Here is a 57,671-nt window from a genome sequence, read left to right on the forward strand (position 1 = left end):
GGTGCTCTTGTGGCGTGCCTTCGTTCATCACGATATCGTTAATGGTGATGTAAAGCGCGTGCTCGGTGACTGGGGTTTTAATTTTGTAGGTGTTGCCTACCAACTTCTCTGGGCGGCCTAGTGGCTCACCTAGTTGCACAACGTTAGTGGTGGCTTCTACAACTTTAGCTTCGGCAGCTTTCGCTTTGTCTTCTTCTGACACTAGGTTGTAGCTAACGATTTTTTTATCAATTTTAATAGTCATTTTGTTTTCCTTTTGAGGGTTGCCCTCACATTTATCCGCTCTTGTTTTAAGCGTTGCGTGTGCAGTTAAGACAAGGCGTGTTTAAATTTTTTACCGGAATGTACAAGTAGTACATGAGGATTAAAAATTTAAACACAACGCCGTATTAACAAACAAAGCAGCTTAAAACTTGCCGTAGTAGCCTTCTTTCAATGCATCGTATAAATTCGCTGCACTGTGAATCTCACCATCATATTCAATCTCATCATTACCTTTGGCTTCAATCTCAGTGCCGTCTTCTAAAGTAAATTTGTAAGTAGTACTTTCTAAGTCTTTTTCTGTCACCAATACACCTTGGAACGCTTCAGGGTTAAATCTGAACGTTGTACAACCTTTTAAGCCTTTATCGTATGCGTAGAGATAGATGTTTTTGAAGTCTTCAAAATCATAATCTGTTGGCACGTTAATGGTTTTTGAAATTGAGCTATCAATCCATTTTTGTGATGCAGCTTGAATATCCACGTGGGCTTTAGCCATGATGCTAGAAGAATCTAGGAAGTATTCTGGTAATTGTTCTTCTGGCTTGTCGCTAAATGGCATTGCATTTGGGTTGATTAACTCGCGGTAAGCTAATAACTCATAAGAGAACACATCGACTTTCTCTTTTGATTTTTTACCTTCACGAATCACGTTACGTGCGTAGTGGTGCGCGAATGATGGCTCGATACCGTTACTTGCGTTATTAGCTAGTGATAATGAAATAGTACCTGTTGGTGCGATTGAGCTATGGTGCGTGAAACGTACGCCTTTAGTGGCGATTTGGTTACGCAAGCCTTCTGGGAACTGTTGCATGTAGCGGCTGTATTTACCCAACAATACTTTACCTGCGATTTTTTGGCCAACTTTAATGCCGTCTGCTGCCATTTCTGGACGTTTTGCCAGCATATCTGCGGTGACTTCAAATTTCTCATCCATGATCGGTGCTGGGCCTTTTTCTTCAGCCAATTGCACGCCTACGCTCCAGCCTTCTTCAGCCATCACGCGCGTCACTTCTTCTGTGAACTTGATTGACTCTTCTTCACCGTATTTCATTTTCATCATGGTGAGGCTAGAACCTAAACCTAAGTAACCCATACCATGACGGCGTTTACGCATGATTTCATCGCGTTGTTGTTGTAATGGTAGGCCGTTGATTTCCACCACGTTATCTAGCATACGGGTGAAAATCGCGACCACTTCGCGGTATTCTTTCCAGTCGAAGTAAGCTTCATCGGTAAATGGTTTTTTCACAAAACGGGTGAGGTTAACTGAACCTAACAAGCATGCGCCATAAGGTGGTAATGGTTGTTCGCCACATGGGTTAGTTGCGCGGATGTTTTCGCAGAACCAGTTGTTGTTCATTTCGTTCACGCGGTCGATCAAAATAAAGCCTGGCTCAGCAAAATCGTAAGTGGAGGACATAATCACATCCCACAAACGGCGTGCCTTAATGGTTTTGTAGACGCGGCATGCAACTTTGCCTGCATCTACGCCATCTGTTTTAGTCAGGTATTTACCCTTGATTGGCCACTCGCGCCATACTACTTGGCTTTCGTCATTGGTATTTAAAGCATCAACAATCGCTTCTTTTTCTGTCACAGGGAATGCTAGTTTCCACTCAGCATCGGCTTTTACTGCCTCCATGAACTCTTTAGTGATCAGGCATGACAAGTTAAATTGGCGTAAACGGCCATTTTCACGTTTTGCTTTGATGAAGTCTGTCACATCTGGGTGTGAGATATCAAACGTTGCCATTTGCGCACCACGACGGCCACCCGCAGAAGACACGGTGAAACACATTTTGTCGTAGATATCCATGAAAGATAATGGGCCGCTGGTGTAAGCACCTGCACCCGCGACAAACGCACCTTTTGGACGCAAAGTAGAGAACTCATAACCAATACCGCAACCTGCTTTTAGGGTTAAGCCTGCTTCATGCACTTTGCCTAAAATATCATCCATACTGTCTGAGATCACGCCAGAAACTGTACAGTTGATGGTAGAAGTGGCTGGTTTATGCTCCAAGGCACCCGCGTTAGAAGTAATACGGCCTGCTGGAATAGCGCCGCGACGCAATGCCCATAGGAATTTCTCATGCCATTCAGCACGTTTTTCTTCTGTGGTTTCTACATCTGCTAGCGCACGTGCTACGCGTAGATAAGAAGCGTCCATGTCTTGATCAACATTTTCGCCCTGCTTAGATTTCAAACGGTATTTTTTATCCCAAATATCCAATGAAACAGGTTGAATTGGAATCTCTTTTTCAACCTCTGTGTTTGAATTCTTAGCAGTATCTACAGCTTTTAGCATTATTTAACCCTCTTATTGGTAGACTTAAATCAATGATAAAACAATGAGATAAGTCTGTATTATTTAACGGCAGCGCAGTGAAAGATGGTAAGCACACACTAACTTTACCACACCTTTAGAACTACATGACAACCACTATATATTGTGTTTTTTTAGTAATTTAATCATTCTGTAGTGGTAGGTCAAGCTGTTTTTGAATAAATATTTTTAACAAAATAGACAGATTTCTCTTGCGAAAAATCAACACCGCACTGGCGTTGGCTTAGCGCAATTGCTAAATAAAATACGCAGCAATTCACCTTAAAAAACCAGATGAAATAAACTGTGCGAAAATACAACAACTCTATATTGCAACTGCATCACACTCACATACAAAATGACGCGTTATCTCTACACTTGCTTGTTATCTATACTGCTGCCATTCACGCCGCTTAAACTACTTTGGCGCGGGAGAAAGCAACCTGAATACTTAGCGCATTGGCGTGAGCGTTATGGTTTTTATCATACGCCAGTGCAAGCACACGTGATTTGGCTGCATTGTGTTTCTGTGGGCGAAACCCGCGCGGCAGAGCCTTTAGTCAACGCATTATTATCTCAATATCCACAGCATCAAATTTTACTGACGCATACCACCCCAACTGGCCGCGCCACTAGTGAGCAATTGTTTGGAGACAAAGTAACTAGAGTTTACTTACCTTATGATGTGCCATTTGCCGTTACCCGTTTCTTAAGACACTTTAAGCCTAGTATTGGCGTATTAATGGAAACGGAGCTTTGGTTTAACCTAATTGCTGGTTGTCATCAACGCCACATTCCTTTAGTGCTTGCCAACGCGAGGCTCTCAGAGAAATCTGCCTTAGGCTATCGCAAGCTGGGCAAAGTGCTCACAGAAGGCTTGCAAAGCTTAAGCAAGATTGGCGCACAAACAGAGGCCGATGCTACGCGCCTAAATCAATTAGGGGCCACTGAGATAACCATTACCGGCAATATCAAATTTGATGTCGCTCCGCATGAGCATGCGCATGAGTTAGGCGAAAAACTACGTAAACAATTAGGGGCTACACGCCCTGTGTTTTTAGCGGCCAGCACGCGCGATGGGGAAGAGGCCTTAATCATTGAAGCAGTCAGCAAGGCTAATATCCCGAACTTGCTCACCATGATTGTGCCTAGGCACCCGCAGCGCTTTGATGAAGTAGCTGAGCTATTAAGAAAATCTAATCACTCATTCATACGGCGCAGCAGCATGAATGATGAAGCCGCTGATTTCAATCGTGTGAATTATCTACTTGGCGACTCTATGGGCGAGATGTTCACCTACTACGCGAGTTGTGATGTAGCGTTTATCGGAGGCAGCTTACTACCATTGGGCGGACAAAACCTGATTGAAGCATGTAGCATGGGGAAACCTGTCTTAGTGGGGCCACATACCTTTAACTTTGAAGAAGCGGCACAAATGGCAGTGATCGCGGGGGCGGCTGATCGCGTGCAAAATGTAGAAGCGTTAAGCACAAAATTACAGCAACTATTTGCAAACGATGAACAAAGGCAAGCCATGAGTGTAGCAAGCCTTCAATTTAGTGAACGTAACCGTGGTGCGACGGAAAGAACTTTAAACCTGCTTAGACCATATATTTAAGGTGAATATTAACGCCAAAATATGCGTAATTTAAGACTCGCGTCACTAGTATTAGCGAATCAGCTTACTCATCGCCTTAAATGCATCGCCTGAAGCCACACCTAGCCATTCAAACACTAAAGACTCAGTGTTGGTAATCACACAACCTGCGCTACGCATTCTTTCGATGGCGTTCGCTTTATTGGCTGGGTTGCGTGAAATGATGGCGTCTTCTACCACAAACACTTGTTTACCCGTGCTCAGTAAATCTAGCGCTGTTTGTAAAATACAGATATGCGCTTCCATCCCTGCCAGCACTACTTGTGAATGATCACGCGTCAAATGTCGATTAAACTTAGGCTCAGCTACACAGGAAAAAGTGATTTTTTCAACCGGTGGCTGTTGAATCAACGAAGCTAGCTCAGGCACTGTAGGCCCCAACCCTTGTGGATATTGCTCAGTGACAATATAAGCAACATTGAGCATATTGGCCGCTTGCAACAAGATGCTGCAGTTTTTAACCACTGCTTGCATGTCAGCCACAGGCATCACAGCCGCTAGCTTAGCCTGCACATCCACAATGGCTAACTGGCTTAATGTAACGCTCGCTTTTTGAGTGGTATATTGCACGTTAGCGCGCCCCTACGATGACCAGCTGTTGATTAATATCTGCCAAATCAGGCTCTGCTACAACACCAGAGATCGCTTTAAGACGAATGATGTTCACTAAGTAACTATAGCGCGACTGTAACAAATCACGTTTAGCACTAAATAACTGTTGCTGTGCATTCAGTACATCGACACTGGTACGCACACCAACCTCATAACCCAATTTAGTCGAATCTACTTGGCTTTGACTAGAAATCAACGCTTGCTCGTAAGCTTTTACTTGGGCAATGCTGGAGCTTAAGTTGAGATATGCACGCTGCGTTTCTAACTCTGCACTGCGACGTGCGATCTGTATATCATCTTGCGCTTTTTGCTGATTAAGCACCGCTTGGCGCACACGCGAACTGACGGCTCCACCTTGATACAACGGAATCTCTAACTGCAAACCAATGGTGGAGGTCTTTAGCTCACTACCTAACCCATTGGCACTGCCATTGGCATAGTTATTGGTATAGCTCGCTACCGCATCTAATGTAGGCAAATGCCCTGCTCTTAAACGCTCTACTTCTTGGGAAGAAATAGCCAGTGCATCCTGCTGAATCTGAATGTTCAGGTTATTCTGTGTGGCGACTTCTAGCCATTTATCTAAGCCTTGCGCTAGGCTTGTGGTGGCCATGTCCGCTTTTACTGTAGCAAGCTTCTGCGGTGCTTTGCCTGTAATCGCCTGCACGGCATGCTTGGCAATTTGGTGCTCGTTAACAGCGGCTATTTCCTGTGCAAACACTAAATCAAAACGTGCCTGCGCTTCATTAACGTCTGTAATCGTAGCTGTACCAACCTCAAAATTAGCTTTAGCCTGCTCTAACTGGCTTAAAATGGCGGCTTTCTGCGCAACAATTAACTCGATTTTGTCTTGTGCCAATAACACATCAAAATACGCTTGCGTCACACGTAGTATCAAGTCTTGCTTACTCAAATTCAGCTGTTTATCGGCCTGGCTAACTTGCACTTTGCTTTGGTCGATTTGGACTAGACTATCTTTACGGTAAATCGGCTGACGCGCCTGCACACCGTAGTTGTAGCCCTCAAAATTTGAGCGGCCTTCAGCCCTAAATGGATTAAACCCAGTTAAAAACCGAATATCGGTTTGGGTAGCATTGGCGCCCGCATTTAAAGTAACCGTAGGACGATATAATGCCTTGGCTTGCTCTATTGCCTCTTGCGCGGCCTGATTAGCGCTTAATGCTGACGCTAATGTAGGGTCATTTTCCAAAGCCTGCTGATAAACCTCAATCAATGAGTACGCTTTTTCGTCAGCATGTGCATAAGAGACAAATGCTGACAATAACAACGTCAGTTTGATGAAGAGTTGAGGGATTTTGAGCATATTAGCGCTGAATCAACACCGTACTAAAAAGCAAACTTAGTGGCCTGTGGTGCGTTCTCTAACACCGGTAAGCAAGTCTCAAATATCGTTTCATGACGATATGAGCCTTCACTTACGCGCTCTGTCACAGTGGCTTCCATCATTGGAGAGTCACCAACTACTGCAAATAAACGACCACCTACATTTAACATTTTTTCAGCCGCAACAGGGCGTAACGGCAATGAACCAGCAAATACAATCACATCGTAAGGAGCGGCAACATCAAAGCCATTCACCGCATCACCTACATAAAGTGTCACGTTGTGGATACCTTGCGCTTGTAAGCGATATTGTGCGGTGTTAGATAGCTCTGGGTAAATTTCAACCGCATATACATGATGCGCTAAAGTAGCCAATAATGCGGCTAGATAACCACTACCAGTCCCTACCAATAACACTTTATCGGTCTTTTTAATATTTAAGGCTTGAAGAATACGCCCTTCCAGCTTTGGCGATAACATGGTCTGGCCCTCACCTATCGGCAACTCAACATCGGCAAAAGCTAAGCCTGCCTGAGATTCAGCCACAAAATTCTCGCGTGGCACTGCATCTAACACAGCTAACACGACTGGGTCTAGCACCTCCCAAGTGCGAATTTGCTGTTCAATCATGTTAAATCTAGCCTCACCTACGTTAAATTTGGCATTAAATTGATCAGGTGTATGCTGTTCTACTGTTTTTGCTGTTTGTGTCATGTTGATTACTCTATCGTGTTTTATTGACGGTGTTTTATTTAATGCTAATTATAGCGCAAGTGCTTATTGGCTAAGGTACTTTTACGCTAATCCATACGGTTTATCAGGCAAGTAAAAAGCCCGTAACAAGGCGAGTAGCACAATGATGAGTGAATCTAGCACACTCATCGCCGTATCCTAGCTAATCCCATATTGACTCAGCTTATACCATAAGGAGCGCTCACTAATTTCTAACACCTTGGCTGCCTTGCTTTTATTACCATGCGTCAATGCCAATGCTTTCACAATTAACTGCCGTTCCAGCGCCTCAACCGAACTAGGTAAAGACAGGGCATTTGCCGCTGGTGCATCGTCAGCATGCTTTGTGGGTGTTAGTCCATCGGCGTCAAAATTAGTTGCGCTTAATGCCGCTGAGTGATTTAACATTTCTGCAGGCAAATGCTCTGGCTGAATCATTTGATTACCACTAATAATCGCAGCGCGCTCTAGTACATTTTCTAACTCTCGCACATTACCCGGCCAGTTATATTGCATCAGCAGTTGAATCGCTTCATCTGATATCGCCACACGACGTTTAGCTAAAAAATATTCTGCGAGTGCTTCAATATCAGATTTACGCACTCTAAGTGCAGGTAAATCAATACGGAAAACATTTAATCGGTAATATAAATCCTCACGCAACTTACCATCTTTAATCGCCGCAAGCGGGTTACGGTTGGTCGCCGCAACCACGCGAATATCCACAGAAATTGGGCGATTACCTCCCAAACGTTCGATTACATTCTCTTGCAGAGCTCGCAACAACTTGGCCTGTAGCTGCATAGGCATTTCAGTCACTTCATCCAAAAACAAAGTACCGCCATCAGCTAACTCAAACTTACCAATACGCTCTTTAACCGCGCCAGTAAACGCGCCTTTTTCATGTCCGAATAACTCAGACTCCAGCATCTCATGCGGAATCGCAGCACAGTTAACGGCAACAAATAATGCATTATTACGTGGTGAAGCCGCATGAATTGCACGTGCAACGACTTCTTTACCGGTACCCGTTTCGCCCGCAAGCAATACAGTCGCTTTTTCTGGTGCGACTTGTCGAATAGATGCCGTTAATTGCTGCATCACTGGGCTGTTGCCGATTAAGCCAGTATTCACTGACTTTTCTTCACGCAAGAACTTGTTTTCCACGACCAGACGAGAGAAAGATAAAGCACGTTTAATGGCGAGCTCTAGCTCCTCCAAATCAAAAGGACGCAATATATAATCTGATGCGCCGCTTTTCATTGCTTCGATCGCTGATTTAATCTCACCCTGTGCTGTGACAATAATGACAGGGAGCTCGGTATCTGTTTTACGAATTTCCTTTAGCAACTGCAAGCCATCCATGCGCGGCATGTGCAAATCAGTCACCACGCAGTCAACTTTTTGCGCCTGAATGACCTCTAATGCTTCGCGACCGTCTCTCGCTGTTAATGGTTGATAGCCTGCCTGACGCAGGCTAATCTCTAGTAGACGAAGCATGCTAGGCTCATCATCCACCGCTAATATATATTTAATACTGTCTGACATAATCTCGCTTTTTATGATTAGGCATCATTAAGTAGCTGCCGTTTTGGTAGTTGCACTCTAAAATCTGCACCAGTATTGGCAAGCGTGCTTTTCTCTACAGTAAGCGACCCAAAGTGAGCAGTCACTATCTGCTTAGACACTGCTAAACCAAGGCCAATACCACCTGGACGCTGTGTAAAGAAAGGGTCGAATATTTGCTCTTTTTGCGCTTCTGTTACGCCCGCGCCATCATCCGCGACGCTAACCACTACATGATCTTGTGCATCAATGATAGACACCGCAACCTTTCCACCTGTTGGTAACACCTGAATCGCATTGAGCAACAAATTGAGCAACACTTGTGTAATTTGCTCGGCATCACACTCAACTAGTATTTGCTCTGCAACGGCAGCCTCCCCATGGCTTTTCACCACCATTGCTAGGTTAACATCCTTTTTATTGGCCTGCATGCGTAGCATTGCCACGGCATGCTCAACCAAAGGCACAATATTATGTAGCGCAAATTCTGGTTGGCGTGGACGCGCAGAATCTACCAACGTAGAAACTAGTTTATTTAAACGCTCGGTTTCCATGTTAATAAAAGCCACCACTTCCTGACCTTCTACACTCAAGCCTTTTTCACGCGCTAATACTTGTGCAGATGAGCGCAAAATACCCAAAGGCGTTCTAATCTCGTGGCTCATGGCAGCCGCCATTTCGCCAGCCACTGCTAGCTTAGCTGCACGCGTCAGATTTTCCTTAGATAACGTTAAGTCATCCATCATTTTGCCAAACGCACTGGACAAAGCACGCACCTCGATAGGGCCATCAACGACTGGCGGAGCGCTTTGTGACGAGCGCATAAATCGATTAGCGTAATCAGTCAGCCTTGCTAAGGGCTTAGTGATGCGGCCTGACAAAGGCGCGGCAAACGCGGCGGCAAGTACACCTGTAATAATCAACAGCAATATAAACATATAGCCCATACGATGCACTGGCGCCATGACAACTGATCGATATTGCGCGATTGAAACGACCCAATTAAAAATTGGCGGCTCTGCGGAAGGCTGAATCACAGAGTCCACCGAGATATCATGTGCCGCCACTATCTTTTTCCAGTGCTTTGTTTCTGCCAGCATACGCGTTTGCGGTGCTTCGTCATCCACATTCACTAACGCTGCAGCACTGCCCTGATTCTCCGTGCTGTCTAAAATTTTAGTAATTGCATGCCAATCAAAAATTACCCACAACGACCCTACTTTTTGCTGATTGACATCCAAAATATCACTAGCGATAGGTAGCTTCTGCTCAGCAAGCTGATACAAACGTACCGTACGGTTTGCAAACGAAATCTGTAACCATTGTCGCCCGCTGTTGGCAGGTTTTCCAATATCGGCTGGTTCACTAGACGCAATCACAACATTTTGATTATTGACAACATAGATAGACTGATAGACACCGCGATAGCTTACTTTTAGCTCATTGAGAAATTTTGATAAGCGCTTATCAAAATCGCCAATCACGACTTCGTCCATCACCTCCAAACGACTCCATGAAACGATATTTTGCAAGCGCTCAAACATCATGTCATCCACCTGATGTGATGCTGCGTTAGCACGTGTCTGCATGTCGCGTACGATTTCTTCTCTCAATACCGTACGCGCTTCAAAAAACGTGAGCAATGTCACCATTAGCATTGGCAACAACGCTGAAAGCAAAAAGCCAAGCAATAACAGCTTTTTAACGGACATTGATTTTATAAATGATTGATTCAAAATATTTGGTCTGCTTGTGAGTCCGTATTATTGATGATTGTTGCTGTTAGTTGTTTGATATGCCACAAGGTTTTCCGGCCGATATCGAATATAATCCGCTTATGCACTTCATTTCAAAAAAGCTATCGCAGATATTAAAGCTTGGAGCGTTCATGCATCTAATCAATAAATTCTGTATCGGCAGTGTAGCCCTGCTACTGCTGCTGTGCAAGACTGCCTACGCAGAAGATGCCCCACGCCCAGAAAAAGGCTTCATGGATGGCTTCAGATTAGGTGGCTACACCAGTGCTGGCATTACGATTCCTCGCGAATCGGAAACTACTGCTACCATTAATGAAATTAGCATGATTTTGACTTGGGAGGGCGAAAGCCGCTTTAAGTTTTTTAGTGAATTAGAATTAGAAAACCCAATCTCTTGGGATGACGATAACAAATTTAACACCAAACAAAGCTATATTGATTTAGAGCGATTTTATCTAGATTACAACTTATCAGACAAAATCAACCTGCGTGGTGGTCGCTTTTTGACCCCCACTGGCCGCTGGAACCAGCTCCACGCCTCACCACTGGTATGGACAAGCTCGCGCCCTGTCGCAACCAGCAGATTGTTTCCAACTGCAGCCAACGGCATGATGGCCTTTGGCGCAATACCGCTTGATAATAGCGCGATTGAATACTCCATTTTTGTTGAAACGCTTAAAGACATCGATGAAGATGATGACGATCTAAAATTCAGAAACACCAAAGGTGCGCGCATCGCGTTTGGCCAACAGGCCAATATTGGCGTAAATATCATGTCTTTTGACGAGAGAAATGTATTCAATACTCGTTACCATATGCTGGGCTTGGACTTTATTACCAATCATCGAGGCATTGAGTTTTTAGGAGAGGCGTTTCAACGCTGGGACACTCACAACAATACTAGCGGTTATGGTGCCTACTTGCAAACCGCCGTGCCTCTTCCAGTTGGCCAAAATTGGTTTGGCATTATCCGTCTTGAAACCTTTCATCGCCCAGATGAGGGTCATCAACAGCGCTGGTTGATTGGCACAACCTGGCGCATGAAACCAACACAATTGTTGAAATTGGAATTAACCGGCGGCAGTGACGACCAACCTGAATCACCTCGCGGCTTCTTAGCTTCATTTGCGGTATTGTTCTAATGCGCGGATTTATCACATTATTGCTATTGATAATAGGCCTGTGCTTGCAATCAGCTGGCATAGCGGCGGACAAGTCCGTCATTGCTGTAATCGTTGCCAACGACAATCCGAGCAAAAGTATTTCTCTAGGCGAACTGAAGCTCATCTACTGGCGTAAGAAAACCTACTGGGCGAACGGTCAGCGCATCCACCCAATTAATTTACCCTCAGATAACCCGCTTAGACTGCAATTTTCAAGCAGCATATTAGGCAGTGCGCCAAGTGCACAAAATGATTACTGGAATGGCTTATATTTCCATGGGGTGTCACCTCCGCATGTGTTGTATTCAGATGAAGCTGCGATTCGTTACGTACAGGAAACCGCTGGCAGCATTGCTTATGCAGATGCGTGCAAACTAGATAATCGTGTTAGACCAGTGTTATGGTTGCTCCCCAACGGTGAAATAAGCACAAACGCTTCTTCTATTAGCTGTAATTAGCGCTTAATCAATATACTCTTTCAGTTCCCCATGCTTATATGCACGCGCAGCCGTTTGGTAGTAAGCAATCGCTTCATTCATCAAGCGATGGTCAATAGGCGCGGCGACAGCCTCTAAGTTAACCGGATCAATACGATAGGCTTCCACCTCTTGCTTGGGCGAAAGGACGATTAGCGTATTCTCTTTGTAGTATCCCAAGGCCTGATAATTACTCACAAATGTTCGCTCTGGCAGTTGCTTGCGCGCTGCCTCAAACATTGACTGCCCATAAAAATGTTGCGCGTCAGAAGTCCCCAGCAGATCAAGCAAAGTAGGCACAATATCGATTTGGCTAGCCATCCTTGTGTAATGCCCTGCTGGTAATAAATCTGGTGCATAGAAAAACAAAGGGATATGGTACTTAGCAATCGGTAATTTGGTTTTGCCTGCTACCGACGCACAATGATCCGCCACTATTACGAATAAAGTATCATTAAACCAAGGCTTAGTTTTAGCTTTCTCCATAAATTGGCCAATCGCATAGTCTGTATATTTCACCGCACCGCGGCGATTACCCTGAGGTAAATCTATTTTATTTTCTGGGTAGGTGTACGGGCGATGATTGCTAGTGGTCATAATGTGTGCGAAAAAAGGCTTTTGCGATTTCACATTCTGATCAAGAATACGCAGAGAATTATTAAACAAACTCTCATCGTCAACACCCCATACGTTTTCACTTTGAATCGTCGCTTTATCAAAATCGGTACGATCAATCACCTGATAATCATTACCTTTAAAATACTTGTTCATACTATCAAACACTCCATACCCACCATAGATAAAAAATGTTGAATAACCTTTTACCTCAAGCAACTCTCCAATCGTAGCAAGATGATCTGTGTTTGGACGATGCACGATTGCTTGCCCTGGAATTGGCGGTATTGCAATCGACAGTGCATCTAAACCACGTACCGTTCTGGTCCCTGTTGCAAAAACCTTATCAAACACTAAGCTCTCGCCAGCCAGTTGATTTAAATAAGGGGTTAAATTTTCCTGATTGCCATAAGTGCCTAAATATTCAGCAGACAAGCTTTCTACAGAAATCAATACGACGTTTTTAGGCCGCCGCTTAAACGGTGCCAAGTTGGCATCTAAGTTAGCACCTGAAAGCTGTGTGCTTTTTAATAAGGCACTATTTTCTGCGGCAATGATTGCGCTTGTGGTTTTTCTATTGACCCCAACAGACTTTAATACTGATAATGCCTGAGATTGTGGAATGGTTTTATAGAATTGATCGTAATCCAGCTCGTTACGCCTAGCCGCAGCTGAGAAACTAAAAACACCGTTTCCAGATAACTCATTAGCGTAAGCGTTTTTCGAAAACGCCATCTGATCGACGTTCGCGAGTTGAAAGCTTAATAAAGGTAAGGCAATCGTCATCAGCGCCAACCCTAATTTACGTTTAGCTGAGCGTTGCTGCGCTTCAAAACGTATCACCTTGCTCAAGCTAAATACAATCAAAAAAGCAATGAGCGCAATTCCCACTAATATGAGTGGCACAGGGTAAGACTCACGGATATTGCCAATCACCTCATTGGTGTAAATTAAGTAATCTACCGCAATAAAGTTGAATCTTGTTGTGAATTCTTGCCAAAAAATATACTCGGATACTGCGCCAAATAACAAACAAAAAGTTAGAAAACCTGCCACTCCCCAACGTATATGATTCACCCATCTTTTAGAGCGCAAAACATTTGGCATCAATAATGAAATCAATAGCCAAGGCACCACCAGATATGCAAGCGCTGAGATATCAAACCAAAATCCGTTAACGAAAATCCCTATCAATTCTTTTATTGAAAGTTGCGAGAGCCCGACTTGAACACTCAATACAACACGCAATAACAGCCAAATGCTTAATGCGATGCTAACAACAAGCAAAGAAAACGAAACGCTGTAGGGTTTGTGACGAAATAATTTAAGCATATAGAGTTTGATTAGGCACGCGGGCCTGCTATTGGTAAGTGAACGTCTGATTAGGCAATCTCCATGCCATCACAATAAGCGACTGTTCTGATAGAAGTTTTTAAAATGGCACGAATAGAGCTAATGCAATATTTGTATGGAATTGGCTTAGCAAAACTAAAGTTACCTACATTTCTTGCATAACTTGTTTCAAATTATTCACAAATCATTCGCCATCACAGGCCGACACAGCAAGCTAAGAACTTTGTATAACAACCACAATCTATTGATTTATATATATAAATTTAAATCCCGCATAGTAACGTTGCTTAATACGCATCACTGAACAAAAATTAGGCACACTCTTTGCGTAACTCTAGGCATATTTAATTAAGGTGACATAAAATGCTTAGCCTAAGTTTTAATGCAAGCCCACTATTTTTTAATGCAGAAGCTGCCTATCAAACGCGTCCATTTGCAGCAGCCAAAAGGCATCGCGCAAGCAATATCAAAATAGCCTGCGCAGAAATCGGCGCGCCTGACCGTCAAGAAATTGAACAATTTATCCATGACGTATTTGCTCATACGTATGGAGCTGATGTGCAGCAGTTTATGCCGCAACTGATTAGCCTGCGTGATGAAAACGATGAGTTAGTCGCGGCATTTGGTATGCGCAAAGCACATACAGAACCATTGTTTTTAGAGCGCTATTTAGATGCGCCGATTGAAACGGTGATGTCCAATCGCTTTAATCGTGTCATTACCCGCCATCAAATTACCGAAATTGGTAATTTAGCAGTATCTAACCCTCGTAACGCTGGCGTTTTAATCGCCAATATCATTCAACACAGCTTAGACATTAATATTGAATGGTGTGTTGCTACCGCTCACCACAGCTTACAAAATGGATTAGTGAAAGGTGGACGTGATGTTTATGCTTTACAAGGCGCCGATAAATCACGCTTAAATACTGCAGAGCAAGCCACATGGGGAAGTTACTACGACAATTCACCGCAAGTGATTGCGGTGAAAGGCGTGACGGAACGATAACCATGACGCAGCTACACAAAATTAATCAGGCAATTGCCAAACATGCCATTATCCATGCAGATAAAGTTGCTCTGCGCGGCCTAGATTGCAGCCTCACTTATGCTGAACTGCAAGCTGCGGTTCAAATGCAAAGCCAAGCTTGGCGTGACTTTAGCCAAGAAAAATCAACAATTACACAACCAACCATTGCCCTAGCTGTAGAAAACCATCCGGCCTGGGTAGTGTTAGATTTAGCGGCATTAGAAACTAATCTTCCGCTTATTCCGTTACCGTTCTTTTTTTCAAGCGCTCAATGGCTACACGCCATACAAGACGCTGGTGCGAATATTGTAGTGACCGATCAGCCAGCGCTATTCGAACCTCTATTCACAAATAAAATAGTGCGCAAAACGCAATGGGTGATCGCTGGTAAAACTCTCACTCAGTTTGAGTTGCAACCATCAGCAAAAGTCACTTTACCCTTCAATACTGCGAAGATCACCTACACCTCAGGCACAACAGGCAACCCTAAAGGCGTGTGCCTAAGCCCAGACAACATGATGAATGTTGCAATGTCTATCGCTGACGCAACGAAAGTCAGCCCTGACGACATTCATTTAAATGTATTACCGCTAGCGACCTTACTCGAAAACATCGCTGGTATTTATGCACCATTACTCACAGGTGCCACTTGCGTGCTATTGCCTAGTAGCGAAATTGGCTTAAGTGGTGCCTCTGGCCTCAATATTCAACAACTATTAACAGCGCTTAAAGAGTCGCAAGCAACAACTGCCATTTTCACACCAGAGCTACTCAATGCACTAGTATGCAAAATTGAGTTAGGCCAGCTTGAGTTAGGCAAAGTTGAATCTGATGCAGCGTTACCAAGTACGTTACGCTTTTTAGCAGTAGGTGGCGCATCAGTATCGCCTCACTTACTCAAACGCGCGCAAGCGTTATCAATACCAGTATACGAAGGCTACGGCCTTTCTGAGTGCGCCTCTGTGGTTGCATTAAACACACCTGCTTTTAATAAAATTGGCAGTGTAGGTAAAGTGTTACCTCATCTAAAAGTCGAATTTACTAACGACCATGAGGTGATTGTCACAGGCAACGCTTATCTAGGTTACGTCGGGCAAACTGCCTTGCAATCTAACAGTATCCATACAGGTGATATTGGACATATTGACGAAGACGGCTACCTCAACATTACTGGCCGTAAAAAGAACATTTTTATCACTTCATTTGGGCGTAATGTTTCGCCAGAATGGGTAGAACGTGAACTGACAATCTCCCCTTACATTGCGCAAGCCGCGTTATTTGGTGAAGCTAAACCATGGAACACTGCCATCATCGTCGCCAGAAAAGGCAGCTCAACTACAGAGATTGAAAACGCGATTCAACACATCAATCAAGGTCTACCAGATTACGCCAGAGTCACGCAATGGATAAGCGCAGATGCACCATTTACGCTAGCCAACCAACAACTTACCTCTAATGGCAGAAACCGTAGAGACATGATTTGGCAATATTATGAACAAAAAATTAACGCACTTTATGAAAGGCAATACGCATGACTGTTTATCAAAAATTACTACACGCCACTGAAAAAGAACGTGCAGAACTTCTAAGCTTACCGCTCATCACTAAAGGTGCTGCAGGCGAAATCTCTCATGCCACTTATGTCGCATTTTTAACGCAAGCTTATCATCACGTAAAACACACGACACCGCTACTGATGACATGTGGTGGGCGCTTACCTGCCCACTATGAATGGCTACGTACCGCCATTGGTGAATACATTGAAGAAGAAATGGGCCACCAAGAATGGGTGCTGAATGATATTGAAACATGTGGCGGAGACAAAGAGGCCGTTCGTCATAGCTCAACTACTGCAACCAGCGCCAGCCTTGCTACCGAAGTCATGGTCGCCTATGCCTATGACATGATCAACCGCGTCAATCCAGTTGGGTTTTTCGGCATGGTACTGGTATTGGAAGGTACAAGCACAGCGGTTGCCACACAAGCGGGTGAAACCCTGATGCATTCACTCAACTTACCAAAAAAAGCATTTAGCTACCTACTTTCCCACGGCTCTTTAGATATTAGCCATGTGTCATTTTACGAAAGCCTAGTCAATCAAATCACCAGCCCAGAGGATCAAGCGGCGCTCATTCACAGCGCTAAAATATTTTATAGATTATATGGCGATATATTCCGTACAATACAAGCTGAATACATGCAAAATTGAATAGGCACCCTATGCAACTAAAAAACAAATGCATTCTGCTCACAGGCGCTACTGGCGGTATTGGTAAACAACTAGCTTTGCAACTTGCACGCAAAGGTGCAAAGCTGATATTGGTTGGTCGCGATTCCAATAAACTTGAAACCTTAGCGCAGCAAATTCACAACAAAGGCGGTAACGCAGCGACGCTAGTTGCAGACTTTGCAACTGCGGGGGCTCCACAACAAATTGCTCTGCAGGCAACACAGCAATTTGGCAATATTGATATCTTAATCAACAACGCTGGGATTCTTGATTTTATCCAGTTTGAAGATCAAAGCCCTGAACGTATTACACAAATGATAGAGACCAACGTTACAGCCCCTATCCAACTCGCACATGCACTGTTACCTCAGTTTAAAGCTAATAACCAAGGTCAGTTTGTGATGATAGGTTCGATTTTAGGCTCTTTAGGCTTCCCTCACTATGCAACTTACTGCGCGACCAAGTTCGCTATTCATGGTTTTTCTCAAGCATTACGTCGTGAGCTAGTGGATACCAATATCGGGGTCACCTATATTGCGCCACGTGGCGTCAATACCTCAATGAATGATGCGGCGACGCTCGCCATGCTGGCTAAAATTGGGGGAAATGTTGATGAACCTGAGAAAGTGGCGGCCATTATTGTCAAAGCGATAGAACATCAACAACAGGAAGTTTTTATTGGTCAGCCTGAATCATTCTTTGCTTGGCTCAATGGCTTTATGCCTAGGGTTGTGAATTTAGGTCTTAAAAAACAAGCAAGAGTGGCAAAAGAGTTTGTTGCCAAAAAATAAACAAAGTAAATAATAAAAAATCAGGTAAAGAATATCGTGTCGCTACACAATTAAAAACGCTATTCTTTACAGTAGTTCTAATAAGCAATCTTAAAGCACAACTAAACGTCAATCACTAGCTAGCCGTAAAGTACTAATTAGACATAAAGTACAACAGGAAATACGGTAGCGGCCAAAACAAGAATCACCCACTCCATGCCCCAGCGCTCTAAATGTCCAGTGAAGTGAAAAAAGAGCGTTGTAATTGCAACGAGGTAATAACCAATATAAATAGCTAATGCCATAATTCCACCAATACCATTGTTAAGTTTGAGTAAATGCGACTCAATGTATGACCAGTGTAACAAAAAATATATCCCAACACTGCGTTTTAAACTCAATTTGCATCAAAAAATAGCTCACCCAAAGGCGCCAACACCTAAGACTGACAACGAATGAACCTATTGCTATAAGCTGACTTTATTACTGTTAGTATCTCCTACCAATAACGGCGATGACAAGCTTTACTTTAACAAACCGTTTACTGCCATTAATAACTTGACTTAAACACTTGGTTTTATAGCAGATTTAGCGTATATTTCGCTAATTGCTAGGGGTCTGTATTTTACCAAAATACAGTGAGATATACCCTTCGAACCTGATGCGGGTCATGCCGCCGTAGGAAAGCATTTATTCGCTTTCCTACAAATATACTAGTAAGGGCACGCAGTTTTTCTGCTCCTTACATTTTTGCTAGGAGCCACACTTGAACGCCACCGATAAAAATCTTACCAAGTTTCTTAACGAAACCGCCTCTGTTGACGAAAGCGCGACCACACCCTTTGCAAAATCACGCAAAGTGTATGTTGAAGGCTCACGTCCAGATATCCGCGTACCGTTTCGTGAAATTTCATTAAGCGACACGCCTTCTGCTTTTGGCGCAGAAAAAAACCCACCTGTTGTTGTTTATGACACCTCAGGCCCATACACAGACCCAACCATCAGCATCGACATCCGTAACGGCTTGCCTGCATTACGTACCGGCTGGATTATGGAACGTGGCGATGTAGAGCAATTAGACGGCCCTACTTCAGAGTTTGGTCACCAACGTTTAGTTGACCCAGAGCTTTCAGAAATGCGCTTCAACCTGCACCGCAAACCATTGCGCGCTAAAGCAGGCCAAAACGTATCGCAAATGCATTACGCACGTAAAGGCATTATCACCCCAGAGATGGAGTTCATTGCTATTCGTGAGAATCAACGCCGCGAAAACATGAGCGAGTTGTTGCAAACACAACACCCGGGCCAAGATTTCGGTGCAAACATCCCTAAAATGATTACGCCAGAGTTCGTGCGTGATGAAGTGGCTCGCGGCCGCGCCATCATCCCACTGAACATCAACCACCCAGAAATCGAGCCGATGATTATTGGCCGTAACTTCTTGGTAAAAATCAACGCTAACATCGGCAACTCAGCATTAGGTTCTTCTATCTCTGAAGAAGTTGAGAAAATGGTGTGGAGTACACGTTGGGGTGGCGATACCGTCATGGATTTATCAACCGGTAAAAACATCCATGAAACACGCGAGTGGATCATCCGTAACTCACCAGTGCCTATCGGTACTGTGCCTATCTACCAAGCTTTGGAAAAAGTGAACGGTAAAGCAGAAGACCTAACTTGGGAAATCTTCCGCGACACATTGATCGAGCAAGCAGAGCAAGGTGTGGATTACTTCACTATCCATGCAGGTGTACGCTTGGCTTACATTCCTATGACAGCAAAACGTATGACCGGTATCGTGTCACGCGGTGGTTCTATCATGGCGAAATGGTGTTTAGCGCACCATAAAGAGTCTTTCTTGTACGAACACTTTGAAGACATCTGCGAAATCATGAAACAGTACGACGTTTCATTCAGCTTAGGTGATGGCCTACGTCCAGGCTCAATCTACGATGCTAACGATGAAGCACAATTCGCTGAATTGAAAACATTGGGTGAATTAACCCAAATCGCTTGGAAGCACGACGTACAATGTATGATCGAAGGCCCAGGCCACGTACCTATGCACCTGATTAAAGAAAACATGGAACTGCAATTAGAGCATTGCGGTGAAGCTCCATTCTATACATTAGGCCCATTAACTACAGACATCGCACCTGGCTACGACCACATCACTTCAGGTATCGGTGCTGCCATGATCGGCTGGTATGGCTGTGCAATGTTGTGCTACGTAACGCCTAAAGAACACTTAGGCTTACCGGATAAAGAAGACGTACGTGTTGGTATCATCACCTACAAAATCGCAGCACACGCGGCAGACTTGGCAAAAGGTCACCCAGGCGCACAAATCCGTGACAATGCTTTATCAAAAGCACGTTTCGAATTCCGTTGGGAAGACCAGTTCAATCTAGGCCTAGACCCAGAGAAAGCTAAAGAATTCCACGATGAAACATTGCCACAAGAAGGCGCAAAACAAGCACACTTCTGCTCAATGTGCGGCCCACACTTCTGCTCAATGAAAATCTCACAAGATGTTCGCGATTACGCAGCGGAGCAAGGTGTTTCTGAGCAAGAAGCGCTGACCAAAGGCATGCAAGAGAAGGCCATTGAGTTTGTGAAAAAAGGCTCTGAAGTTTATCAAAAAGTGTAATTACAAGCCGTCCGTCATTCCCGAGTAGTCGGGAATCCATTTTCAATAAAAAAGCCAGCGAAAGCTGGCTTTTTTATTAGTAGGTAGTGCAGTGGCAATTAAAAAACGCCCACTAAAACGGGTGAGGTCTATATATTATGTCGATGAAATTATTTCAAACGTGGTTGATGCTACTAAAAATTAAACCAGCATACGCTGGTTTAATTTTGTATTACACCTACTTTTAAAGGAACAACTTTTTCTTTAATCATTCACTGCTTCAACATTTTTTTGTAGTTGATATAGTGCAATCCAAGCTACTATATAAGTTACGACTACTCCTGTAATTAAATCGGACTTACTGAGGGAGTCCATACCCCAAAGATACATGGGCCCATAAGAAGTAATTGCGATTGCGCCAATAGCAGTAAACAGTATAGCCAAATCTTTCAGAACATTAGATGACTTTGAAAGAATCATGCCTCCAAATATCAAAAGAAATATCGCACCGGACAAGACGTTAACAAATGGCAAACAAAAAAGCATTGCCACTAAAAATGAACGTAATACAACAGCACGTTTTTCCTGAACTTCCTCGGACGCAATACCCATTTGATTTCCTTATTGTTAATTGTTTGTTAATAAAGTATATATCAAATTTATCATCATTTTATTTCATGATATTAAGATTGAAGCTTTTATCTATATAACATCAAAAAAATAAAAATCACTCAAAGATATAAATTACCTATTTCTTTTTGTTTTCTTAGCCATTTAAGTTTTACCAGTTGACTCGCCACTGACTCTGTAGTCGTATTGGACTGCCCACGGTTTGGTAGACACCTAGCCTTGCTTGCTGGAATGCTCACGTATTTTTGTACACTCCATGGGCTATAGACTACCTGCCACTCCCTGCATATTTTGTTTCTATTCCAATCAATTGTATTCCCGCCTAGCCAATAAAAAAGCGTAAAATAGCAACATTCAAGGAAAAAACTTTTGACTACTTTAAAACTCTCAAAAAAATCAGGTGATGCCCCAAGCAATACGGCAAGTAAAGCCCCTGTACGCCGCGCTAACACGCCTACACGTGATCGAACATCTGCGCCTGTGAAACCACAACGCCCTAGCGAAGCAGAAGTGAGCGCGCCTGTGCGTGCCAGAACGGAATCTAGAGACCAAGCAAGACCTCCGCATCAGGATGCGCCACGTCAACGTAACCACCGTCATGACGGCGCCTTGCACGCCTCTGTGCCAAGGGAGCAAACGCCTGATAGTCGTGCACCATCGCCACGCCCGATTAATCCAGATACGCGTAGGCCAGATGCTCACAAATTAGACAGCATGCAGACTACCCGCGATAGAGCAGACCGTGAAGGTGCTTACCGCAACCCACCGCGCCGCGGTGGTAAGGTGCGCGATGGTTTTGTGGCCAGCGAGTTTGACAAAAATCGCACCAATAAAGAAGCATTTGCAGCTAAAGCAAACGCCAGTCAGCCTGATTTACCTCGTTTATCCAAAGTGATGGCAGAACGTGGCCTATGCTCACGTCGTGAAGCAGATGAGTGGATTGTAAACGGCTGGGTCAAGGTCAACGATGAAATCGTCGACACCTTAGGCTCGCGTATTTCACCAGATGCTGAAATTGTGATTAGTAGCTATGCGCAAGAGTATCAGGCCGAGAATGTCACCATTATTTTGCATAAGCCAGTTGGTTATGTCAGTGGCCAAGCTGAAGATGGTTATCAGCCAGCCATCGTTTTAGTTCACCCAGATAACCAGTGGGAAGATGATCCAGAACTACACCACCATCACCCTAAGCAATTCCACCGTGGCATGCTGCACGGCTTGGCGCCAGCTGGCCGCTTGGATATTGACTCAACAGGAATGTTAGTACTCACTCAAGATGGGCGCATTGCCAGACATTTAATTGGTGAAGACTCTACCGTTGAGAAAGAATACCTAGTACGCGTGACGGGTGAGCTCAGTGATGCTGATTTAAAACGTTTAAATTTTGGCTTAAGTTTAGATGGTGTGAAATTAAAACCAGCTAAAGTAAGCTGGCAAAATGAGGACCAATTACGTTTTGTATTACGTGAAGGCAAAAAACGCCAAATCCGCCGCATGTGTGAAATGGTGGGGTTACACGTAGTAGGTTTAAAGCGTATTCGTATTGGCAGTGTCACCTTAGGTAAACTACCTGTTGGCGAATGGCGCTATTTACGCAACGATGAGCGTTTCTAACCGATTGATCAAACTTATATTTTTATCATACTTAGTCAATCACTTAATATAAAATTAATAACAGCAAGGAGTTTAACTTGGGATTATTTGATAGTTTAGCTGGTGCAGTGTTAGGCAACATGGGTGGTGATAAAGGAGCTATGTTGCAGATTGCCATGGATTTATTTAAACAAAATGGTGGCTTAGAAGGTGTGCTAGCGAAGTTTAATGATGCTGGTTTTACTGAGCAAGCGGCTTCTTGGGTAAGCCAAGGCAATAACTTGCCAATCTCTGCCGAACAAATCATCCAAGTGCTGGGCCGTGACAATATTGCTAGCATGGCTGAAAAACTCACCATGTCGCCCACTGATGTTAGTGCAAAAATTGCCGAATACTTACCTCAAGCAATCAACAAAATGACCCCTAACGGCAAAGTAGATAGCAATTCTGGTAATCTGCTTGCAGCCGTGATGGGTATGCTTAAATAGCCAACGCCATTATTAAGAGCAAGTGTGAATAGAAAAGGTGCTTACCCCCTTTTCTATTAATCATTCCAACACTTTGCGCTATTGCTGTTAACATTAATGTGCAACCTAATAAAGTACCTTAATACAGACTTACTAGTTTGCAGTCCGCCTCAAAACCTCTTTCTTAATTAAAATCAGCATATGGATATATTGTTATTACTTAAAGCCGCTTTGCTTGGCGTTGTTGAGGGCGCTACAGAGTTCTTGCCTATCTCCAGCACTGGTCATTTAATTCTGGCTGGCGACTTGCTCAACTTCATGAACCATGAAAAACGCAACGTATTTGATATTGCAATTCAACTCGGTGCCATCTTAGCGGTTGTTTGGGAATATCGTAGACGTTTTGTGAGTACATTTGCAGGCATTGGACGTGACCCCATCGCCAACCGCTTAATCATTAACTTAGCCATTGCTTTCTTACCGCTAGCTATCTTAGGTTTAACGTTTGGTGACACAATCAAAACTCACCTATTTAAACCAGTGCCAGTCGCTTTAGCATTTATTATTGGTGGATTTATTATTTTATGGGCAGAGAAACGTACGCATACAGTCACCATCGAAACAGTAGATGACATTCGCCCCATAGATGCTTTAAAACTAGGGCTAGCACAGGCAGTTGCATTGATTCCTGGCATGTCTCGCTCTGGCTCTACTATTATCGGCGGACTATTTTTTGGCTTGTCACGCAAAGCGGCTGCTGAATTTTCATTTTTCCTTGCTGTCCCAACGCTAGGTATTGCTTCTATTTACTCGATGTACAAAGATCGCGCGCTACTTAGTATGGATGACATGGGCGCATGGGCAATGGGGTTTATATTTTCTTTCATTAGTGCCATGATTGCGGTTAGAGCGCTTATTCGCTATGTCAGCAACCATGACTTTACAATTTTTGCATGGTATCGCCTTGTGTTTGGCGTAATCGTACTGGTGACGGCTTATACAGGTTTGGTGGACTGGACAGTGCACTAAAGCACAATCAACGATATATACGTGCATGTAGACTAATGATGATGGCAAGTTAATCATCAATATGAATTAATAATAAGGTGACATCATGAAAAAAATATTGAAATATGGTCTTATTGGCCTAGCGGGAATAGTTGCGTTGTTGGTGTTGGCAGTCGCCATCATCTCCGCAACATTCAACCCGAATGACTACAAGCCTCTAATTATTAAGCTAGTGCAAGAGAAAAAGCAGCGCACCCTAACAATTGAAGGTGATATCAAGCTCGCTTTCTGGCCAAAAATTGGGGCAGATCTAGGCAAGGTTTCAATTTCAGAACACAAATCTGAGCAAACATTTGCCTCTATTCAAGGTGCTAAAGTATCACTTGCCCTTCTGCCGCTACTTAAAAAAGAGCTAGTTGTGGATACCATCTACATTGATGGCGCTCAGGCTAATATCATTAAATATAAAGACGGCACCACTAACTTTGATGACTTACTCAGCAAAGATGAAGAAGAGTCCGAGCAAATTAAATTTGATGTGGATGGCGTTAAAGTCACCAACTCTGCCGTCAACTATAGCGATGAAGGCACTGGTGCAAAATATGCACTTTCTAAATTCAATTTAACCTCTGGTCATATTGCTTTAGCTGAGCCGATTGATTTAGCCACTGACTTTAGTGCCACTGCAAACCAACCTGCAATCGCTGCCGATATCAAACTAAAAGGTAATTTCTTGGCAGATCCTGAAGCCAAACACTTTGCCGCAAAAGACTTAGACGCTTCCATAAAAGGTGACTTACTAGGCGGTAAAGATGTAGACATTACCATGAGTGGCGACGTTGATGCCAAACCTGAAACTCGTGAACTCTTAATCGACAGCCTAAAACTGGCATTATCTGGTCAATTTGATGGCGCCAAAGTGACGCTAGATTTAAACGCACCAGCACTGGTTGCGCAAAAAAATGAAGTAACGAGCAAGAAAATCACCGTTAACTTAAACCAAGAAAAAGCGAATGATTCATTTAAAGCAAGCTTGGTATTGTCTGACATTAAAGGCTCACCTAAAGCCTTACAAAGCAGTGGTATCAGTGGTGAAATTGCTGGCACACAAGGTAAACGTAGCATTAACGGCAAATTTTCATCTCCCTTCCAAGGCAACCTTGAGAGCTTGATTTTCGACTTACCTAAATTTGCTGGCAATGTAGATATTAAAGATCCTGCTATCCCTAACGGTAGCGCTAAAGTAAATTTTAATTTAAGTTTGCACGCTGATGTTAAACAAGAACAAGTGAATAGCAAGTTCATGATGAACGTTGATAACACCAAACTGAATGGTCAGGTTGCGGTTGCCCACTTTAAAAAACCAAATATTCAGTTTAATTTAAACGCCGATACTTTAGATTTAAACAAACTTCTAGGTGCTAGTAATAAAAAAGCAGAGCCTAAGAAAGCCGACCCTGCAGGCCAAAAACCTGCCGATTTATCTGCATTAGCTAATCTGTTATTAGATGGCAAAATCAATATTGGCAATATTATTTATGAAAAATATCGCTTATCAGGTCTGAATGTCAACATTAAAGCCGATGGTGAGAAGCTGACATTATCAGGCCTGAATGTTAAGTTTGATGACAGCCAGATTAAAGGTGGTTTAGGTATCAGCCAGTTTAATAAACCACTTTATACGTTTGATCTTGATATAGACCAGCTTAATCTTGATAAATACATCATTGCAAGTGATAAACCAGCAGAAACCAAAGCAAACACTGGCGATGCTCCGATTGATTTAAGCGCACTTAAAGCACTGAATGCGAATGGCTCTATCCGTATTGGTAACTTAAGATACGGTAAAACTAAAGCCTCAAACGTGCGTGTTGATCTAAAAGCCGCCAATGGTATTGCCACGATTGCGCCCTTGTCTGCCAATTTGTATCAAGGTAGCATGAACGGCTCACTGAGCGTGGATGCCCGCAATACACCTAGTATTGCGTTTAAGCAAGACATGAAAGGCATTGCGATTGGCCCCTTGCTGGTAGATGCCATTAACAACGATATGCTAGATGGAAAAGGCACACTCAATGTAGATGTGACAGCCTCTGGCAATACCGTTGGCGCAATGAAAAAAGCGCTTAACGGTAAATCTTCACTGCAGCTTGCAGATGGCGCAATCAAAGGCATTGACATCGCTGGCACCATTCGCAATGCAAAATCTAAGCTAAACGTCCTCAAAGGCCAAAGCAGTATTGGCGCTGATCAAACTCAAAAAACCGACTTCAGTGAGCTATCAGCATCGTTTGATATTAAAAATGGCGTTGCACACAATGAAGACCTCGCCATGAAAGCCCCTATTTTGCGCTTAGCCAAAGGTGATAGCCGGGGCGATGTCGATATCGCCAATGAAACTATTAATTACTTAGCTAAGCCTACTATTGTTAAATCAATCAAAGGGCAAGGTGGTGCTGATTTAGATGCACTTGCTGGCGTTTCAATTCCAGTAAAAGTAACGGGTACCTTCTCAGCCCCTAAATATGGCGTTGACTTTGCCTCTCTTGGCACTGCCATTGCGAAATCTAACCTACTAGACAAAGTAGGTGGCGATAAAGCAGGCGCGGTTAAAAGCTTAATCGGTGATGGAGATAAAGTAGACGCGCTAAAAGGGTTGTTAGGTAAGAGCAAACCAGCAGAAACTGCACCAGCTAGTGGCGACGCTACTAAAACAGACAGCACAACAACAGAGCAGCCAAAATCTGCTGAAGAGATCGCAAAAGAAAAAGCTGAGCAAAAGCTCAAAAAACTTCTTAACTTTTAATTGGTCTCAACGAATCAATGAGTTAGCAATATTCTATACGCCACTACATCAAGAACCTATTACTCATGACTGACTTTGCCAGCCGCCTCATTACTTGGCAAAAAATACATGGCCGCCATGATCTACCCTGGCAAAACACTACAGACCCTTATGCCATCTGGGTTTCTGAAATCATGCTGCAGCAAACTCAGGTAACTGCGGTCATTGGTTATTATGCTAAATTCATGGCACGATTTCCAACCATTTCCGCATTGGCGAATGCCACTCAAGACGAGGTATTGCAACACTGGAGCGGCCTTGGCTATTACTCAAGAGCGCGCAACCTGCATCATGCAGCACAAACCATCGTAGACGAGCATGACGGCGTGTTTCCGCAAGACTTCGACACCATACAAACACTGTCTGGAATAGGTCGCTCTACAGCTGCCGCAATCGCCTCCTTTGCCTTTCATCAAGTGCAAACGATTCTGGATGGCAATGTTAAGCGTGTACTGACTAGACACTTTGCAATCTCAGGCTGGCCTAGCACTCCAAAAGTTGAAAAATCATTATGGTTGCTTGCTGAAAAACTATTACCGCAGTCAGACATGGTTGCCTACACACAAGGTCTGATGGACTTAGGGGCAACTATCTGCACAAGGAGTAAACCTAAATGTACGTTATGCCCTTTAAATGACAGCTGTTTAGCGCGCGAACAAAACCTTACCGCTGTGCTACCTACCTCAAAACCAAAAAAGAGTATCCCAGAGAAAAACACAACCATGCTCATCTTGCGACAAGGCAATGAAGTGATGCTGGTAAAACGTCCTCCGACGGGCATATGGGGTGGTTTATGGAGTTTCCCAGAGCACGACGAAATCGCAGAAATTACCAATGATTATGCAGCGGTTGTAATGGATCAATTTGGCATATCAGCGATTGCTAACAAGGCGCTGCCAACTGTTAGTCATGCCTTTACCCATTTCAAGCTACACATCAAACCACAACCGTTAGCCCTAACAAAACAAGCTCCTCAACCAAGAGAGGCTGGCTTTATCTGGTTAAGTATCGAAGATGCAATTGGAGCAGCAATCCCCACCCCAATAAGAAATATTCTCTTATCTCTGCTCAAGCATCCATCTTAATTTCACAATACCTTGCCCTATGCCATTCTAAGGCGTAGGATTAAAACATACAGAAACACTAAAACCAACCTGATTGAATCTATCGCCTAAACAACGGTCATATAAACTTATCTAACAACAAACATAGGAGAAATAAGAATGGCTAATAATTTACCTTCACAAGTAGATGTTTCTAAAGAGCAACTGATTGCGGACTTCAAAGTAGTGATTGCCGATGCTGAGGCTTTACTCAAAGCAACTGCAAGCCAAGGTGGCGAGGCCATGGCTAATTTGCGCGCTAAAACTGAAGAGTCTTTAGCAGTTGCGAAAGAAAAACTGGCTGATGCCCAAGAGGTATTGGTAGCAAAAACAAAAGCGGCAGCACGAGCAACCGATGACTACGTACACGATAAACCTTGGCATGCAGTTGGTATTGCCGCTGGTGTAGGTTTAGTAGTTGGCTTACTTATTGGTCGTCGTTAATTACAATGAATGACAGCAATAACAACGACGGTCTATTAGGCTCACTTAAAAGACTCACCAACACGTTTATTGCGATTGTACACACGCGCCTTGAACTCCTTAGTACGGATTTGGAAGAAGGGCGTGAACGTCTAATCTCACTACTGGCGATGACTTTTGTTGCCTTGTTCTGCCTGTGCTTTGGTATGGTGTTGCTCGCTATTTTAGTGGTGGTCTTATTCTGGGATACGCATCGCTTACTCGTATTAAGTCTGTTGACTGGTCTTTTTATTGTGACAGGTGGTGTGATTGGTGCACTAGCAATTCGCGCACTTAAATCAATGCCTAGAATGTTCGAAGCCAGCCTAGCTGAGCTGGTTAAAGATCATCAAGAAACCAATAAAGATTAGGAGCTATTTGTGAGTCCTAAACGAGCCACTATCGCAGAACGCCGCGAAAAACTAATCCTTAAAGCAGCTTCTCAGCGTACTTTATTAGCGCAGGACATCGCGCCTTTGGGTAAACCATTAACCATTGCTTACCGCGGCTTTCAACTGGTGCGCTACGTCAGGCAACATCCTATTTTAATGCTAGGGGTCACTACGGCGATTAGCGTTATACGTCCTACCCGCGTTCTCAAATGGTTAAAAACAGGGTTTTCTGCACTAAATCTGGCGCGTAGTGTCAGTGATATCTTAATTAAGAAATAAAAAAAGCGGCTATCAGCCGCTTTTCTATTTCTTTCCCTACATTTCGATGCTTAACACTACAAAGCTTAAGCATCCATATAGATTCAGATAACTTAGTAAGCTATCTTATTTTTGATCCCAAGAATCTTCCCACATGCAGTGTTTGATTTTGTGACGGTTAGCAATCAACTCATCAATGCTAGGCTCGTCGTTCAATGCACGCTTAATCGCCAATTTAGTCGCATCATAGTTGTTTTTGTACATATCAGCTTTGTCTAAAGTGCCTGCCTTTTCTAATTCGATACAACCTGGGTCAATCCACACCAAGCTAATAATGCACAAATCATTAGCTTGCTCTTTAGGAATGATACCTTCGATTACACAGTCCAAAATCGCATCAGCAGTAGCTGCTTGCACCACACCACCGAACAAAGCTACATCTGTGCTGCCTTTTAATGTTACTTTTGGTACGGTCATACATACTGGGCGTACCAATTGGTTGATATCACGTACCGCAAACATTGCAGTGTGGCCTTTGCTTTGTGCCATTAAGTTTGCAAATGCTTGGCCTACTGGGCCGTCAACCGCGCCGATTAAGATTTCTGGCATTGCTGCGGTAACGTCTTTACCTTCTGAGTAAACTGTCGCTTCGCCTGCTTTGAAAATGATTTTTGACATGAGAAATCCTTGAGAAAATAAAACGATGAAAAATACGAATAAAATCAATGATGCTATTCTATAAAGTAGGATTTTATAGAATAGCCTTGCTTTAAGCAATTTACATCCAAATTAAAGCATCGCTGACACCCACCAACCACTCACCAGCACTCATACCCAAGATAAACAGTGACCCACTCCGCCACAAACGCACTAAACTGGTGCGTAAAATTGGAGCGTAGTGTAATATCATTAAAAAATTAACTTAGGTTAGCAAGCTTGGAAAAACTTAAAAATTGGCTGAAAGGCTTTGTCCCTGAACGTATTGCCGTTAATCGTACTGAACGCCTGCGTGCTGGTATTGGCGCTTTTATCGGTATTTTGTTCACAGGCTTAGTGACCGTTTTAATAGAGGGTGATACTAGCACTATCCCCTATCTTATTGCTCCAATGGGTGCATCTGCCGTACTGTTATTCGCAGTACCTTCAAGCCCGTTAGCCCAACCTTGGTCTATTATTGGTGGCAATACCACAGCAGCTATCATCGGCGTGACTTGTGCCATGTGGATTGCACATCCTGCCACTGCCGCAGCTGTGGCAGTCAGCCTTTCCATTGTGGCCATGTTTGCATTAAGATGCATCCACCCACCCAGCGGTGCAGTTGCCCTCACCGCAGTGCTAGGGGGTGCCACTATCCATGCACAAGGCTATTGGTTTGTATTGGCTCCTGTCGCGCTAAACTCGTTTATTCTCTTACTGGTTGCCATCCTATTCAACAATGCTACACGCCGTCCTTATCCACATCTCACAGCAAAAGCTTCGCAGCATTTAACCAATGATATTCCTGCTGAAATGCGCTTTGGCTTTAATACAGAAGATTTAAACGCCGTACTAAAAGAATACAACCAAGTGCTCGACGTCAGCCGTGATGACTTGCAAAGCTTGTTACAACAAACTGAAATGCACGCTTACCGCCGCCGCTTTGGTGAAATTGTCTGCGCAGACATTATGTCTAAGGATGTTGTGACTGTAGTGTTCGGCACCTTACTAGAAGACGCTTGGCTACTCATGCGGCAACACGAAATCAAAGCACTACCAGTAATAGACCGTGCACGGCGTGTGGTAGGAATCATCACTCAGGCCAACTTTATGCAACATGCCAATTTAGAGGTATATGAAGGCTTTGAAACTAAACTCAAAAGCTTTATCCGCAGAAGTTATACACTTTCTTCGCAAAAGCCTGAAGTAGTAGGCCAAATCATGACATCTCCAGCGGTTACTGCCTCTTCAAATATGCATATTATTGAGTTGATCCCATTGATGACTCAAGCAAATGTCCATCACCATATCCCAGTGATTGATGATGAGCGTCGTTTGGTAGGCATGGTGACACAGTCTGACTTAGTTTCCGCGCTTTACCACGGCCGCGTCGCTAACTTACGAACCTTAGGATTATCTTCATAAAAAACACCGATTAACGAAGCAATACGCCCGTATCTTCAACTGCCATGTTCACAACATTACAACGTGTCATTAGCACGCATACTTGAGTAAGTAACCACTTGGTTACGTCCCTTTTGCTTAGCGCGGTACAACGCTTGATCGGCTGCTGTCACAAGGTCTTCAAATACTAAACCAATATCGTTCGAATCCGCTACGCCGATACTCACCGTCACATTAATACGATCTTTGCCTAACGTTAAGGTAAATTCTGAAAAAGCCAATCGCAAGCGCTCAGCTAACTCAAATGCCTCTTTTTCAGTCGTAGCCGTTAGCAACATACAAAACTCTTCACCGCCATAGCGAGCGAAATAATCATCTGGTCGAATAGAGTTTTGGGCAATTTCAGCCAAAGAACAAAGGACCTTATCACCTGCAGGATGCCCATAACGATCATTGATCGTTTTAAAGAAATCGATATCAATCATCATAATCGCCAATGTCTCGCCTGTACGCATACAACGTGCTCTTAGACGCAAGGCATCTTCTTCAATTCGGCGACGATTCAAAGTACCAGTCAACGCATCACGCGATGCCATTTGATAGACATCGGCAATTAACCGATGGTTTAGCATCAATAAAAACCCAAACGCCACGCTAAATTCAAGTAGAGCCGCAATCAAAAATGGCAAAGTATTAATTGAGGTATTTACATGCAAGCCTATCTCAGCATCAGTAGACAGTAGCAACGCTATTGCTCGCGCTAACATTAATAATGCTAAAGCTACAAATGAAGCACCGGTATACCAATATGCAAGCTTTTGTGAAGCCTCAACATTAATCAGCAGCGCACGAGCGCACACAATATAAACACTAAAAAACAAGAGAGAGTTAACAATCGCACGCATGCGTGTGTCAGGATCGATCACACTAAACCAAATAGCTTGGCATATAGTCATGACAATAAATAAGATCAGTATGCTCCATGAAACAGGTCGCTTTTTAAACGCCAGAATTCCTGTTAATTGTAAGCAGGTACCTAATGCAAATAGAGTTAAACCAATCACCGCGGCCCATTCATGTCCTGGGGTAGTTTGCCCATAAAAATAGGCAAGACTAAACCCTAGGCACATCAATAGGCTAGCTATGGCCCATTGCCTCACGCCACGTATCGCACCTACACGTAATCCTGCTAACTCAAACAAGCAAAAAAACATAAACGCCATCATGGAAAACATCACCATAACAGTTCGTACATCTAAACCCATAAACTCTCCCAATAACGATCAGTATAACGCTTTGAATTGTTGATTTTTATGAAATTAAAAGCATTTTTAATACCAACAATTTAATACCATGATTGTTATTAGAAATACTACATGCATTTGATAAGGTTACCCCACTACCTCTCACAAATTATTTACTCCCTTATCATGTTAAGTAAAATCATGAGCACGCATTCATTAAACTACATACGCCTTAAATGAAACCGTTCAGTATGATGTGAATCATACAAGCACGACATCAATATTGATGTAAATAAAACTAAAGGAGAATTACTATGTGGACAACACCAGCAGCAACAGAAATGCGTTTTGGCTTCGAAGTTACAATGTACGTAATGAACAAGTAATTCGCGTTTACTTATAGTCAATCATGACTAATCAAAAAGCCTAGTCAGTGATGATTAGGCTTTTTTAATATCTAAAGTTTATCTTAATTGCTTATATATCAATGCGTTGCATATCTCGATGTAAAATCCCCGCATCAAGATAAGTCTCACTACATGCCGTAAATCCAAACTTCTCATAAAACCCGATTGCATGCACTTGTGCGGACAACGCAATAACACGCACCCCTAACTGCTGATAATAAGCAATTGCCGCATTTAATAACGCCGAACCCACACCTAAGCCACGCCAAGGCTGCATGACTGCCATACGACCTATACTGCCGTCGCCTAACAGCCTTGCACAACCGATTGCCTCACCTGCATCACTTAGTGCAATCAAATGTTGGGATGCTTCATCCAGCCCATCCCACTCTAATGCAATAGGTACATGCTGCTCAACGATAAATACAGCTTCACGCACAGCAATCAATTGTTTCGCGTGTGTCTGCCATGTAACTTTTTCAATATTGAAACTATCTTGCAATGTTAACCCCTTGCGAGCGTTGGCAGTAACAGGCATTATGCAACCTTGGTCTTTAATTAATGATTAAGGTTTTATATGCAAAAATACTTAGCAACTTTAGCTCGAATTTTATTAGCGCAACTCTTTTTAGTACAAGTTATAGTGCTCATTATTGGTTTTACAAGCAACCCTGATGGATATCAGCAATATCAGGCAAGCTTAGGCAGCATGGGTTTGCCTGGCATTTTTGCCCCACTGATTATTTTAGTGAACACAATTGGTGGCTTAGCTTTATTACTAGGTTACAAAACCAAAGCTTTTGCATTGGTGATGGCGATTTATATTGTAGGCTTAACGCTATTGCTTAAATTACCTTTGTTGCAATACTTAGCAATCGCTGGTGGCCTATTATTGCTATACGCAAACCCGAATACTGCTTGTAGCTTAGACAACCTTAAGAAAAAAGCTTAAATTAAACTTGGCTATTAAATAGCACAGCAAAAAGCGGCAGACATTGCCGCTTTTTTATTCCCATTCCAAAACAGGGTAAATTGTATTTACATTGCGTCGATTAGCAATTTCAAACAGTTTCCATTGATTACGCTCACTCTCAGCTGCGGTATCCATTGTTTTTTCCATACTCACATTACTCTTAATGCTGGCTCGCACATCATTCAACAACACTGATAAATAGCGTTCAGCATTGCCTAAAGCAGCCACCCAATCTTGAGTGACTGGCCCATGGCCCGGAACTACTTGTTTGGCAGGGCTATTTTTAAGTTTTATTATTTCTGCAATTAATCCTTTAATATCGCCCTCAACCACTGGTGTACGTTCTATAAATAATAAATCACCAGCAAATAAAGTGCCGGTTTTACGATCAATCAACGTGATATCAGTATTGGTATGCGCTAACGGATGCGCATTTAATACCAGTACTCTATCGCCTAAATCAAGCTCCAACGTAGTTTTAACAACCAGTGTCGGCTTAATCAGCTCACTGCCTTTTGCATCATCGTGTAAAAAGCGCTCATTGAGCTTAGTATATTGCTCACTTCTCACATCCATTGCATTGCCTAACTTCTCATGACCTACGAACTCTGGCTTTGGCTCACTTTGGTTCTTGGGTAAAAATGCAGCATTGCCGTAAATATGGTCAGGGTGCACATGCGTATTAATCACATACAACACTGGCAAAGGTGTCACTTTACGAATAGCTGCCTGTAATTGCTGACCAACTTTCAAGCTTCCGCCTGTATCAATCACCGCAACGCCCTTACTACCAACCACAAAGCTAATATTACAGATATCACCCTGATACCCAGTATCAATATCTAAATGCTCACCATGATGCACATAAATACCATCTGCCACCGACTTAACTATAAAGTCGTCCTGCTGTACTTGCGCATGTGAACAGCTAATCATTGAAAACAGACTCATGGTTATCATTAAAATTTTCATGAATGATTCCTTGCGTTAAGGTTAGCGTTTAGAATATCCGTGTTTTATGCAATCATTTGCTGTGGCCACGGTCACATTTGAATGTCAATTTAGTGCTACTAGGATATTACTATGAATCAAGCTTCTACACGCTATACAAAACCCGCTGTTATTCTTCACTGGCTAATCGCACTTGTTATTTTTGCGATGTTTGCATTAGGCTGGTACATGAGTGAACTACCTAAAGAGGCACCTAAACAATCTGCTTTTGATCTGTTTGACTTAGGCATTTATACATGGGAACTTGCCAAAGAAGCTAGCCCAAGAACTTTTTACTTTAATTTACATAAATCAATTGGTATTACATTACTTGCACTTATCGCTATTCGTGTGTTGTGGCGTATTACACATCGCCCTCCTGCAATGCTCACCTCCTACAAACCATGGGAGAAAAAGTTAGCCACAGGTACGCATCATTTATTGTATTTACTCATGGTAGCAATGCCAGTCACGGGCCTAATCATGGCAGTGAACAGTAAATACGGTGTCATGTGGTTTGGTATGGATTTTATTGCCGGTTTAGACAACAGCAATATGCGCGACTTATTTAAAGAAGCGCACGAAATTATTGGTGCTATATTGTTGATCGCAGTAATCATTCATATTGCAGGTGCTTTAAAACATAAATTTATTGATAAAGATGGCACGATGAAACGCATGTCATTTAAATAATCTGCTATTCAAATATACTAACTTCCATTAAAAAGCCCGCTATAAGCGGGCTTTTTAATTATGATTTCGCTTTTCTTGTCGCTAATAAACTGAGCAACATACTTGTACCTAGCACTGCCACTACTACCCCTAATGAAACCGCCACTGGGATTTTGAACCACTCTACAATCAACATCTTTATACCAACAAATATCAATACTAGCGCCAAACCAAATTTCAGCAAATGAAAACGCTCAGCCATATCAGCTAATAAGAAATACAGTGCTCTCAAGCCCATAATAGCAAAGATATTGGAGGTAAACACAATAAACGGGTCATTGGTAATCGCAAAAATTGCAGGGATACTGTCCATTGCAAAAATCACATCTGAAAACTCAATCAATACCAATACTAAAAACATAGGGGTAAACCAGCGTACACCATTCTTAGTAATCCAAAACTTATCAGCATGATATTTATCTGTAATACGAACATGTTGACGTAGCCATTTGAGCAAAGGGTTTGTTGCTAAATTCGGCTCATGGTCCGCAAACACAAACATCTTGATACCCGTAATCAGTAAGAACGCACCAAATACATACAGAACCCAATGGAACTGCGCAATCAACCACGCGCCAATTAAAATCATTAGCGCACGCAAGATAATAGCGCCCAATACCCCATAAACCAATATACGTTTTTGGTATTCCAACGGCACAGCAAAATAACTAAAAATCATCACAAACACGAAGATATTATCCATCGCCAGCGTTTTTTCTAATAAGTAGCCTGTGAGATACTCCATCGCTCTAGCATCGGCAATCGCTCTTCCACTGGTATAGTCAAGCCAAGCCCATAAGGCTGCACCAAACACCATCGCCAGCGTAAACCATACTAGCGACCAAATGAGCGCCTCGCGCGCCCCTACTTTATGCGCCCCCTTGCGACCTAACGCAAACATATCAATGGCAAGCATGGCGACTACAAATATGCCAAAACCTCCCCACATCCACCAAGTGCCTATCGACTGCAGTTCGTTCATGTACGCCTCTATCTTATTAATCTCTATTAACCAACGTGCTACATTGGCTATTATGTTGCCAAACAAAAATAAGGCTGAGAAATATTGCTTATATCTCTCAGCCTCTCATTACTTAACTGCTACATTACTAAAAGTAGCAACTTGTATTTATTATGATTCACGCAATGCTGCAATACGCTCATCCAGCCCAGGGTGGCTAGCAAATAGTTTTGATAACCCACCTTTACCAGAGATACCAAATGCAGCCATTTGTTCAGGCAATGCTGATGGTTCGTGTTGTGCTTGCAAACGTTGCAATGCCGCAATCATTTTGTTTTTACTTGATAATTTAGCAGCGCCAGCATCTGCTCTAAATTCACGCTGACGTGAAAACCACATCACGATCATTGAAGCCAAAATACCTAATACAAATTGTGCAATCATCATGGTGATAAAAAAAGCGGGGCCTGTACCGCGCTCTGTTTTAAACACCACTTTATCCACAACATAACCAATCACGCGGGATAAAAACATCACAAAGGTGTTCACAACGCCTTGAATCAACGTCAATGTCACCATATCACCGTTAGCAATATGCGATATTTCATGCGCCAATACTGCTTCAGCTTCATCCTTGGTCATTGCATTCAATAGGCCGCTAGAAACCGCGACTAATGAGCTATTTTTAGTCATACCAGTTGCAAATGCATTGACCTCTGGTGTATCAAAAATTGCTACTTCAGGCATCTTAATGCCAACGGCATCGGCTTGTGCGCGCACTGTTTTTACCAACCATATTTCAGTCGCTGTGCGTGGCTCTTCAATCACCACAGCGCCCGACATACGTTTTGCGGTCCATTTAGAGATCGCTAGTGAGATAAATGCACCACCAAAACCCATGATGGCAGAAAACACTAATAAATTACTTAAGTCTAAGCCATTTGCATTCAAGTACGGCTCTACACCTAAAATACGCATGGTAATAGATAGCACGAACACAATGGCTAAGTTGGTTGCTAGAAAATATAAAATACGTTTCATATGGTCTCCTTCGGTTTAATCCGCTACCTATTAAATCAGGCATGACGACAATGTTGCTACTTTAGTCTGTTTCTATATTCAATAAAAGCAGAATATTTCTGATTGATTATTCGGTTTTTACGAGCTATTGTGCATACTATGATTAATTACAAACAATTCCACTACTTTTGGGCTGTGGCAAAGGCTGGCAGCATCGTACGTGCCAGCAAGCAGTTACATTTAACTCCGCAAACCATCAGTGGGCAAATAGCCATTCTAGAAGCCTCACTTGGTGTGTCATTATTTAGAAAAGTAGGTCGTGGCATTGAGCTTACAGAAACTGGAGAGTTAGCACTCACTTATGCTGATGATATTTTCCAAACAGGCAATGCACTAGAGGAAACATTGCGTGCAGGCTCTAAAGAACGTTATCGCCTGTTTAGAGTGGGTATTTCAGATGCAGTTCCAAAATCTATTGCTTACCGCCTATTAGCGCCAGCAATGTCACTGGTTGAACCCATTAAAATTATTTGTCGCGAAGGTAAATTAGAGTCTTTACTTGGTGACCTAGCAATTCACCGCCTAGATTTAGTTCTGTCGGATAGGCCTATGCCTAGTGAAATTGATATCAAAGGCCGTAGTCATGAACTACTAGAGTGCGGCTTAAGCTTCTTCGCAGCTCCCTCCCTGACTCAGTCTTATGAAGAGGTATTTCCACAGAACCTCACTAACGCGCCACTCTTAGTACCGGGCGAGGATAGTGCTGTTCGTAAGCGGCTAATGTCATGGCTAAATACTCTACGCATTCAACCACAAATTGTCGGTGAGTTTGATGATAGCGCTCTCATGCGCGCATTTGGACAAGCTGGCGTTGGTATTTTCTGTGCCCCATCTATTATTGCAGATGAGGTCATCACACAACACAATGTGATTAAAATTGGTGAAACCAACCAAGTGGTAGAGCGATTCTATGCCATCTCTGTAGAAAGACGTGCTAACCACCCGGCTGTAGTCGCAATTAGCACGGCATCATCAAAGATAACTAACACATAGAACTTATCATCTAAACATAACTCATATTTAGCATTAAATTTAGACATTCATGAGGTTATAGATGCGCAATCCAATGTTTCGACACTTAGTTTTTGCCATATTAAGTATCATTTCTTTCAATAATGCCTATGCTTGCTTAGACGATAAGGCAATCGTGCAGCTAAAAGTGAATGAAGAAGCGCACTTAATTTCACGCAACGTAGCCACGATGACTGATGCAATTGAGGACAAGCTTTTATCAGTCCAGGTGAAACAACTCGATGACACATGTTGCATCACGATTACATATAGATTACCTGATGAAGATATCGCCGAAGCTAATAAATTACTGGATAGTAATCCAGCAAAGCGCATTATGCTTGCTGGCCAAGGCTATGTTTTACCAACACAAAGTACATTGATTGCAAACGCTGGTGTTAATTTAAATCCTCTATCCATTAAACATCAGGATATTCTGCAAAGCGCGGATTTAGGAAGAAACAGAGCGTCTGTTGAGTTGTTATATGCAACCCTTGCACAAACGCGCGCTGTGATTATCCCCAATACTAAAAATACTGAACCATGGCCAATAAGCCTGATTGATCAAGAGAAAAGTTTATGCGAAAGCCAATATACTAGTGATAGCAACCAGAGCGCATGCACTTGCAAAACTGATGCTATCAGCAAAAAAGTTAGTCCTCGCCAATTAAGATACATCAAATATCTACAAAATGACCCTTACTCCTCTACTACTAGCGCGCTTGCTATTTATCGTGACTTATCAGAACAAGTTAATTTTGAATGTAAATTAATTAAACGCTAATAATCATCAACATAGACAGTAGATGATAGTCTACATCTTCTACTGTTCTTTATCGATGAGCTTAATTTCATTTTCCTCACACCATGCTAGCAAAGCATCATCTGAGGCTTGCTCTTCAAATGCATACCATTTTTCAAGCAAGCCTTGATACTGCAACATATCTTTAAAGCGCCTGTAGGCACCACGCTTACGAAAAAGGCTTGCTACAAAGTTGTATTCATCGGGTAACGTCTGGTCAATAAATGTTAGCGCTAAGGATTGACCTAGCTTTAACTCATTTTTATGGGGTACTTCCACATAATCCAAGGATGTTTCGAGGTCTTTTGGCACCTCTTCTTCTAGGTCTAATGTCGTTGATGTCCAGTAAATGACACCAGTTTTCTTGCATACATACGCATTGTTCTCGTCACGTGAGCCTGAGCTAACAAACTCAAAGGCATTTCTTATTTCACTAAAATCTAAGCTCAGCATTATTCAAACATTCCTTTGCTTGATTAACATTTCATTCATCTCGATTAGCAACGCCACTGGTTTGCTGCGCATCTAAAATTCTAGGTAAATTAATTTCTATCCAATCTACCAACAACTCAACTTGTTTCGCCAGCTCCGCACCCAATGGCGTTAAGGAGTACTCCACATGCGGAGGCACCACAGGATAAGACACGCGCATCACAAAACCATCAGCCTCTAAGGTCTGCAATGTTTGCGCCAACATTTTTTCACTGACCCCACTTAATTTTCTCCGCAAATCACTAAAGCGATGCGTCCCTAGTAACAGCGCAACCAAAACTAGCCCACCCCAACGGTTGGTAACGTGTTTAAGTATTTCACGTGATGGACATTGATCTGAAAACACCTCGCCGCGCATCATCTGCTCTGACAACTTATTTGATTGATTGATGTTGTTCATACTTACCTTTTTGTACGTACTTACTAATAGTTAGTATATAGATTATGATGCTTTCCACCTATTCATTTTTTCAGACTAGAAAGGTTTTACATGATCGTTATTACAGGTGCAACAGGTCAATTAGGCCGATTAGTGATTGCCTCACTATTAAAAACAACCCCTGCTTCTAACATAGTCGCCGCAGTTCGCAATGTTGATAAAGCCAAAGAGCTAACTGATTTGGGTGTACAAGTACGCTATGCAGATTACAACCAACCAGCGTCATGGGATGCCGCGTTAGCAGGTGCAAGCAAAGTTTTACTCATTTCATCCAGTGAGGTCGGCCAACGCTTTGCGCAACATAAAACGGTAATCGATGCCGCAAAAAGAGCAAATATTAAGTTATTCGCCTATACCAGCCTATTACATGCAGACACCTCCCCACTAGCCTTAGCGGCAGAACATGTCGCTACCGAACAATACCTAGCAAATGCAAATCTACCCTTTGTATTACTACGCCACGGATGGTACACAGAAAACTATACCGTAGCCTTAGGCGCAAGCATCGCCCACGGTGCGCTATATGGGTGTGCCTCGGATGGGAAAATCGCCTCTGCCAGCCGTGCAGACTACGCACAAGCAGATGCCACCGTACTCACCTCAGAAAATCAAGCAGGGAAAGTATATGAACTAGCTGGAGACTACGCTTACACACTGACAGAGTTAGCGGCAGAGGTATCCCAACAAACTGGAAAACCCATCAATTACATCAACCTAGCAGAGCAAGAGTATCAAGCGGTTTTAGTCAACGTAGGCTTACCAGAAGCGTTTGCGCAACTGATTGCAGATTCAGACACAGGTGCATCCAAAGGCGCACTCTATGACAACAGCCAACAACTTAGCCAACTAATTGGCAGAGCAACTACGCCGTTGAAAGAAAGTGTCGCCGCAGCTATCTAATTTAATTACGTTGAGATAAGCAGTGCATCTAATTGTACTAACTAAAACGGCAACCAATTGGTTGCCGCTCTAAGTTAATGGTATTCAACTGTGATATGTAGCTAATACAAACCTAAATATCTAAGTTATTAGCACCTAAAGCATTATTTTCAATAAATGCGCGTCTAGGTTCTACATTATCGCCCATCAGTGTTGTGAAAATTTCATCCGCTGCAATCGCGTCATCAATTTGCACTTTTAGTAAGCGGCGCACTTTAGGGTCCATGGTAGTTTCCCATAACTGCTCTGGGTTCATTTCACCAAGACCTTTATAGCGCTGAATATTCAGTGTGTTTTTCGCTTCACCTTGTAGCCAATCCAAGGCTTGTTTGAACGTTGAAACAGTTTGTTCTTTTTCATTACGCTTAACAACAGCACCTACACCAACCAAACCGTTAAGCATATTCGATGTTTTCAATAGCTGTCTGTAATCGCCGCTACTTAAAAACTCAGCATTAATCACGCAACATTGTAGGTTGCCGTGTACGTATTTATTAATCTCCAAACGGTAAGCATTAGTTTCGGCATCAAATGCCACTATCACTTCACTGCCTACTGCACCCAAGATAGGACGTAGCTTCTCTGCGATGGCGTTAGCGCTTGCTTCTGTGCTTAGATTAATTTCACCAGCATCTTGAATTGCACGTAGCACGCTTTCATCATACAGTGAAGAAATACGGCGAATCACTGCTTCAGTCAACACCACTTGTTTTGCGATTTCAGTTAAAGCTTCATCTTTTAAGATGCCAGCACTAGTTTTGGTGTCTAGCTCAGCATTTTTTAGCGCTGATTGCAGTAGGTAGATATCTAGCTCTTGCTCATCTTTAAGGTAACGCTCATCCCTACCCTGTTTTACTTTGTACAGTGGTGGCTGAGCAATGTAGATATGTCCGCGCTCTACTAATTCCGTCATTTGGCGATAGAAGAAAGTGAGCAACAAGGTACGAATATGGGCACCATCAACGTCCGCATCAGTCATGATGATAATGCGGTGATAGCGTAACTTCTCTGCATTAAAGTCAGCTTTACCAATACTTGTGCCTAAGGCAGTAATCAGTGTTGCAATCTCTTGTGAGCCGAGTAATTTATCAAAACGTGCTTTTTCTACGTTTAAAATTTTACCTTTTAACGGCAATATCGCTTGGTTTTTACGATCACGCCCTTGTTTTGCAGAACCGCCCGCTGAGTCACCCTCGACTAGGTATATTTCACACAACGCTGGGTCTTTTTCTTGGCAATCAGCCAATTTACCTGGCAAGCCCATGGTGTCCATCACGCCTTTACGGCGGGTAATCTCACGCGCTTTACGCGCAGCTTCCCTTGCACGAGCTGCTTCAACCACTTTTCCACAAATAATTTTCGCATCCGCTGGGTTTTCTTGTAAAAACTCTGCCAATTTTGCTGATACCACTTCAGACACCACTGGTTGCACTTCACTTGAAACCAATTTATCTTTAGTTTGCGATGAAAACTTAGGATCAGGCACTTTAACGGACAACACGCAAGTAATGCCCTCGCGCATATCGTCACCAGTTGTTTCTACTTTTGCTTTTTTAGCCATCTCACTTTGTTCAATATACTGGTTTAACGTACGCGTCATTGCTGTACGTAAACCAGTTAAGTGAGTACCGCCATCGCGCTGTGGAATATTATTAGTAAAACACTGTACCGTTTCACTGTAAGAGTCATTCCATTGCATCGCCACTTCAATCGTCATGCCATCTTTTTCACCAGATGCATAAAAAGTTTTAGGATGTAGCACCGTTTTACTACGGTTCATATACTCAACAAACCCTTTAATACCGCCGGAGTAGGCAAAGTTTTCACTTTTACCGTTGCGTTGGTCTACCAACTCAATTTTTACGCCATTATTTAAGAATGAAAGCTCACGAATACGCTTAGCTAAAATCTCAAAATGGTATTCCACCAACACAAAGGTTTCTACTGAGGCTAAAAAGTGTACTTCTGTACCTTTTTTATCAGTCACACCCGTTTCGGCTAAAGGTGCAACCGCTTCGCCACGGCGAAACTCCATTTGGTGCACCTTACCATTACGGTAAATTTTTAATTTAAGCCAGTCTGATAGCGCATTTACAACAGAAACACCTACACCATGCAAACCACCAGATACCTTGTAAGAGTTTTGATCAAACTTACCACCAGCGTGTAATTCAGTCATGACAATTTCAGCCGCTGAGCGCTTAACCGCTTTAATATCATCGTATTTGATATCAGTAGGAATACCGCGTCCATTATCTGCAACACTGACTGAGTTATCAGGATGGATAATTACCTTAATATCATCGCAATGGCCTGCCAATGCTTCATCAATTGCATTATCCAACACTTCAAACACCATATGGTGTAAACCAGAGCCATCTGACGTGTCGCCAATATACATACCTGGTCGCTTACGTACGGCATCTAAACCCTCCAATATCTTGATACTGGATGAATCATAATCTGGTGATATTGCATTGTTTTCACTCATACTTATTTTCTTTATTTTAAAGTTATCTTTAAATTTAATATTTTTTGTTAAAGTAAAAATATTAAAGCTTTTGTTTCACGTGAAACAAGATTTAAATGCGCATTGGCATGACGACATACTTATAATCTGGATTATTAGGTAAGGTAATTAAGCAACTACTGTTTGCATCTGCAAATGAGAACGTTACTTGTTCACTGTTCGTGTTATTCAACACATCTATCAAATAAGTCACATTAAAACCAATATCAAGTACATCACTACCGTAAGCGATTTCTAATTCTTCTTCTGCTTCCTCTTGATCGCTATTAGTACTAATTAACTTAAGATTATTATTACTTAGCACCATACGGATACCACGATACTTTTCATTCGATAAAATCGAAGCGCGCTGCATTGCTAACAATACACCTAAACGCTCTGTTGTGAATGTATTTTGATGTCCTGTAGGAATAACACGGTTGTAATCAGGGAATTTACCATCAATGACTTTAGAAATAAGTTTGATATTGCTAAAACTAAAGTTAACTTGATTATTAGCTATCTCTACATTCACATCTTCTTCACTATCATCCAGCAATTTGATTAACTCAATCACTGTCTTACGTGGCAAGATAACATCTTGTTTTTCATAATTATCTTTTAGTTCTGTTGAAGTAAAACTTAATCGATGACCATCTGTTCCTACGATATTCAAACGATTCGCGACGACTTCAACCAATAAGCCATTCAAGTAATAACGAATATCTTGTTGCGCCATTGCAAACTCTACTTGCTTCAACAATTCTTTTAATTGTCTTTGCGGAATTGTAACCACAGTGCCTTGTGATTGCGTTTTTGTCATGACTGGATAGTCAGCGGCAGGCAATGTTTGTAAGTTAAAACGGCTTTTACCAGCTTTTACAGTAATACGGCTATCGTTAGTTGCCATATTGATATCTGAATTATCTGGTAATGATCTGCAAATATCTAATAACTTTTTGGCAGATATCGTTGTTGAAAAATCATTACTAGTAGCACTTTCTACAGATAATGAAATTTGCATTTCTAAATCAGTGGCTGTCAGATGAATTTTGTTTTGTTTAGCTTCAAGTAATAAATTAGACAAAATAGGTAAGGTATGTCTTTTTTCTACGATGCTTGTCACTGAAGTTAACGGTTTTAATAACGTTTCACGGTTGATTTGTATATTCATCTTTATAACCTAAATAATATATATATAAATAATAACAATAATAATGTTGCATTTTTTTGTGCATAACTACTTTTTATTTAATACTTTCAATAGTTTGCAATACTTTTTTTTATCTTGGTAAAAACATAATCTACTGTGGGTCAATTGTTGATTAAATTTTCAAAATTTCTTAATCACAACCTTATGCTTATTTTATCCACAGCTTATCCTTAACCTAATTTTTATAGCTAAGCTAATATTTACCTAGTTAATCTCTAATAACTTGAACTAAAAACCCAATATCTCTGGCTATTGTTGCATCATTTTGTCTTAATAAATCAATCTCATCACATGCATGCATCACTGTAGTGTGATGTCTACCACCAAACGCCTCACCTATTTCAGGAAAGCTATGATTAGTTAATTCGCGTGATAAAGCCATTGCTATCTGTCTAGGACGTGCAAAATTACGTGTTCTTTTCTTGCTGTACATCTCTGCTACTTTAATCTTATAGTAGTCAGCAACAGTCTTCTGTATGTTTTCCATTGTGACTTGGCGGCCACGAACTGCGATTAAATCACGTAATGCGTCTTTAGCCAGATGTACATCAATAGCATGACCTGTGAACTTAGACATGGCGATAATGCGGTTTAAGGCACCTTCCAACTCGCGTACGCTAGATCTAATCTGTTTAGCGATAAAGAACGCGACATCTTCAGGCAAGTTAAGATTTACCGCTTCTGCCTTTTTAAGCAAAATAGCAACGCGCATTTCCAGCTCTGGCGGCTCAACTGCAACGGTTAAACCCCAACTAAAACGAGTTCTTAAGCGTTCATCTACATCTGCAATTTCTTTTGGATAGGTATCGCAAGTAATAACAATTTGTTTTTTTGCTTCAATTAGTGAGTTAAATGCGTAAAAGAACTCTTCTTGTGTACGGGTTTTTTTCGCAAAGAACTGAATGTCATCAATTAACAATAAGTCCAGTGAGTGATATTGACGTTTAAACTCATCAAATGCTTTATGTTCATATGCCTTAACGACATCGGATACATAGCGCTCAGCATGTAGGTAGCGGATTTTTGCTTCTGGGTTATGTAACTTTAATTCGTTACCAATGGCTTGCAGTAAATGTGTTTTACCTAACCCTACACCACCATAGATAAATAAAGGGTTATAAGCACTACCTGGATTTTCAGCAACTTGGATAGCTGCAGCTCGGGCTAATTGGTTAGCTCGGCCTGTCACGTAATTATTAAAATTAAAGCTAGGATTTAAATTAGAGGTGTCGATAGTTTTATTAGCAACTACTGCAGTTTTTTTAGTTTTAGCTAACACTTCACTCAAGTTGTGTTTAATCATGTCGTGCTTAACTTCGTGATCTACCGCTTTGTTTTCTTGAGTTGTTTTTTTTGCAGTTTCTGTTTGGACAGTTTTGCCTGTAGCTTCGCCCAATACCAATTCTATTTGCATATCAGGTTTATGCTCCTGAGCAAATTGTTCAATTTTTTTCAGAAAACGATCTTTAACCCATTGCATAACAAAACGATTAGGCGCAAAAACGCGCACGGCATCACCACTAACTTCAGTATGCAGTGGTTTGATCCAAGTATTGAATTGTTGTGCTGAAAGCTCTTTCTCAAATTTAGAAAGACAAGCAGGCCAAAAATTTTCCATCTGTAATGATATACCTTAGTTTGTACAGTTATTTTTAACTAATGTATTGAAATAACAACGATTGTATGAATGTATAACGTATTGTTTTTATTTTATTTTTTTATAAAATAGCGTACAATTCAACGCTAATCTATCCACTGCATTTTAGCTGGTTTAGCGTAACTTATCCACAGCCATTTTCAAAATTAATGAATAAAAACTTTATAAAATAAAAGTGATAAGAATTAAAAAGTTAGCGCAATTAATAAAACTAAATAAACGTTGACAAAATACTGTGTTATCGGGTCTAATAGCGCCCTTTGTAGCATTTTGCTCGTTGGAGATTCACATGAAACGTACATATCAACCTTCTAAAACACGTCGCGCACGTACACATGGCTTTTTAGTTCGCATGAAAACTAAAGGTGGCCGCGCTGTTATTGCTGCTCGTCGCGCTAAAGGTCGTTCACGCTTAGGTCTTTAAGTGAGTAACGCCTACGGCGTTACTTTCGCTGTACATTCAGTTTAAATTTACAGTAAAAACTTAATAGTGCACACGCTTAGGTTTACAAAAAAAGCTAAGCTTATTAAAACGGATGAATTTTCATCCGTTTTTAATTTCCGCAAGCGTATTTTTGCACAGTATTTAGCGATACATTATCAGCCTAATACGTTAGCACACGCTCGTTTAGGATTGGTCATTGGTAAAAAAACTGCTAAATCGTCGGTACATAGAAACTATATGCGACGAGTTCTGCGTGAATTTTTTAGGTTACGTCAACACACAGTCAACCCGGTAGACTTAGTTGTTCGTGTGCAGAAAAAATTTAATAAAAAAGACTTTTTATCTGTTGAGCAAGAGTTTGATTCCTTGATTAAGAAGATTAATCTTCGCACTACATTAAATGCGCAACAAAACGTCACAGAGGTTCACCATTAAAAGGTATTCAGCATTTATAATGCATAATAGTTACCAAAATTTAAGCCCCATGTTTTTTTTGTGTTAACAACAATGTCGCGTCTATTAATTTGGATCATTAAGGGATATCAATTAACTTTGAGTCCTTTTTTAGGACAGCAATGTCGCTTCTACCCTACTTGTTCCCAATACTCGGTAGAGGCACTGCAAAAGCATGGTGCAATTCGTGGTAGTTACTTAATGGTTCATCGTTTATGCCGTTGTCACCCATGGTGTGATGGTGGGCATGATCCAGTACCTTAATTTCTTTAAGATACATTACTAAAATTTTATATAGATTGCTTATAAAACAATATGGATACAAGACGTTTAGTATTATTCGTGATTTTTTCTATGTCTATTCTGATGCTATGGGACGCTTGGCAGACTAAAAATGCACCTGTAACATCAACACCGGTTGCTGCTGTTAGCTCAGTGCCAAATGCGGATACTACTGCGGCTGCCACTAATCCAATCGATACACCTGTTGACACTGGCTATGCATTAAGATCTGGCCAGAATGTTCTTGTAACGACAGATCTATATAAAGTGAATATTAGTACTGTAGGTGGTGATTTACGTAAATTAGAATTACGTAAACATCGTGCGAACGATGATCAAACCAACTACTTGTTATTGGATGATTCTGCTAAGCCCATGCTTTATGTTGCTCAATCAGGCTTAATTGGTCAAGACTTACCAACACATAACTCTGTATTCACGAGTGAAGCAGCAAGTTATCAAATGCAGGACGGGCAAGATAAGCTTGAAGTGCGATTAAGTGCTATTAGTAATGGCGTGACCGTTTATAAAGTATATACATTCCATCGTAATCGCTATGAAATTGATGTTAATTACGAAATCAAGAATGACTCTAGCGTTGCAATCACTCCAGTTGTTTACTATCAAATCGTTCATGATAGCGAGTCTAACCAAGGTTCTGCCTTAATGCCTACATTCACAGGCGGCACCTATTACACAGAAACGACTAAGTTTAAAAAGCTAGCATTTAAGGATATGGAGAAAGAGCCGTTAAACATAGCGACTAACGATGGTTGGGTTGGTATCTTACAACACTACTTTGTCAGTGCATGGATTCCCAAAGATGGCTTGGCTCGTAAGTTTTATACTGAAAAACTGAGCGACAATATATTTAGAATTGGTACTAAAAGCACACTGAGTGCTATTCCTCCTGGAGCTACTTTAGCTGTTCCAGCTCGTTTTTATACTGGACCACAAACTAAAGAGGATTTAATCGCAGCAGCACCTGGCCTAGAATACAGCGTAGATTACGGTTGGTTAACGGTGATTGCATCACCGCTATTTTGGTTGTTATCAAAAATTCATTCTGTGGTGCAAAACTGGGGTGTGGCGATTATTTTGCTCACTATCTTCATTAAAGCAGCATTCTTTAAACTTTCTGCTTCTGGTTACCGCAGTATGGCGCAAATGCGTGAACTTGCACCGCGTCTGCAATCGATGAAAGAGAAGTTTGGTGATGACCGCCAAAAGATGCAAATAGCGATGATGGATCTTTACAAAAAAGAGAAAATCAATCCAATGGGTGGTTGTTTTCCAATTCTAATCCAAGTCCCTGTATTCATTGCACTTTATTGGGTTCTGTTAGGCTCGGTAGAGTTGCGTCATGCACCATTTTTTGGCTGGATCCAAGATTTGTCTGCGATTGACCCATTTTACATATTGCCGATACTCATGGGCGCTACCATGATTATTCAGACTAAGCTTAATCCTAAGCCTACTGACCCGATGCAAGCAAAAATCATGACTTGGATGCCAGTGGTGTTTAGTGTTTTCTTCTTCTTCTTCCCTGCTGGCTTGGTGTTGTATTGGTTAGTAAATAACGTGCTTTCAATAGCACAGCAGTGGTATGTTAACAAAATGATTCACGCAGAAACCGTTGCTAAAAAACAAGGTCACGTAAAAAAATCAGGTGAACATCACTAATTCCTCAGATACCATTGCCGCCATCGCCACCGCAAGTGGCGCTGGTGGTATTGGAGTAGTAAGAGTATCAGGCCCTTTATCTCAAGCTATTGCGGTCAGTGTGCTCGGGCATTGTCCCAAACCGCGTCACGCAGCTTATCTCGATTTTCAGCAGGCCGATGGCGATTTAATCGATCGCGGTATCGCCATTTTTTACCCTAATCCACACTCTTATACCGGCGAAGACGTACTTGAGTTGCAAGGCCATGGCGGTACAGCGCTAATGCAAATATTGCTAGCTAGGTGTATTGCACTTGGCGCACGTCAAGCAGAGCCAGGAGAGTTTACTCGCCGTGCTTATCTCAATGATAAAATGGACTTAGCTCAGGCTGAAGCTGTTGCTGACGTTATCAATGCTGCTACCGTTGAAGCCGCAAAGAGTGCAGTACGTTCTTTGTCTGGCGAGTTTTCACAGCACATCAATACCCTACTCTTAAAGTTAATTGATCTACGCATGTATGTAGAGGCATGTTTGGATTTTCCTGAGGAGGAAATCGACTTTATCACGCAAGGTCGAGTGGCTGATAAGTTGGATGCAATTATTGATGAATTGGCATTTGTCTTTGCAAAAGCTAAGCAAGGTAGTCTATTGCGAGAAGGTATCAATGTCGTTTTAGTGGGGCAACCTAATGTTGGTAAATCTAGCTTGATGAATCAGTTAGCTGGTGAAGAAGTTGCTATCGTGACCTCAATAGCTGGTACTACTCGAGATACCATCAAGAATGCGATACAAATAAATGGGGTGCCTTTGCATGTCATTGATACTGCAGGCTTGCGCGAAACAGATGATGAAGTTGAAAAATTTGGTATCGCCCGAACTTGGCGAGCTGCAGAAACAGCCAATATCGCATTATTATTAGTTGACGCAGCTCATGGTATTACCAACACTGAAAAGTCAATTTTAGAGCGGCTACCGCAAGAAATTCCTAAAATTTGGGTTCACAATAAGATTGACGTGACTCAGGAACCTGCAATAATCGAAGAAAAAGACAAAGCTACGCATGTTTATATTTCTGCGAAGACTGGTGCTGGCTTGGATCTTCTTAAAACTCATTTGTTAAAATTAGCTGGCTACCAGAATAATGCTGAGGGTGTTTTTATGGCACGCGCTAGACACTTATCCGCGCTGGCACAAGTGCGAGGTCATTTGGATGTTGCTACGAGTCAACTCAACTCAGCAGAGTTGGTGGCTGAAGAGTTGCGTTTAGCACAAGACGCGTTAGGTACTATTACAGGTGAGTTCACGCCTGATGATCTATTAGGTGAAATATTTTCTAGATTCTGTATTGGCAAGTAGATTGTACTTGTTTTGGGTTTAGCGTATATCGATTAATTTATAGAGTAGGAAAAAACATTTTCTTACGCTTGAATGTCATGTGTACAACATTAATCTGGTGCTATAGATGTATCATCTCTAATTTTTTGTTGCACCCACTATTATGAATTGATACTTAGCGCTAATTGCTATTAGTGCTAAGTATCATATGGTATGTTTATGCGGTCAGGTCTACAATTGTTGCTTCTGGCCCGTTTTTCTTTACAGACTCTATTCCGTTATCTCGAGCCGCCTCACTTTCATACATTTGGCTTTGACCGATCACTTGGTGATTAGCCGCTTTAAGTACGAAGTATGGTTTTTCCGACTTGGATACTAAGCGCTCGTAACGAGCTTCATCTGCTGCGTTTTTTTGAATAGATGCAATACCGTTTAGCGCGCTTGCTTTTGTTTCGTACATTTCTGATTGCAGAATAATCTGTCCGTTCCCGGCCAATAAATTAAAGTGAAACTGCCCACTTTTTGCTGCTTTTAATTCAAATTTTCCAGCCATAAAATTCTCCTTACAATCCGTTGTTGTTCTAAGTTTACATTCTATGCTTATTACCATGTCTACTATAGGCGTGCATATGAGATTAAGTCAATACTAAATCTGTTGTGAGTGAATTTTAAGGATGTTTCACGTGAAACATTAGGCTTGTACTCAGCATGTTATTCGGCAGGTAAAGGTATCTAGATGATCAATGTAACGCAAGTCAGTTGCTTGTACTATGGGGTGGTCTGCTAAAAGTAGCGGCTTCGTGAATGCATGATGTTGGAGCTTACAATTTAACCATTGGGAGAGGTGTTGCGATAATGATCAAGGTTATCCACGATAGAAACAGACTTTACCAATATGCATAAAGTGTGAGTATCGCAGGATGATTTATGGCAGCTGTAGATTAGTTCATGATAGTTATAAAAAAAGCAGGGCCTCTAATGAAGCCCTGCTTTGATTTAGTTTATTGCTAATTATTTTTTAGCTGAAGGTGTTCTTTCAGTAAGTAGATAAATAATATAGTTAGCTTTTTCTGCAGCTGTGCAATCTGTGCCAATAATTTCATTGCAGTGTTCTGTGAACTTCTCTTCAACTTTTTCTAAATCTTTAAAGCGTTTGTTGTTAACAGCTGGTGAAAGAGGCTCGATTGATTTGCCAGTTAAAGCATGTTTACCTGGGTTAGCAGGGTTGGTTGTATGGCATGAAGCGCACGCCATTTCTTTACCGTTTGGCATTTTAATTTTACGATTAAAAAACATCTTGCCATCAGTCACAGAAGATACAAACTCTGGATTAACAGTTTGTGCGATGCTGATGTATTTTTTCGTTAACGCTTCGGCGTTAGTAATGTTTGCTTGTGCAGCATGTGCTGACAATGTGGCAAAGCCTAGTAGCGTGGCTAAAATAAGATGAGTGTGTTTCACGTGCGACTCCTTAGTAATAAAACCAATAAAACCAAATTTTTGCTAAAAAAGTATATTGATTATGATTGTTATAAATTATATCTTGATTCTAAACCAATTCTAGCTTGCATGATATCGATTAACGTAAATATTATGCCAATAATGTTAAGAAATTATGGCTATGTTGTAAATATGCTGTTGTTTCACGTGAAACATTAATTATAAGTAGTGTTATGCATGACCTAGACTTGAGATTAAGTTAAACTTCTACCTCTTGAGTAATAACGTTTTTTTGTGATTAAAATATGAATTTTCCTGATCTGTTTGATGTAATTGTAGTCGGTGGTGGTCATGCTGGGACAGAGGCCGCGCTTGCCAGTGCAAGAATGGGACAAAAAACCTTATTGCTTACGCATAATATAGAAACTTTGGGCCAGATGTCTTGTAATCCGAGTATCGGTGGTATCGGTAAAGGGCACTTGGTTAAAGAAATTGATGCCTTAGGTGGCGCAATGGCCGCTGCAACAGATGAGGGCGGTATTCAGTTTCGCATATTAAACTCCAGTAAAGGTCCCGCTGTACGTGCAACACGTGCGCAAGCAGATCGTATCTTATATAAAGCTGCGATACGACATAAGTTGGAGAATCAAGAAAACCTTTGGTTGTTCCAGCAAGCGGTAGATGACATCATATTGGAGGGTGACCGTGCCGCTGGGGTAGTAACGCAAATAGGGTTACGCTTTGCAGCAAAATCTGTGGTGTTGACAGCAGGAACGTTTTTGGGTGGTTTGGTACACGTGGGTCTGCAGAATTATCAGGCAGGCCGCGCTGGCGACCCTCCTTCTATTTCGCTTGCTGCACGTTTGCGCGAAATCGGTTTGCCAGCAGGCCGCTTGAAAACAGGTACACCACCACGCATTGATGGTCGCACCATAGATTATTCAGTGATGACGATGCAACCCGGCGATGACCCGGTGCCTGTGTTCTCATTTCTTGGGAATGTGTCGCAACATCCAGCGCAGATGCCTTGCTGGATTACACATACCAATGAACGTACTCACGATATTATCCGTAGCGGTCTGGATCGCTCACCCATGTATACAGGTGTCATTGAAGGTGTGGGGCCCCGCTACTGCCCTAGTGTAGAAGATAAAATTCATCGTTTTGCAGATAAAGAGTCTCATCAGATATTTTTAGAGCCAGAAGGACTAGCAACCAACGAAATATATCCAAATGGTATTTCAACCAGTTTACCCTTTGATATTCAGTTGGCTTTGGTGCGGTCTGTAAAAGGTTTGGAGAGTGCGCATATTTTACGTCCTGGCTATGCGATTGAGTATGACTATTATGATCCTCGTGGTTTGAAGTCAAGTTTGGAAACCAAAGCTGTTAAAGGTCTGTTCTTTGCTGGGCAGATTAACGGCACAACCGGTTACGAAGAGGCTGCAGCGCAAGGCTTGCTAGCAGGTGCAAATGCTGCTTTGTACGCACAAGGTAAAGAGGCGTGGTGTCCTGCGCGTGATGAAGCTTATTTGGGTGTGTTGGTGGATGATTTAATCACGCGCGGTGTGAGTGAGCCCTATCGTATGTTTACCAGCCGTGCAGAGTATCGTTTGCAGTTGCGTGAAGACAATGCGGATATGCGACTAACCGAAATAGGTCGCAAACTTGGCTTGGTCGACGATGTGCGCTGGGAAGCTTTCAGTCGCAAAAAAGAAGCGATTGAGCGTGAGCAAGAGCGTTTGAAAAAAACATTTGTGCAGCCAGCCAACTTAAGCGCTGAGGTCATGCAGAATGTATTTGGTAAGCCACTAGAACATGAATATAGTTTGTTTGAATTGCTGCGCAGACCTGAGGTAAGTTATGAAGCCGTGCTTTCATTGGATGGTTTAGGCTTGGGAGAGGTGGAGCCTTCGGTGCGTGAACAAGTAGAAATTGCAGCTAAATATCAAGGCTATATTGACCGTCAGGTGGAGGAAGTGGCACGTAGCCGTGGGCAGGAAAATACCTTGCTACCATCTGATTTGGATTACCGAGAAATTCATGGTTTACCGATAGAGGCGCAACAAAAGTTAAATGCACATAAGCCAGAAACGATTGGTCAGGCCAGCCGTATATCTGGCATTACGCCGGCAGCGATTTCCCTCTTACTGGTGTATTTAAAGCGTAAGTCACGAGCAAAGACTTTTAGCAATACGAACGCAGATATGGGAAACGTAGCATGAGCACAACCGGCAATATGCCAAGAAATTTAAAGCAAGAAGATCGTGCGCAGTTACAGGCAAAGCTCGAACTGGGCTTGCAGGAGATGGGCTTAGAAATACTCCCAGAACAAAAACAAAAACTACTAGATTATGTTGCTTTGATCTACAAATGGAATCAAGTACACAATCTTACTGCAGTACGTGAGCCTATTGAAATGGTGACCCTACATATACTGGATAGTTTGTCGGTGCTTACTCATATCGAATGTGAACACTTACTTGATGTGGGGGCAGGTGCTGGTTTGCCGAGTATCCCGTTGGCTATCTGCCTGCCTCAACTGCAAGTCACCGCAATTGATGCCGTGCAAAAGAAAGTAAGTTTTATGCGGCAAGTAAAGGCGGAGCTGGGGTTGTCAAATTTCTCTGTGATTCATGGGCGTATCGAAGAGCAAGCTGTGCCTAGCAAAGAAATGCCTGAAAAGTTTGAGGTCATCATTTCGCGTGCATTTTCAGAGATTGCCCTATTCATCAAGTTAACCAAGCACTTGTTAGCAGATGGCGGCTCGTGGCTAGCGATGAAAGGTATTGTGCCTGAGCATGAATTTAAAAAGAGTGCAATTAAGCCTACTGAAATTCGTGTCTTAAAGGTAGCGGGCTTGGATGCTGAGCGTCATTTAGTGGTGTTGAAACAAGAACTAGCTAATTAACTGAGCAGTTTTGAGTGCTGATGTGCACGAGTGTAATCATTGAAAATGCAAAGAAAAATAATATGAAAATATTGGCAATCACAAATCAAAAAGGTGGGGTTGGTAAAACTACAACTTGCGTCAATTTGGCGGCAAGTCTCGCTAGCTTGGGTAAGCGTGTGTTGTTGATAGATTTGGATCCACAAGGAAATGCCAGCACGGGTAGTGGTATTGATAAGGCGCATCTTAAGCTAAGTATTTACCATGTGCTCATTGGTGAAAAGTCGTTAAAAGAAGTGGTAGTAAAAAGTGAAAAAGGCGGTTTTGATATTGCTCCATCTAATAGAGAGTTGGCTGGTGCTGAAGTTGAACTGGTTAATGAGTTGGCGCGTGAGAATCGCTTAAAAGCGGCAATTACTAAATTGGGTGATGCTTACGATATGGTGTTGCTAGACTGCCCACCTGCCCTAAACCTTGTGACGGTAAATGCATTAACTGCTGCCAACGCTGTAATGATTCCTATGCAATGTGAATATTATGCTTTAGAGGGGCTGTCCGATTTGGTGAATACCATCAAAAAAGTACGCGCACATTTGAACCCAACCTTGGAAATAGAGGGTTTGTTGCGCACTTTGTTTGATAATCGCAATATGCTTGCTCAGCAAGTTTCTGCACAGTTGATTAGCCATTTTGGTGACAAGGTCTACAAGACAGTGATTCCACGTAATATTCGTTTAGCTGAAGCGCCAAGTTATGGGGTACCTGTATTAAGTTACGACAAAAGCTCTAAAGGGGCTGTTGCCTACCTAGAGTTAGCACAAGAAATTACCAGTAAAGATAAACACTGAAACAAATTCAGCATTTATTCTAAAAATATAAAGAGAAGCAATTATGGTTAAGTTAAAAGGATTGGGACGTGGACTTGATGCCCTGCTCGCTGGGGACATGGGGAGTGTGGGGGAAGCAGACTCGCTGATGATGTTAAAAGTTGACCAATTACGTCCTGGCAAATATCAACCAAGAAGTTATATGGATGAAGCTGCGTTAAAAACACTGGCTGACTCAATTAAAGCGCAAGGCATTATGCAGCCTATTCTTGTTCGTCAATTGGCGGATGAGCAATATGAAATTATTGCAGGTGAGCGACGCTGGCGTGCAAGTCAGCGTGCTGGATTAGCTGAAGTGCCAGTGCTTGTGCGTGAAATTGCGGATGAGTCAGCGCTGGCAATGGCATTAATTGAGAATATTCAGCGTGAGAACCTTAATCCACTTGAAGAAGCACAAGGCATCAAACGATTGATAGATGAGTTTTCTATGACGCATGAAAAAGCCGCTGAATCTGTTGGCAGATCACGTGTGGCAGTATCAAATTTATTGCGTTTACTCACTCTATCTGGTGCGGTGCAAGACATGCTGATGCATGGTAAGTTGGATATGGGGCATGCGCGTGCACTGGTGGGGTTGGAAGGTGCCCAGCAAGTCATGCTGGCAGAGCAGATTGTTCACAATAGATTATCGGTGCGTGAAGCGGAAGCATTAGTGAAAAAATTGGGTGAGCAAACTGATATGCCGGCATCAAAATCAACGCAAGCACCGAAAGAAGATCAAGATGTGTTGAGGCTGCAAGAAAGATTAAGTGGTACGTTAGGGGCAAGCGTTAGTATTAAAGCAAATAGTAATGGAGCGGGCGTATTGAAAATTAACTACGCAAATTTAGATCAGTTGGACGAGATTATTGGCAGAATTACACGCTAAGTGTTTCATTTACTTACAACTTAGCTATTGACTAAAAATCGCTATTAATTCAAAATCGCGGTCTTTGCTACTTAATGGTATTTAACTAGCAATGATAAATATGTGAAGCCAAGCATAATTAGGCGTCAAAAAAGCTTATAAATTAATCGGATTTAAGCCATTGTCAGCATTAAATACATCAGATGTTTTTAGTAAAATGCTTAAAATTCAAGTAATTGCTACGCTTGCAGTTGCTGTGATTATGTTTTTGTTTTTTGATGTGCATGGATTGATATCAGCAACATTAGGTGGGGCAAGCGTAGTCCTTGGTGCTTATGTGGCATCATTAGTGGCAAAGCGTAGTGTAAACAAAACTGATGCCTCAGCGATATTAATCAATCTGCTTAAGGCGGAAGCTGTCAAGATTTTAATGATAATCGTACTTTTGGTTATCGTATTTAGTTTTTATAAACAATTAGTGCCGATTGCACTAATTGCTGGTTTGGCGGCTGCGGCATTATTTTCTGGCGCAGCCCTCAGTAAGTTAAACGTGTAATTTAAACAAACGTCAGTTAGAAAAAAATTAGATTATGGCTACA

General features: G+C 42.2%; 58 protein-coding genes and 1 riboswitch (2 of these 59 running past the window's edge). Of the genes, 34 read left to right on the forward strand and 24 right to left on the reverse strand.

Features of this window, described 5'->3' with window-relative positions; translation table 11 throughout:
- Positions 1 to 244, reverse strand: the start of a protein-coding gene (locus tag A391_RS0100870; RefSeq protein WP_019896714.1) for an NrdJb. It extends 455 nt beyond the left edge of the window; only the first 244 of its 699 coding nucleotides appear in the window; its start codon is at positions 242 to 244; its stop codon lies beyond the left edge, outside the window.
- Between the two features lie 162 nt (positions 245 to 406).
- Positions 407 to 2,572 (reverse strand): adenosylcobalamin-dependent ribonucleoside-diphosphate reductase, encoded by a 2,166-nt coding sequence (locus A391_RS0100875; RefSeq protein ID WP_019896715.1) that lies wholly within the window; start codon positions 2,570 to 2,572, stop codon positions 407 to 409.
- Positions 2,573 to 2,948: 376 nt separating this feature from the next.
- On the opposite strand from A391_RS0100875, the gene waaA reads away from it, so the two are divergent.
- The gene (gene waaA, locus A391_RS0100880) at positions 2,949 to 4,208 is read left to right on the forward strand and encodes a lipid IV(A) 3-deoxy-D-manno-octulosonic acid transferase (RefSeq protein ID WP_019896716.1); all 1,260 of its coding nucleotides are present in this window, start codon (positions 2,949 to 2,951) and stop codon (positions 4,206 to 4,208) included.
- Positions 4,209 to 4,259: 51 nt separating this feature from the next.
- Here waaA and A391_RS0100885 read toward each other — a convergent pair whose 3' ends face one another.
- The 5 genes from A391_RS0100885 to A391_RS0100905 all read right to left on the reverse strand — a co-directional run bounded on the left by A391_RS0100885 (position 4,260) and on the right by A391_RS0100905 (position 10,213).
- Positions 4,260 to 4,817, reverse strand: coding sequence for an isochorismatase family protein (locus A391_RS0100885; RefSeq protein ID WP_019896718.1), 558 nt, complete (start codon positions 4,815 to 4,817; stop codon positions 4,260 to 4,262).
- A gap of 1 nt (position 4,818) precedes the next feature.
- The gene (locus A391_RS0100890) at positions 4,819 to 6,183 is read right to left on the reverse strand and encodes a TolC family outer membrane protein (RefSeq protein ID WP_019896719.1); all 1,365 of its coding nucleotides are present in this window, start codon (positions 6,181 to 6,183) and stop codon (positions 4,819 to 4,821) included.
- 23 nt (positions 6,184 to 6,206) lie between these two features.
- Positions 6,207 to 6,917 carry a protein-L-isoaspartate O-methyltransferase family protein gene (locus A391_RS0100895; RefSeq protein WP_019896720.1) on the reverse strand — a complete coding sequence of 237 codons (711 nt, stop codon included), beginning with the start codon at positions 6,915 to 6,917 and terminating at the stop codon, positions 6,207 to 6,209.
- A gap of 177 nt (positions 6,918 to 7,094) precedes the next feature.
- Positions 7,095 to 8,483: a sigma-54-dependent transcriptional regulator gene (locus A391_RS0100900; protein WP_019896721.1), complete on the reverse strand. Its 1,389-nt coding sequence runs from the start codon at positions 8,481 to 8,483 to the stop codon at positions 7,095 to 7,097.
- A 17-nt stretch (positions 8,484 to 8,500) separates the two neighbouring features.
- The gene (locus tag A391_RS0100905; RefSeq protein ID WP_019896722.1) at positions 8,501 to 10,213 is read right to left on the reverse strand and encodes a sensor histidine kinase; all 1,713 of its coding nucleotides are present in this window, start codon (positions 10,211 to 10,213) and stop codon (positions 8,501 to 8,503) included.
- Between the two features lie 176 nt (positions 10,214 to 10,389).
- Here A391_RS0100905 and A391_RS0100910 point away from each other — a divergent pair, with 176 nt between their 5' ends.
- Entirely contained in the window at positions 10,390 to 11,400 is a 1,011-nt protein-coding gene (locus A391_RS0100910; RefSeq protein WP_019896724.1) for a hypothetical protein, read from the forward strand.
- A gap of 44 nt (positions 11,401 to 11,444) precedes the next feature.
- Positions 11,445 to 11,879: a substrate-binding domain-containing protein gene (locus A391_RS0100915; RefSeq protein ID WP_232416123.1), complete on the forward strand. Its 435-nt coding sequence runs from the start codon at positions 11,445 to 11,447 to the stop codon at positions 11,877 to 11,879.
- A gap of 3 nt (positions 11,880 to 11,882) precedes the next feature.
- Here A391_RS0100915 and A391_RS0100920 read toward each other — a convergent pair whose 3' ends face one another.
- Positions 11,883 to 13,844, reverse strand: coding sequence for an LTA synthase family protein (locus A391_RS0100920; RefSeq protein ID WP_019896726.1), 1,962 nt, complete (start codon positions 13,842 to 13,844; stop codon positions 11,883 to 11,885).
- A gap of 384 nt (positions 13,845 to 14,228) precedes the next feature.
- Between A391_RS0100920 and A391_RS0100925 the strand changes: the two genes are divergently transcribed.
- The 4 genes from A391_RS0100925 to A391_RS0100940 are packed head-to-tail and all read left to right on the forward strand — an operon-like array spanning position 14,229 to position 17,915.
- The gene (locus A391_RS0100925) at positions 14,229 to 14,873 is read left to right on the forward strand and encodes a thermostable hemolysin (protein WP_019896727.1); all 645 of its coding nucleotides are present in this window, start codon (positions 14,229 to 14,231) and stop codon (positions 14,871 to 14,873) included.
- Between the two features lie 2 nt (positions 14,874 to 14,875).
- Positions 14,876 to 16,429 carry an AMP-binding protein gene (locus A391_RS0100930; protein ID WP_019896728.1) on the forward strand — a complete coding sequence of 518 codons (1,554 nt, stop codon included), beginning with the start codon at positions 14,876 to 14,878 and terminating at the stop codon, positions 16,427 to 16,429.
- Positions 16,426 to 17,103: a TenA family transcriptional regulator gene (locus A391_RS0100935; protein WP_019896730.1), complete on the forward strand. Its 678-nt coding sequence runs from the start codon at positions 16,426 to 16,428 to the stop codon at positions 17,101 to 17,103. The genes A391_RS0100930 and A391_RS0100935 overlap by 4 nt, the downstream gene beginning before the upstream one ends.
- Positions 17,104 to 17,114: 11 nt before the next feature.
- The gene (locus A391_RS0100940) at positions 17,115 to 17,915 is read left to right on the forward strand and encodes an SDR family oxidoreductase (protein WP_019896731.1); all 801 of its coding nucleotides are present in this window, start codon (positions 17,115 to 17,117) and stop codon (positions 17,913 to 17,915) included.
- A 137-nt stretch (positions 17,916 to 18,052) separates the two neighbouring features.
- Here the strand turns inward: A391_RS0100940 and A391_RS13575 are convergent, their stop codons facing one another.
- On the reverse strand, positions 18,053 to 18,262 hold the full coding sequence (locus A391_RS13575; RefSeq protein ID WP_157261315.1) for a hypothetical protein: 210 nt from the start codon (positions 18,260 to 18,262) through the stop codon (positions 18,053 to 18,055).
- 234 nt (positions 18,263 to 18,496) lie between these two features.
- A riboswitch (TPP riboswitch) is annotated at positions 18,497 to 18,596 on the forward strand.
- A 64-nt stretch (positions 18,597 to 18,660) separates the two neighbouring features.
- Between A391_RS13575 and thiC the strand changes: the two genes are divergently transcribed.
- Complete coding sequence (gene thiC / locus A391_RS0100950) at positions 18,661 to 20,544, forward strand: phosphomethylpyrimidine synthase ThiC (protein WP_019896733.1); 1,884 nt, start codon at positions 18,661 to 18,663, stop codon at positions 20,542 to 20,544.
- Between the two features lie 243 nt (positions 20,545 to 20,787).
- On the opposite strand, the gene A391_RS0100955 is transcribed toward thiC, so the two are convergent.
- Positions 20,788 to 21,135: a hypothetical protein gene (locus A391_RS0100955; protein WP_019896734.1), complete on the reverse strand. Its 348-nt coding sequence runs from the start codon at positions 21,133 to 21,135 to the stop codon at positions 20,788 to 20,790.
- 387 nt (positions 21,136 to 21,522) lie between these two features.
- Between A391_RS0100955 and A391_RS0100960 the strand changes: the two genes are divergently transcribed.
- From A391_RS0100960 to A391_RS0100995, 8 genes are all read left to right on the forward strand, one after another.
- On the forward strand, positions 21,523 to 22,767 hold the full coding sequence (locus A391_RS0100960) for a pseudouridine synthase (protein ID WP_019896735.1): 1,245 nt from the start codon (positions 21,523 to 21,525) through the stop codon (positions 22,765 to 22,767).
- A gap of 77 nt (positions 22,768 to 22,844) precedes the next feature.
- On the forward strand, positions 22,845 to 23,234 hold the full coding sequence (locus A391_RS0100965) for a YidB family protein (RefSeq protein WP_019896736.1): 390 nt from the start codon (positions 22,845 to 22,847) through the stop codon (positions 23,232 to 23,234).
- 180 nt (positions 23,235 to 23,414) lie between these two features.
- Entirely contained in the window at positions 23,415 to 24,242 is an 828-nt protein-coding gene (locus A391_RS0100970) for an undecaprenyl-diphosphate phosphatase (protein WP_019896737.1), read from the forward strand.
- A gap of 85 nt (positions 24,243 to 24,327) precedes the next feature.
- Positions 24,328 to 27,027: an AsmA family protein gene (locus A391_RS0100975; RefSeq protein ID WP_019896738.1), complete on the forward strand. Its 2,700-nt coding sequence runs from the start codon at positions 24,328 to 24,330 to the stop codon at positions 27,025 to 27,027.
- A gap of 65 nt (positions 27,028 to 27,092) precedes the next feature.
- A complete protein-coding gene (gene mutY, locus A391_RS0100980; RefSeq protein WP_019896739.1) occupies positions 27,093 to 28,151 on the forward strand; it encodes an A/G-specific adenine glycosylase in 1,059 nt (352 codons plus the stop codon).
- Positions 28,152 to 28,289: 138 nt separating this feature from the next.
- Complete coding sequence (locus A391_RS0100985) at positions 28,290 to 28,613, forward strand: DUF883 family protein (RefSeq protein ID WP_019896740.1); 324 nt, start codon at positions 28,290 to 28,292, stop codon at positions 28,611 to 28,613.
- Between the two features lie 5 nt (positions 28,614 to 28,618).
- Positions 28,619 to 29,002 (forward strand): phage holin family protein, encoded by a 384-nt coding sequence (locus A391_RS0100990; RefSeq protein WP_019896741.1) that lies wholly within the window; start codon positions 28,619 to 28,621, stop codon positions 29,000 to 29,002.
- 9 nt (positions 29,003 to 29,011) lie between these two features.
- A complete protein-coding gene (locus A391_RS0100995; RefSeq protein ID WP_019896742.1) occupies positions 29,012 to 29,302 on the forward strand; it encodes a YqjK-like family protein in 291 nt (96 codons plus the stop codon).
- A 105-nt stretch (positions 29,303 to 29,407) separates the two neighbouring features.
- Here A391_RS0100995 and fae read toward each other — a convergent pair whose 3' ends face one another.
- Entirely contained in the window at positions 29,408 to 29,959 is a 552-nt protein-coding gene (gene fae / locus A391_RS0101000; protein WP_019896743.1) for a formaldehyde-activating enzyme, read from the reverse strand.
- 100 nt (positions 29,960 to 30,059) lie between these two features.
- A complete protein-coding gene (locus A391_RS14655) occupies positions 30,060 to 30,191 on the reverse strand; it encodes a hypothetical protein (RefSeq protein WP_019896744.1) in 132 nt (43 codons plus the stop codon).
- Between the two features lie 26 nt (positions 30,192 to 30,217).
- Between A391_RS14655 and A391_RS0101010 the strand changes: the two genes are divergently transcribed.
- Positions 30,218 to 31,402, forward strand: coding sequence for an HPP family protein (locus A391_RS0101010; protein WP_019896745.1), 1,185 nt, complete (start codon positions 30,218 to 30,220; stop codon positions 31,400 to 31,402).
- 56 nt (positions 31,403 to 31,458) lie between these two features.
- Here the strand turns inward: A391_RS0101010 and A391_RS0101015 are convergent, their stop codons facing one another.
- Positions 31,459 to 32,646, reverse strand: a complete 1,188-nt coding sequence (locus A391_RS0101015) for a GGDEF domain-containing protein (protein ID WP_019896747.1) — start codon at positions 32,644 to 32,646, stop codon at positions 31,459 to 31,461.
- Between the two features lie 293 nt (positions 32,647 to 32,939).
- Between A391_RS0101015 and pqqA the strand changes: the two genes are divergently transcribed.
- Positions 32,940 to 33,011, forward strand: a complete 72-nt coding sequence (gene pqqA, locus A391_RS14230; protein ID WP_012777389.1) for a pyrroloquinoline quinone precursor peptide PqqA — start codon at positions 32,940 to 32,942, stop codon at positions 33,009 to 33,011.
- 91 nt (positions 33,012 to 33,102) lie between these two features.
- On the opposite strand, the gene A391_RS0101020 is transcribed toward pqqA, so the two are convergent.
- Positions 33,103 to 33,570, reverse strand: coding sequence for a GNAT family N-acetyltransferase (locus A391_RS0101020; RefSeq protein ID WP_019896749.1), 468 nt, complete (start codon positions 33,568 to 33,570; stop codon positions 33,103 to 33,105).
- Between the two features lie 39 nt (positions 33,571 to 33,609).
- Between A391_RS0101020 and A391_RS0101025 the strand changes: the two genes are divergently transcribed.
- Positions 33,610 to 33,984: a DoxX family protein gene (locus A391_RS0101025; RefSeq protein ID WP_019896750.1), complete on the forward strand. Its 375-nt coding sequence runs from the start codon at positions 33,610 to 33,612 to the stop codon at positions 33,982 to 33,984.
- A 54-nt stretch (positions 33,985 to 34,038) separates the two neighbouring features.
- On the opposite strand, the gene A391_RS0101030 is transcribed toward A391_RS0101025, so the two are convergent.
- Complete coding sequence (locus A391_RS0101030) at positions 34,039 to 34,977, reverse strand: quinoprotein relay system zinc metallohydrolase 2 (protein WP_019896752.1); 939 nt, start codon at positions 34,975 to 34,977, stop codon at positions 34,039 to 34,041.
- A gap of 111 nt (positions 34,978 to 35,088) precedes the next feature.
- Here A391_RS0101030 and A391_RS0101035 point away from each other — a divergent pair, with 111 nt between their 5' ends.
- A complete protein-coding gene (locus tag A391_RS0101035) occupies positions 35,089 to 35,688 on the forward strand; it encodes a cytochrome b (protein ID WP_019896754.1) in 600 nt (199 codons plus the stop codon).
- Positions 35,689 to 35,746: 58 nt separating this feature from the next.
- On the opposite strand, the gene A391_RS0101040 is transcribed toward A391_RS0101035, so the two are convergent.
- Positions 35,747 to 36,709: a TerC family protein gene (locus A391_RS0101040; protein WP_019896755.1), complete on the reverse strand. Its 963-nt coding sequence runs from the start codon at positions 36,707 to 36,709 to the stop codon at positions 35,747 to 35,749.
- A 150-nt stretch (positions 36,710 to 36,859) separates the two neighbouring features.
- Positions 36,860 to 37,729: a protease HtpX gene (gene htpX / locus A391_RS0101045; protein ID WP_019896756.1), complete on the reverse strand. Its 870-nt coding sequence runs from the start codon at positions 37,727 to 37,729 to the stop codon at positions 36,860 to 36,862.
- A 138-nt stretch (positions 37,730 to 37,867) separates the two neighbouring features.
- On the opposite strand from htpX, the gene nhaR reads away from it, so the two are divergent.
- Positions 37,868 to 38,761 carry a transcriptional activator NhaR gene (gene nhaR, locus A391_RS0101050; protein WP_019896757.1) on the forward strand — a complete coding sequence of 298 codons (894 nt, stop codon included), beginning with the start codon at positions 37,868 to 37,870 and terminating at the stop codon, positions 38,759 to 38,761.
- 61 nt (positions 38,762 to 38,822) lie between these two features.
- Positions 38,823 to 39,563: a hypothetical protein gene (locus tag A391_RS0101055; protein WP_019896759.1), complete on the forward strand. Its 741-nt coding sequence runs from the start codon at positions 38,823 to 38,825 to the stop codon at positions 39,561 to 39,563.
- A gap of 39 nt (positions 39,564 to 39,602) precedes the next feature.
- Here the strand turns inward: A391_RS0101055 and A391_RS0101060 are convergent, their stop codons facing one another.
- Both A391_RS0101060 and A391_RS0101065 read right to left on the reverse strand, forming a co-directional pair.
- The gene (locus tag A391_RS0101060) at positions 39,603 to 40,034 is read right to left on the reverse strand and encodes a UPF0158 family protein (RefSeq protein WP_019896761.1); all 432 of its coding nucleotides are present in this window, start codon (positions 40,032 to 40,034) and stop codon (positions 39,603 to 39,605) included.
- Between the two features lie 31 nt (positions 40,035 to 40,065).
- Positions 40,066 to 40,473, reverse strand: coding sequence for a winged helix-turn-helix transcriptional regulator (locus A391_RS0101065; RefSeq protein ID WP_019896762.1), 408 nt, complete (start codon positions 40,471 to 40,473; stop codon positions 40,066 to 40,068).
- Between the two features lie 90 nt (positions 40,474 to 40,563).
- Between A391_RS0101065 and A391_RS0101070 the strand changes: the two genes are divergently transcribed.
- On the forward strand, positions 40,564 to 41,412 hold the full coding sequence (locus A391_RS0101070) for an SDR family oxidoreductase (RefSeq protein ID WP_019896763.1): 849 nt from the start codon (positions 40,564 to 40,566) through the stop codon (positions 41,410 to 41,412).
- Positions 41,413 to 41,524: 112 nt separating this feature from the next.
- On the opposite strand, the gene gyrB is transcribed toward A391_RS0101070, so the two are convergent.
- From gyrB to dnaA, 3 genes are all read right to left on the reverse strand, one after another.
- Entirely contained in the window at positions 41,525 to 43,942 is a 2,418-nt protein-coding gene (gyrB, locus tag A391_RS0101075) for a DNA topoisomerase (ATP-hydrolyzing) subunit B (RefSeq protein WP_019896764.1), read from the reverse strand.
- A 91-nt stretch (positions 43,943 to 44,033) separates the two neighbouring features.
- Positions 44,034 to 45,134 (reverse strand): DNA polymerase III subunit beta, encoded by a 1,101-nt coding sequence (gene dnaN / locus A391_RS0101080; protein ID WP_019896765.1) that lies wholly within the window; start codon positions 45,132 to 45,134, stop codon positions 44,034 to 44,036.
- Between the two features lie 247 nt (positions 45,135 to 45,381).
- The gene (dnaA, locus tag A391_RS0101085) at positions 45,382 to 46,791 is read right to left on the reverse strand and encodes a chromosomal replication initiator protein DnaA (protein ID WP_019896766.1); all 1,410 of its coding nucleotides are present in this window, start codon (positions 46,789 to 46,791) and stop codon (positions 45,382 to 45,384) included.
- A gap of 328 nt (positions 46,792 to 47,119) precedes the next feature.
- On the opposite strand from dnaA, the gene rpmH reads away from it, so the two are divergent.
- The 5 genes from rpmH (at position 47,120) to mnmE (ending at position 51,029) form a co-directional block, all read left to right on the forward strand.
- Complete coding sequence (gene rpmH, locus A391_RS0101090; RefSeq protein ID WP_015833284.1) at positions 47,120 to 47,254, forward strand: 50S ribosomal protein L34; 135 nt, start codon at positions 47,120 to 47,122, stop codon at positions 47,252 to 47,254.
- A 66-nt stretch (positions 47,255 to 47,320) separates the two neighbouring features.
- Positions 47,321 to 47,710: a ribonuclease P protein component gene (gene rnpA, locus A391_RS0101095; protein WP_036316585.1), complete on the forward strand. Its 390-nt coding sequence runs from the start codon at positions 47,321 to 47,323 to the stop codon at positions 47,708 to 47,710.
- A 72-nt stretch (positions 47,711 to 47,782) separates the two neighbouring features.
- Entirely contained in the window at positions 47,783 to 47,992 is a 210-nt protein-coding gene (yidD, locus tag A391_RS14235; protein WP_019896767.1) for a membrane protein insertion efficiency factor YidD, read from the forward strand.
- A gap of 51 nt (positions 47,993 to 48,043) precedes the next feature.
- Positions 48,044 to 49,693, forward strand: coding sequence for a membrane protein insertase YidC (gene yidC / locus A391_RS0101100; RefSeq protein ID WP_019896768.1), 1,650 nt, complete (start codon positions 48,044 to 48,046; stop codon positions 49,691 to 49,693).
- Positions 49,680 to 51,029: a tRNA uridine-5-carboxymethylaminomethyl(34) synthesis GTPase MnmE gene (mnmE, locus tag A391_RS0101105; RefSeq protein WP_019896769.1), complete on the forward strand. Its 1,350-nt coding sequence runs from the start codon at positions 49,680 to 49,682 to the stop codon at positions 51,027 to 51,029. The genes yidC and mnmE overlap by 14 nt, the downstream gene beginning before the upstream one ends.
- Before the next feature lie 196 nt (positions 51,030 to 51,225).
- Here the strand turns inward: mnmE and A391_RS0101110 are convergent, their stop codons facing one another.
- Together A391_RS0101110 and A391_RS0101115 are read right to left on the reverse strand one after the other, a co-directional pair.
- The gene (locus A391_RS0101110; RefSeq protein ID WP_019896770.1) at positions 51,226 to 51,561 is read right to left on the reverse strand and encodes a YegP family protein; all 336 of its coding nucleotides are present in this window, start codon (positions 51,559 to 51,561) and stop codon (positions 51,226 to 51,228) included.
- Positions 51,562 to 52,019: 458 nt separating this feature from the next.
- Complete coding sequence (locus A391_RS0101115) at positions 52,020 to 52,469, reverse strand: DUF1924 domain-containing protein (protein ID WP_019896771.1); 450 nt, start codon at positions 52,467 to 52,469, stop codon at positions 52,020 to 52,022.
- Between the two features lie 284 nt (positions 52,470 to 52,753).
- On the opposite strand from A391_RS0101115, the gene mnmG reads away from it, so the two are divergent.
- The 6 genes from mnmG to atpB all read left to right on the forward strand — a co-directional run.
- Entirely contained in the window at positions 52,754 to 54,673 is a 1,920-nt protein-coding gene (gene mnmG, locus A391_RS0101120) for a tRNA uridine-5-carboxymethylaminomethyl(34) synthesis enzyme MnmG (protein ID WP_019896772.1), read from the forward strand.
- Positions 54,670 to 55,359: a 16S rRNA (guanine(527)-N(7))-methyltransferase RsmG gene (gene rsmG / locus A391_RS0101125; RefSeq protein WP_019896773.1), complete on the forward strand. Its 690-nt coding sequence runs from the start codon at positions 54,670 to 54,672 to the stop codon at positions 55,357 to 55,359. The genes mnmG and rsmG overlap by 4 nt, the downstream gene beginning before the upstream one ends.
- A 62-nt stretch (positions 55,360 to 55,421) precedes the next feature.
- Positions 55,422 to 56,186 carry a ParA family protein gene (locus tag A391_RS0101130; RefSeq protein ID WP_029143914.1) on the forward strand — a complete coding sequence of 255 codons (765 nt, stop codon included), beginning with the start codon at positions 55,422 to 55,424 and terminating at the stop codon, positions 56,184 to 56,186.
- A gap of 43 nt (positions 56,187 to 56,229) precedes the next feature.
- A complete protein-coding gene (locus A391_RS0101135; RefSeq protein WP_019896775.1) occupies positions 56,230 to 57,093 on the forward strand; it encodes a ParB/RepB/Spo0J family partition protein in 864 nt (287 codons plus the stop codon).
- A 196-nt stretch (positions 57,094 to 57,289) separates the two neighbouring features.
- Positions 57,290 to 57,628 (forward strand): ATP synthase subunit I, encoded by a 339-nt coding sequence (locus tag A391_RS0101140; protein ID WP_051089083.1) that lies wholly within the window; start codon positions 57,290 to 57,292, stop codon positions 57,626 to 57,628.
- A 34-nt stretch (positions 57,629 to 57,662) separates the two neighbouring features.
- A protein-coding gene (gene atpB, locus A391_RS0101145; protein WP_019896778.1) for a F0F1 ATP synthase subunit A crosses the window boundary here: on the forward strand, positions 57,663 to 57,671 show its start. Its footprint extends 825 nt past the window's final position; the window shows 9 of its 834 coding nt (coding positions 1–9); it begins with the start codon at positions 57,663 to 57,665; its stop codon lies beyond the right edge, outside the window.

The sequence above is a fragment of the Methylotenera mobilis 13 genome (assembly GCF_000384255.1).
GTDB lineage: Bacteria > Pseudomonadota > Gammaproteobacteria > Burkholderiales > Methylophilaceae > Methylotenera > Methylotenera mobilis_B.

Bases quoted from the DNA above. Each gene is read 5' to 3' on its own strand.
- yidC (WP_019896768.1), top strand. From the start codon at position 48,044: ATGGATACAAGACGTTTAGTATTATTCGTGATTTTTTCTATGTCTATT.
- htpX (WP_019896756.1), bottom strand. From the start codon at position 37,729: ATGAAACGTATTTTATATTTTCTAGCAACCAACTTAGCCATTGTGTTC.
- A391_RS0100925 (WP_019896727.1), top strand. From the start codon at position 14,229: ATGCTTAGCCTAAGTTTTAATGCAAGCCCACTATTTTTTAATGCAGAA.
- A391_RS0100955 (WP_019896734.1), bottom strand. From the start codon at position 21,135: ATGGGTATTGCGTCCGAGGAAGTTCAGGAAAAACGTGCTGTTGTATTA.
- mutY (WP_019896739.1), top strand. From the start codon at position 27,093: ATGACTGACTTTGCCAGCCGCCTCATTACTTGGCAAAAAATACATGGC.
- A391_RS0101020 (WP_019896749.1), bottom strand. From the start codon at position 33,570: ATGCCTGTTACTGCCAACGCTCGCAAGGGGTTAACATTGCAAGATAGT.
- A391_RS0100975 (WP_019896738.1), top strand. From the start codon at position 24,328: ATGAAAAAAATATTGAAATATGGTCTTATTGGCCTAGCGGGAATAGTT.
- A391_RS0100935 (WP_019896730.1), top strand. From the start codon at position 16,426: ATGACTGTTTATCAAAAATTACTACACGCCACTGAAAAAGAACGTGCA.
- A391_RS0101070 (WP_019896763.1), top strand. From the start codon at position 40,564: ATGATCGTTATTACAGGTGCAACAGGTCAATTAGGCCGATTAGTGATT.
- dnaA (WP_019896766.1), bottom strand. From the start codon at position 46,791: ATGGAAAATTTTTGGCCTGCTTGTCTTTCTAAATTTGAGAAAGAGCTT.
- A391_RS0100940 (WP_019896731.1), top strand. From the start codon at position 17,115: ATGCAACTAAAAAACAAATGCATTCTGCTCACAGGCGCTACTGGCGGT.
- A391_RS0101015 (WP_019896747.1), bottom strand. From the start codon at position 32,646: ATGGGTTTAGATGTACGAACTGTTATGGTGATGTTTTCCATGATGGCG.
- A391_RS0100905 (WP_019896722.1), bottom strand. From the start codon at position 10,213: ATGTCCGTTAAAAAGCTGTTATTGCTTGGCTTTTTGCTTTCAGCGTTG.
- waaA (WP_019896716.1), top strand. From the start codon at position 2,949: ATGACGCGTTATCTCTACACTTGCTTGTTATCTATACTGCTGCCATTC.
- A391_RS0101035 (WP_019896754.1), top strand. From the start codon at position 35,089: ATGAATCAAGCTTCTACACGCTATACAAAACCCGCTGTTATTCTTCAC.
- A391_RS0100930 (WP_019896728.1), top strand. From the start codon at position 14,876: ATGACGCAGCTACACAAAATTAATCAGGCAATTGCCAAACATGCCATT.
- A391_RS0100970 (WP_019896737.1), top strand. From the start codon at position 23,415: ATGGATATATTGTTATTACTTAAAGCCGCTTTGCTTGGCGTTGTTGAG.
- A391_RS0101130 (WP_029143914.1), top strand. From the start codon at position 55,422: ATGAAAATATTGGCAATCACAAATCAAAAAGGTGGGGTTGGTAAAACT.
- A391_RS0101030 (WP_019896752.1), bottom strand. From the start codon at position 34,977: ATGAAAATTTTAATGATAACCATGAGTCTGTTTTCAATGATTAGCTGT.
- A391_RS0101060 (WP_019896761.1), bottom strand. From the start codon at position 40,034: ATGCTGAGCTTAGATTTTAGTGAAATAAGAAATGCCTTTGAGTTTGTT.
- A391_RS0101135 (WP_019896775.1), top strand. From the start codon at position 56,230: ATGGTTAAGTTAAAAGGATTGGGACGTGGACTTGATGCCCTGCTCGCT.
- nhaR (WP_019896757.1), top strand. From the start codon at position 37,868: ATGATTAATTACAAACAATTCCACTACTTTTGGGCTGTGGCAAAGGCT.
- fae (WP_019896743.1), bottom strand. From the start codon at position 29,959: ATGTCAAAAATCATTTTCAAAGCAGGCGAAGCGACAGTTTACTCAGAA.
- A391_RS0101110 (WP_019896770.1), bottom strand. From the start codon at position 51,561: ATGGCTGGAAAATTTGAATTAAAAGCAGCAAAAAGTGGGCAGTTTCAC.
- A391_RS0100895 (WP_019896720.1), bottom strand. From the start codon at position 6,917: ATGACACAAACAGCAAAAACAGTAGAACAGCATACACCTGATCAATTT.
- yidD (WP_019896767.1), top strand. From the start codon at position 47,783: ATGTCGCGTCTATTAATTTGGATCATTAAGGGATATCAATTAACTTTG.
- gyrB (WP_019896764.1), bottom strand. From the start codon at position 43,942: ATGAGTGAAAACAATGCAATATCACCAGATTATGATTCATCCAGTATC.
- A391_RS0100890 (WP_019896719.1), bottom strand. From the start codon at position 6,183: ATGCTCAAAATCCCTCAACTCTTCATCAAACTGACGTTGTTATTGTCA.
- A391_RS0101140 (WP_051089083.1), top strand. From the start codon at position 57,290: ATGCTTAAAATTCAAGTAATTGCTACGCTTGCAGTTGCTGTGATTATG.
- A391_RS14655 (WP_019896744.1), bottom strand. From the start codon at position 30,191: ATGATATTACACTACGCTCCAATTTTACGCACCAGTTTAGTGCGTTTG.
- A391_RS0100910 (WP_019896724.1), top strand. From the start codon at position 10,390: ATGCATCTAATCAATAAATTCTGTATCGGCAGTGTAGCCCTGCTACTG.
- rsmG (WP_019896773.1), top strand. From the start codon at position 54,670: ATGAGCACAACCGGCAATATGCCAAGAAATTTAAAGCAAGAAGATCGT.
- A391_RS0101055 (WP_019896759.1), top strand. From the start codon at position 38,823: ATGCGCAATCCAATGTTTCGACACTTAGTTTTTGCCATATTAAGTATC.
- mnmG (WP_019896772.1), top strand. From the start codon at position 52,754: ATGAATTTTCCTGATCTGTTTGATGTAATTGTAGTCGGTGGTGGTCAT.
- A391_RS0101040 (WP_019896755.1), bottom strand. From the start codon at position 36,709: ATGAACGAACTGCAGTCGATAGGCACTTGGTGGATGTGGGGAGGTTTT.
- A391_RS0100920 (WP_019896726.1), bottom strand. From the start codon at position 13,844: ATGCTTAAATTATTTCGTCACAAACCCTACAGCGTTTCGTTTTCTTTG.
- A391_RS0101025 (WP_019896750.1), top strand. From the start codon at position 33,610: ATGCAAAAATACTTAGCAACTTTAGCTCGAATTTTATTAGCGCAACTC.
- dnaN (WP_019896765.1), bottom strand. From the start codon at position 45,134: ATGAATATACAAATCAACCGTGAAACGTTATTAAAACCGTTAACTTCA.
- A391_RS0101065 (WP_019896762.1), bottom strand. From the start codon at position 40,473: ATGAACAACATCAATCAATCAAATAAGTTGTCAGAGCAGATGATGCGC.
- A391_RS0100875 (WP_019896715.1), bottom strand. From the start codon at position 2,572: ATGCTAAAAGCTGTAGATACTGCTAAGAATTCAAACACAGAGGTTGAA.
- A391_RS0100985 (WP_019896740.1), top strand. From the start codon at position 28,290: ATGGCTAATAATTTACCTTCACAAGTAGATGTTTCTAAAGAGCAACTG.
- A391_RS0100900 (WP_019896721.1), bottom strand. From the start codon at position 8,483: ATGTCAGACAGTATTAAATATATATTAGCGGTGGATGATGAGCCTAGC.
- rpmH (WP_015833284.1), top strand. From the start codon at position 47,120: ATGAAACGTACATATCAACCTTCTAAAACACGTCGCGCACGTACACAT.
- A391_RS0100990 (WP_019896741.1), top strand. From the start codon at position 28,619: ATGAATGACAGCAATAACAACGACGGTCTATTAGGCTCACTTAAAAGA.